We start from the raw sequence: 57,671 nt of genomic DNA, 5'->3' as shown, positions 1-57,671 counted from the left end.
CAGCGGCGATCCGGTCGCGCCGCTCAATCAGTCGCGAGCAGACGTGGTCGAGGGCTTTCTCTTCGTCTTCGCTGCGGGCGCCTTCATGCAGATAGCGGGCATTTTCGACGAGTGCGGCTGCGTCCCTGACAGTCGATAGATTGCGCGCCATGTCGCGAATGCGCGCATTCTCCTGTTTTTGAAACAGCGGCACATCGGAGGCGACCAGCCGGTAGAGCGCGCGCACGCGCTTGAAGCATTTTCGGGCGTCGTGGATGGCCTCGTGAACACCGTCCGGGCGAAGCCGGAGGACTTCGATCGCCTGCTCGAATTGTTCGGCGCCCACACTCCTGAAATCGTCGGTGAAGGCCCGGCCTGGCCTGAAGGCGTAGCTCATGCCTGTTCTTCCACAAGTCCGTCGGTGGCGAGCGCCTGGTTGGAGTAACGCCGGTCGCCGGTGATCTCCCGCCCCAGCCAGTCTGGAAGTGCCGGCAGATCGGTTTCCCGCTTCATCTCGACCTCGGCGATCACGAGCCCTTTAAGCGCGCCTTCGTAGACGTCAACCTCCCAGGTGAAGCCCTTGTGCGGCACGCGGTAACGTCGCTTCTCGATGACGATGCCGACCGCCTGGGTCAGCATTTCCCCGGCGTCGTCCATCGGCAGGTCATACTCGTATTCATTGCGAACCAGCGCCGACTTGCCGATCTTGATCGTTAGCCGCGCCCATTTGTCGCCGTGGATCCGCACGCGCACGGATCGGTCGTCCATGGTGACGACATAGGCCTGCTGGAGCTGAGTGCCCTTGTCGGCATGCTCCCGCCATCCACCGGATGCCACCAGGAACTTGCGCTCTATCTCCTTCGCCATGGGGATCCCGCATTTCGAGAGGGTCGATTGCAATCAAACTATCGTTTTGCCAGCAAGGCTCAAGTATCTCTTTGTTGTCGATGTCATTTTTTTCTTTGCTCATATACGAACGGCGTATCCGCTCTGCGTTCGGCCTCGACAAGCGGCAGCAGGCGGAGTATGCGGGAACGCATATTCAATCGTTTTAAAAGGACGATCTGCATGAGTGCGAAAACCGACAAGCTTCTTTCCATCCTCAGACTGCAGCCGGTCGTGCCGGTTCTGGTGATCGACGATGTGGCGACGGCCGTGCCGCTGGCGAGGGCGCTTGTCGCCGGTGGACTGAGAGCCATCGAGATCACGTTGCGCACGCCGGCAGCGCTCGAAGCGATCCGCGCCGTTGCCAATGAGGTCGAGGGCGCGGTTGCCGGCGCCGGCACCATTCTCAATGCCGCCCAGTTCGAGGCGGCGGTCGAAGCCGGTTCGCGGTTCATCGTCAGCCCGGGCACGACGCAGGAGTTGATCGACGTTGCCAACGACCACGACGCCCCGCTTTTGCCGGGCGCTGCGACCGCCAGCGAAGTCATGGGCCTGCGCGAAGAAGGCTACGACGTGATGAAGTTCTTCCCGGCGGAACAGGCCGGTGGTGCTGCCTACCTCAAGTCGCTGTCGTCGCCGCTTGCCGGCACCTTCTTCTGCCCGACCGGCGGCATTTCGCTTTCGAATGCGCGCGACTATCTGTCGCTGCCGAACGTCGTCTGCGTCGGCGGTTCCTGGGTAGCGCCGAAGGATCTGGTGGCAAAGGGCGACTGGGCCGGCATCACCAAGCTGGCGGCCGAAGCCTTTGCACTCAAGGGCTGAGGGACGCCCCTTCGCTTGAGAATCCGAAGGCCGGGCGTCAGTCCGGCCTTTTTCGTGTGCCCCGCTTTTTCAGCTGCAACGCGAATTTGTATTTCCACTGCAACGTTCCTATGTCTCAATCGGTTTGACGGAGCGGGTGCAGGCGGCGCCCTGTTCCGCACGTTTTCATCCGCCTGGAACCGACAAGGAGCGAAACCCCATGTTCGACGCGAAGAAATTGCTGGACCAGTTTCTCGGATCGCAGGTCCCGGGAGCGGGTGGCACGGTGCGCGACCGCGCCGGCCAGGTAACGCAGCTCGCCAAGGACAATCCGCTTGCAACCGGCGCAATCGCCGCCGTGCTGCTCGGCACCAAGTCGGGCCGGCAGCTGACCGGCAATGCGGCCGTGCTCGGGGGGCTCGCCGCCATCGCCGGCCTCGGCTACCAGGCCTACAAGAACTACCAGTCGGGCAATGCTCCGGTCACTGACCCCGCCGCCCAGAAGCAGCCGGAACTGCTGCCGCCGCCGGCTGATTCCGGATTTGCCGCCGCGCCGGAAAAGATCAGTAACGATTTTGCGCTTGTTCTGGTGCGCGCCATGATCGCGGCCTCACGCGCGGACGGCCATATCGACGAGGTCGAGCGTCGCCACATCATGGACAAGCTCTCGGTGTCCGGCCTGTCAGCCGATTCGTCGGCGTTCCTGGAGGGCGAGCTTGCCAATCCGGTCGATATCGACGCGATCGTCGGTGCTGCGAAGACCGAGGAAGAGCGTGTCGAGGTCTACACTGCCTCGCGCCTGGCGATCGAGCCGGAAAGCCGCGCCGAGCGGGGCTATCTCGATCTGCTCGCCGGCCGTCTCGGCCTACCCGATGCACTCGTCGATCATATCGAGGCGACGGTGTCGTCGGCCAAGGTGCCGGCCTGATCACATCGCTCATGGATTGATCACCAGTTTGAATTTGTGTCGGCCGCTTCTCTGCCCTATGCCGAAGACTATAGCGCCGAGCGTCTTATCAGATGCGCAAAGGTCGCCATAGCACGTTGAATTGCTGCAAGCAGGAGAGGTGGCCGATGCGTGATCTGAGCAACTGGAAAGGATGTCCGGCGCCGAAGCCGGTGGCGATCGAAGGTCGCTACATCAGGCTCGAACCCTATGACCGCGCCACGCACCGGCAGGACCTGTGGGACGGGCTCGGCGGTATGGGTATCAACCCGCTGCTGAAGTATTTCGCGCAAGCTGATTTCGGCGGCATCGACGATTTCGATGCCTGGCTGACCGCCGCCCAGGAAAAATCCGGCTGGGTCACCGAAGTGTTTCGCGACAAGGCGAACGGCAAGGTCGTCGGCATGGCGAACTATATGCGCGCCGATCCGGCCAACGGGGTTGTCGAGGTCGGGTCCGTTGTGCACGGCGCGGCGATGGCCCGCTCGCCGCTGTCGACCGAGGCGCATTACCTCATGGCCAAGCACGTTTTCGAGGACCTCGGCTATCGCCGCTACGAGTGGAAATGCAACAGCGAGAATGAGGCAAGCCGGACGACCGCCGCGCGTCTCGGTTTCAGTTTCGAAGGCATTTTCCGCCAGCATATGATATCCAAGGGTGGCAATCGCGACACCGCCTGGTTCTCGATGATCGACAGCGAATGGCCGCTGCTCAATGCCGCATTCGAAAACTGGCTGTCGCCTGATAATTTCGATGCCGACGGTCGCCAGAAGCGGCGATTGGAAGATATTCGCGCGGACCTCGCGCCAAAGGAGTGAGCGTGAACGCGCCCGAGAAGAGCAGAGAAAACCAAACGAACAAGGAAAAATCGCCGGCGATCGCCGCGGCTGTCATTCTGGCCGTCGTCGGCGTCGGCTTTTTCGTGCTGCCGTCGATCATGCTGAGGCTTGGTGATATCTCTGTCTGGCTGGCCGGCGCTTTCGGCGTCGTCTTCGTTCTCTGCTTCTTCCTGATCTTCTGGCTGCGGGCGCGGTATCAGCGCAAGCGCGGCCTCTGACTGACGCCTCCTGTCTGCTTTGAGCAAAAGCAATTGTAGAGCAGATGCGAAGGCCAAGGCCTCTTGCGTGTCAGATTCGACGCGCAAGCCGAAGGCATCAGCTCTGCAGCGCAGCACCCAGCAAAATCAATCCGAGGATAAGGACGAGCAACGCTCCGGCGATCTCGATGCTATTCGAGATGCGGGTGGCCGATGCGGCGCTTGACGCATAGCGCACGGCAAAACCCTTTGCCGTGACGGCCAGCGTCGCCAGGATCGATACCGTGATCGCCGTGCCGATCGACATGGCGAAGACCGACAGGATACCGCCGAGATAAAGGCCGTTGAGCAGGGCGAAGGACAATACGATCAGTGCGCCCGAGCAGGGACGCAGGCCGACGGCGACGATCGCCGACCAGGCCTCGCTGATGGCGAAGCGATCCCCCTTGAGCATCGACGGATCCGGCGCATGCGCATGGCCGCAGGTGGAGCAGACTTCGCCGGCGCCGTGACTGTGATCGTGATGATGATGTGCGTGGTCGTGGCGATGGTGGGCATGATCGTGATGGTCATGCTCGAGGTGAACATGCCCGCCGCCGGCCGTTGCCATGAGAACCGCCGGGCGCATCATCGAGCGCAGCTTGCGAAACAAAAGCCAGCCCCCGAAGGCGGCGATCAGCGCGTAGCTGGCAATTTCCAGCGAGCGCGTCGCGTCGGTCATGCTGATCGAGGACCCGCGCAAAAGAAGATAAACGGCGCCGACGAGCAGGATGGCGACGACCCCCTGCAGGATCGACGACATGAAGGAGAGCAGCACGCCGCGCTTCAGCTCGGTCTCGTTGGCGATCATGTAGGAAGAGATGACCGCCTTGCCGTGGCCGGGGCCGGCGGCATGGAAGACGCCATAGGCGAAGGAAAGGCCGATCAGCGACCAGAGCTGCCACGGGTTGTCGCGCATGCCCTTCAGCGCGCCGGTCAGCGTGCGGTAGAAGCCCTGTTGTTCCGAATTCACCCAGGCAAAGAAGCCGCCGAGGAAGCCGGTCGTCTGAAAGGACGGTTCGGCGGTGCCGATGCCGAGCGGCGATTGCGCCGCGGCAAGGCCGGCCGACAGCGCGGTCAACACGAGCGTGGCGGCAATCAGGCCGCCGATCCTGCGGGTGTTCAGCATGTGATCTCTATCCTGGTTGCAAAGAGCTTCGACATGTCGGTGCCGGTCGGGTCGCTCCAGAAGGCATCGGTCAGCGTGTCCTTGTTTTCAGCAAGGACTTCGTCAGGATCAGGGCGGACGACCTTGTGCTCGCAGGCGGCGATCTTGTCGCCGACCACGGTCAGGTCGTCGTCGGTCGGGAAATCCATGGCCGTGTACATGGTCGGGTCGTAGACGCCGAAGGAGAGCTTGCCCTTGAGTGGCATCGGTTCGGCCGGCTTGACCGCGAACATCATCAGGAGCTGGCCGTCCTTGTAGTCGACGGTGATGCGCTCGGGTTTGTTGACCTTGATGGATTTGCCGTTTTCCAGGGCCGTCGTGTAGTAATTGTACTCCGACAGCGACTCCAGCACCGTCTGGCCGACTTCGGCCAGTTCGTCCGGATCGAGCGTGGCGTTCGAATTCTTGTCGAAATCGAGAACGACACTTGCGGAAAACAGCTCGTCGAAACGCCAGACGTTCCTCAGCTCGCTGACTTCGCCCTTGTCGTCGGAGGCCACTTCCAGGCGGGCCTCGGCGAAGATGTGCGGATGGGCGAAGACCAGGGTCGGCGCAAGCAGGGTGGCAAGGCCGGCCATGACGAGGCGCTTAATTCTCATGAAACGGCAATCCTTTCGGTCAGGGCGTGACAGCGCCTTCGAATCGTTCCCGCAATGTACTGGAAATGGGACGGATTTGGGACCTTTCCGCGTCAACGCGGCTTGCGGAACCAGGCATGCAGGTAGTCGACGAGGGTGCGCACCTTGGCCGGCAGGTAGCGGCGATGCGGATAGATCGCGTAGATGCCGCGATCCCGGGGCAGAAAATCGTCAAAAAGCGTGACGAGTTCGCCGGTGGCAACCTTGGGGCGGGCGATGAAGTCTGGAACCAACGCCACGCCGATGCCGGAGACGGCGGCGCGCACGGAGGCAAGCGGGCTGTTGACCTCGATCGGGCCGCTCACGGGAACGGTGAAGGCGGAACCGTCGGGCTCGATGAAGCGCCAGTTGGAATAGGACCGGCCATTGGTATCGAGAATGCAGGGGAGCTTCGAAAGCTCGGTTGGATGGGCGATCGGCCCGACCTTCTCCAGGAAATCCGGGGCCGCACAGATCAGCACCTGGAAATCGTCGAGCTTGCGGGCGATCAGCGTCGAATCCTCCAGCCGCGTGATGCGGATGGCAACATCGAAGCCTTCTTCGACGAGATCGACGAAACGGTCGTCGGAGACGATCTCCAGCGACAGCTCCGGATGCTGCTTGCCAAAATCCATCAGCGACTGGCCAATCTCGGCATCGACGAAGGTGCGGGGCGCGGTAATCCGCAGGCGGCCCTTGAGATCGGAATTGTTGGCGCGCACGAGATCGGCGAGATTGTCGATCTCCTTCAGGATTTCTGACGCGGTGCGATAATAGGTGTGGCCGGCTTCCGTCAGCGAGAACTGCCTTGTGGTGCGGTTCAGCAGAAGCGCGCCGAGTTCGTCCTCGAGTTCGCGCACATATTTCGACAGCAGCGCCTTCGACTTGCCGACGCGGCGGGCCGCCGCCGAAAACCCTTCGGCGTCCACGACATCGATGAAGGCGCGGATGCGGGTGAGCGTGTCCATGGGCCGGTCTTTCTCTCGTCTTTCCTGGTCGCGGCAGCATTGATTCGCCGCGAATGCTTCTTTCACGTTTCCCTGTTCCGCGGCTGTCTTTCCAGCCGGGTTTATCCGCTTCCCGGATCTTGACGACCGGATAGGCGAGGCCCCGAAATAAACCCAGACCTTTCAATCGCTTGCGGCGGTCTTCGCATCGGTGCCGATTGTTCAGTAAACGTGAACGCCAACAGTGTTGCCGGTCTCAAAAAAAATTCAACCCGGCAGCGAAAAAACTCTTGATTACGACAAGGTTTTTTCTTACCTACGCCCTTGCCCAAAGTCGCACGTGCCTGTGGGTGTCCGCCGACCCTCGATTAGGTGAGGGTATCGGTAAGGTACCTGGAACTAACCCCTCCAGTCGCTATTCCGGCCAACCGGGAAATGCGAGGACATCTTGAAGCAACGACGGTGCGGGCCTTTCTGGTGTCTGCCGGCTCTCCAACAGCCGGGGTTACTGAAGAGGCACACCTTCATTGCCGGAAGTGCGGTTGGGTTATTCCCCTCCAATCCATGGCAGACAAAGCCGAATTGAAGCCTAGGCGGGCTTCGGTTCACCGTTCGCGCATCGAGCGCATGCATGGTTCCGGGGTCTCCACCGGCTGGTTCCAGAGCATTCGCGCGTATGCCCTTTGTCCTTCGCGAAAGCGGAGCATTTTGGATCAGGGGAATAAGGCCATGACCACGGCACGCATCATCGACTTCATCAACACCCGACGACCCGAAGGCCCGTGCCTCGTTGTCGACCTCGACGTCGTGCGCAACAATTTCACGGCCTTCCGCCACGCGCTGCCCGACAGCTCGATCTATTACGCCGTCAAGGCAAACCCGGCGCCGGAAATCCTGCGCCTGCTCGCTGGCTTGGGCTCCTCCTTCGATTGCGCGTCCGTCGCCGAAATCGAAATGGCGCTCGACGCCGGTGCGACCGCGCAGCGCGTCTCCTACGGCAACACCATCAAGAAGGAGCGCGATATTGCCCGCGCTCATGCTCTGGGTGTGTCGCTCTTTGCGGTCGACAGCCATGAGGAAGTCGAGAAGATCGCCCGTGCTGCGCCTGGCGCCCGCGTGTTCTGCCGCGTGCTGACCGATGGCGAAGGCGCCGAATGGCCGCTGTCGCGCAAGTTCGGCTGCGTCCCGCAGATGGCGGTCGACGTGCTCGTCTACGCTCATCAGCATGGCCTCGTTTCCTACGGCGTCTCGTTCCATGTCGGTTCGCAGATGACGAAGCTCGACGCCTGGGATTCGGCCCTTGCCGATGCCAAGCGCGTCTTCGTGCAGCTGGCCAAGCAGGGCATCGAGCTCAAGATGGTCAACATGGGCGGTGGCTTCCCGACGAAGTACCTCAAGGACGTGCCGACGGCTGAAGCCTACGGTCAGGCGATCTTCGGCGCGCTGAAGAAGCACTTCGGCAACCACATCCCGGAAACGATCATCGAGCCCGGCCGCGGCATGGTCGGCAACGCCGGCGTGATCAAGGCGGAAGTCGTTCTCGTCTCGAAGAAGTCGGACAATGACAGCCACCGCTGGGTGTTCCTCGACATCGGCAAGTTCGGCGGTCTCGCCGAAACCATGGACGAGGCGATCCGCTACCCGATCCGCACGGCCCGTGACGGTGACGAAATGGAGCCCTGCGTGCTCGCCGGCCCGACCTGCGATTCGGCCGACGTGCTGTACGAGAAGAACATGTATCCGCTGCCGATCACGCTCTCGATCGGCGACGAGGTTCTGATCGAAGGCACCGGCGCCTACACGACGACCTATTCGGCCGTCGCCTTCAACGGCTTCGAGCCCTTGAAGTCCTACGTGATCTGATCCGGCCTGCTCCCGTCTTCGGTCGGGAGCGCCACTTCACAATTTTCTTAGATGCCGCCTGAAGCGGTTTTGATGACGGGAGGCCCGGATGGCCGCTGTTGTTGATGCCCTGCGCGCGTTTTTCGCGCCGTCCACATTCGTTATCGATAACGAAAACCCGGGTGACGTCGTTGCCCGCGAAAACCTGCTCGACCGGGCGATGGGGCCGGAGCGGCGCCGCAAGTCGTCGGAAAAGCTGCGCAGCGGCCGCGTGCCGGCCGAAGGTCTTGCCTTCGTCGCCCGCGATCTCGACGGCCATGTCATCGGCAGCGTTCGCCTGTGGAATGTCGAGGCCGGCGTCAACCGCGAGGGTCACAGCATTCCTGCGCTGCTGCTCGGCCCGCTTGCGGTCGATCCTGGCCATGAAGGCAAGGGCATCGGTGGCATGCTGATGCGTGCAGCCATCGAAGAGGCCAAGAACCGCAGCCACGGCGCGATCCTGCTGGTCGGCGACGCGTCCTATTACGAGCGCTTTGGTTTCTTTTCCACGCGCACGCAGCATCTGGTGATGCCGGGCCCATTCGAACGCAACCGTTTCCTTGCGCTCGAACTTCGGGATGGCTGGCTCGAAGGCGCTGCCGGCCTGATCGTTGCCAGCGGCCGCAAGCTGGCGTTGCCGCCGGTCAAGCGCGCCGCCTGATCCCTTTCCGCCTCCAACCCTGCGGAGGCGGATTTTTCGCTGCTCCCCCGCCTGTCTCGTTCAATAGGTGGGGGAGCAGGGCATAATGCCCCATGCTCTTGAGATCACATCTCCGCGGCAGACGGCCGCGCGTCATACAGCGCCGCGCGTCTATTTAGACGCGCAAAGGTCGCTGTAACACTTTGAGTTGCTGCATAATTTTGTCCTTAAATCGATTCCGATTTAAGGAATTATGCAGTAGCAGACGAAGGCAAGCTTGTTGCCGTCGGGGTCGCGCACATAGGCGGCGTAGAAACCCTCGCCATACTGCGGGCGGAAGCCCGGCTCGCCCTCGACGCTGCCGCCTTGTTCCAATGCCGTTGCAAACAGCCGGTCGATGACCGCAGCGCTTGGTGCGAGGAAGGCGGTCATGGCGCCATTGCCGATGCCGGCGGGATTTCCGTCGAAGGGATAGCCGGTGAAGAAGCGCGGCGCGCGGTCGTCATCCCTGCGTCCCCAGGATGCCACCTGTTCGTCGCACCAGCAGCGTTCCTGGCCGATCAGCGCCATTACAGCGCCGCGCGTCAAATATGACGCGCAAAGGACGCTGTAACGCTTTAAACCTGCTGCATAATTTTCTCCTTAAATCGGATCCGATTTAAGGAATTATGCAGTAGCGGATCGTAGAACCGTTCGGCCCGCTTGAGGTCGGTCGTTCCGACCATCGTATATCCGATCATGTTTTCTCCCTTGTCTTGCCTGGCATCGCTCAAACCTGACCAAGGAAGGACCGGCCGCGCGGCGACAGCCGGTAGCCGACCGCCAGGCTTTCCGTCAGTCCCAGTTCCTTCAGCTTGCGGATGCGCGCCTTGAGCTTGAGCTTATCGATGCCGACCTGTTCGGCAATCTCGGCGGCGGTGATGCCGTCGCGCGAAGCGATCAGGCGGAGTGTCGGCTTGGCCCATGTCTGGCCGGCGGTTTCGTCGAAGCTTGCGAGCCTGGCGGCGATTGCGGCCCGGTCGGCCTTCCCAAGCGTCGTGTCATCGCGCAGGGACAGGCGCGGATCATCGCCCGCGCGATGGAAGGCGATGCGGTAAAGCGTGCCGTCGGGGCGATCGTCGAGCTCGGCAAGCAACACCTCGCGCGTCGGGTAGCCGGCGCGGCGTGCATCTTCCTTGCTGATGTCTTCGGCATTGATGACGTCGATCGTGCCGATCGACAATGGGCCGGCCGCCGTGCGCAGGCTGCCGCCGGCCTTGACGGTCGGCCTCGTCCAGCGCCGGAAGGCCAGCGTCACGTCTCCTTTGGCAATCTGGTCGAGGATGGCCTTGCCGAACAGCATGTCAGTTGGTGGCGCGGCGATAGAAAGCGAGGGAACCGGCGAGAGCCAGCAGGGCGCCGCCACAGATACGTTCGAGCCAGACGGCCCCGGAATGCTTGAGAAAGCGAGCCGCCTGAGAGCCGAGCAGGGCGTAGCCGAGCATGACGGCGAAATCGACAAGCGCGAAGACGAAAGCAAGCGCTGCATATTGCGGTGCCTGCGGCAAGGCGAGGTCGATGAATTGCGGCATGAAGGCCGAGAAGAAGAGATAGCCCTTCGGGTTGGTGACGGCGACCAGAAAGCTCTTCAGAAAAATCGTGGGCGCCGTGGCATCGGCACTGTCCTTGTCGACGGAAACGTCGAGCGTTCCCTTCGACCGCAACAGCATGACCCCGAGAAAGGTGAGATAGGCGGCACCGAGCCATTTGACCACGGTAAACCAGAACTCGGAGGCGGCAAGCAGGGCGCCGAGGCCCAGCGCCACCGCGCCGATCAGCACAAAATCCGAAAGGACGGCGCCGACCATGCCGGCAAGTGCGCGCTTGATGCCGTAGCGCGAGCCGTTGGTGAGCGCCAGCAGGACGGTCGGGCCGGGAGTGGCAATACCGATGAAAGCGACAAAGGCGAATGCGAGGATGGTGATTTCACTCATGAGATCCTCCAGCGTAGTGAGGAAGTCGTTTCACACCTCAGGTTCCTGCGCAACAGGAAGCAGGCGGACATTTGACAGTTCGCGTCGCTTCCCCTAATGGACGCGAAGGGCGAGGGCCCCTGCCGTCCGCGAGCGTCATGCTTTGGTGAAGCCCTTCGTTGAGACACGGTCAGCCGAAACGGCATGCGAACCGGTGGCAATGCGGGCTCCCATCCCTGAAAATGCATGCCGCAGCAGGAGACCCTGTCAATGCGCGGATCAGACACGCTACCACAGCTCAATGCCCTCAAGGACCAGGCAAAACGCCTGCGATCGCGGTTATCCTCTGAAGGCGAGGATATCAGCCACTCCCGTTCCCTCGAATTGATCGCCGCCCAGTACGGCTACCGCGACTGGAATACCCTTCATGCTGCCGCCGGCAATCGGCCGGCGTTCAATCCCTGGATGCTCGGTTCGCGCGTCAAAGGTCTTTACCTCGGCCAGCCATTCGAAGGCGAGATCCTTTCGGTGCAGGCGCTGACGGCCCAGCCCGGGCGCTACCGGTTGACGATGAAGTTCGACGAGCCGGTGGATGTCGTGACCTTCGAGAGCTTCTCTGCGTTTCGCCAGCGGGTGACGGCGACTGTGGACGAGACCGGGCGTACGATCGAGAAGACGTCCAACGGCCGTTCGCAGTTGGAACTCGAATGGTGAGCAGCCCTCGCTGCGGTTGCGCCTCAGCCATTGAGGTTGCCGCCTGCGGGCATTTGTTGGTCAGCCTATGTCTCCGAAGCCGAGCGCTTCGGAGACATACAGCGCCGCGCGTCAACTGTGACGCGCAAGGGACGCTGTAACGCCTTAAATCTGCTGCATAATTTTCTCATTAAATCGATTCCGATTTAAGGAATTATGCAGCAGCCGCCGCGCCTTTTCCCGCAACGATACCCACCGATGCACCAATCCGTTCATCGCATCCGCCTGCGTCTTCATCAGGTGAGAATGAGTTGCATTTGCATTATCAGTGTAGTTGCGAACGGTTCGCAATCAGGCGTGCCGGTCAATTCGGACTTCGTGGCATCACCTGCTCGCTGCTGGCGTGGGCTTCATGTACGTGACGGCGACGCTTGTGAAGATCTGATTGTTTGGGGTAGGGGCCCGTGAGTGATGAGGCAGCCCCTCATCCGGCTGCCGCCACCTTCTCCCCGTCAGGACAGGGAGAAGGAACTTGTGGCGCGGTTTCACCCGGCCATTTGTTCGGTATCCGTGATAAAGCGTATGCCACGTCCCCTCGCCCCGCTTGCGGGGAGAGGGTGAGGGGGCAGATGCCAGCGTGCGCCATAGGCGGTGCGGCCTGGAGCAGACTTTATCCTGCGATATCGACGACGCCGCAGTCGCCCTCGGCCGAACCGAAGGCGAGCTGGCGCCCATCCTTGCTCCAGGCCATGGCGGTGACCGCGCCCTTGCCGGGGCGACGCAGCAGCACTTCCTTGCTGTCGGCGAAACGCGCGGCCAGGATCATGCCGTCCTGGTAGCCGATCGCGACGATGTCCTCGGCCGGATGGCAGGAAACGGAGGTGACCATGATGTCGGCGCGGGTGCCGAGTTCCAGCGGCGCCTTGCCCATCGGTCCGTCCTTGCCCTGGAAGGGCCAGACGATGGCGGCCGGCGCGCCTGAGGAGGCAAGCCACTTGCCCTTGGCGGACCAGGAGAGCGACTTCACCTTGGCGGGATATCCGGTCATGCGCATGTGGCGCGCCTCGGCGCCGGGCTTGGCATCGAGCTTCCAGCCGTGCAGGGCATTTTCCTGCATCGTGGTCACGAGGAAACGGCCGTCGGGGGAGAAGGTGACGCCGGTATGGGCACCCTTCCAGTCGAGATCGATCGGCTGGCCCGCGGTCGCGACCCAGTGCATCGACACGCCGTTGTAGCGGGCCGCGGCAACGCGCAGGCCCTTCGGTGCAAAGGCGACGCCCTCGACCGTGCGCTCTTCGGTAAATTCCTTCGTCGTGCCGTCGGCCAGCCGCACATGCGTGGTCTTGCCATAGGCATAGCCGACGGCTCCCTGCGGTCCGGCGGCGACCTGGGCGATCCACTTGCGCGGCGCTTCGGCAACCAGCGTCGCCGTGCCGTCGGCGGCCGTACGCATCACCTTGCCGTCCTCGCCGCCGGTCAGCAGCGTGTCGTTCGCCTCGTCGACAACCAGAGACAGCAGGCCTTCATGGACTTCCGTCGTCTTGTGGCCATGGTCGAGACGGTGGATGGCGCCGGTGGCTTCGGCGAAGAAAGGTATGCCCTTGAGAAAGGCTACGCCAACGACGTGGCCTTCAAGATCGAGCGGAGCGACTGTCGGCATCAGATTGTTATGGTCCCCTGGTTCGGCAGGCCTTACAGCGCCGCGCGTCGAATATGACGCGCAAAGGGCTCTGTAACGCTTTAAACTCGCTGCATAATTTTATCCCTACATCGGATCCGATGTAGGGAATTATGCAGTAGAGCACGATGTCGAAAAGTGTAAGCGGTTTTCGGCCGACATCATGCCCTACTTATTTGATCTTGGAGCCGGATCACGGCTTCCAGTATCAGGCTTTAAGCTTCGCAGGCCTTGAAGGTGCGCTCCAGCTTTTCGCGGTCGAGGTCGCGGCCGATGAAGACCAGGCGACTTTCGCGCTTCTCGCCTTCCTTCCAGGCGCGCTGGTGGTCGCCCTCGATGATCATGTGCACGCCCTGCACGACATAGCGCTCGGCATCGCCGGCAAAGGCGATGATGCCCTTCAGCCGCAGGATGTTCGGGCCGTCCGTCTGGGTGATCTTTTGGATCCAGGGGAAGAAGCGATCAGGGTTCATCTCGCCGCCGCGCAGCGAGATCGACTGCACCGTCACGTCATGGATCGGCGACGGGGCGTGGTCATGGTGGTGATGATCGTGATCATGGTGGTCATGATCGTCGTGATGATGGTGATCGTGGCCGCAATCCGGACCGCAGGTGTGATCGTGTTCATGATCGTCCTGCTCAAGGAAATGCGGGTCGTTTTCCAGCGCCTTCTCAAGGTTGAACGCGCCCTGGTCGAGAACCTTGGTGAGGTCGATGTCGGAGCGTTGCGTCTTGTAGATGCGGGCCGACGGGTTGATCACCCGAACCGTCGCCTCGATCCGGTCGAGTTCTTCCGGGCTGACAAGGTCGGTCTTGTTCAGGAGCACGACGTCGGCGAAGGCGATCTGGTCTTCCGCCTCGCGGCTGTCCTTCAGCCTGAGCGGCAGGTGCTTGGCATCGACCAGCGCGACAACGGCGTCAAGCTCGGTCTTGGCGCGCACGTCATCGTCCATGAAGAAGGTCTGGGCCACCGGGACCGGGTCGGCAAGGCCAGTGGTTTCAACGATGATCGCATCGAAGCGGCCGGGGCGGCGCATCAGGCCCTCCACCACGCGGATCAAGTCGCCGCGCACGGTGCAGCAGACGCAGCCGTTGTTCATTTCGTAGATTTCCTCGTCGGATTCCACGATCAGGTCGTTGTCGATGCCGATCTCGCCGAATTCGTTGACGATGACGGCGTATTTGCGCCCGTGGTTCTCGCTGAGGATGCGGTTCAACAGCGTCGTCTTGCCGGCGCCGAGATATCCGGTGAGCACGGTGACGGGAATCGGCTTCTGCGGGGATGTTTCGGTCATGGGAACCTCTGGTATCTCGGGATGCGGGAAGCGGGCATCCATGTCGCGCTTCATATAGGAGATGCGGCGGCGATGCGCAAATGGCGAAGCCCATTTTGGCCGCGCCTTTGCCGCCACCAAGACGGGTCGGCCGGGCAGCGATAACGCTCCTTTCATCAAAATCAGGGAGAGTTCGCGTCCTATCGACAAGGGTGCGCGCGTGAAGACGATTTCCATCAACGGCCGGTTTCTGACCCAACCGCTCACCGGCGTGCAGCGCTTTGCCCGCGAAATCACCCGCGCGCTCGATGCCCGCATTGCCGCAGGCGATGTGCCGGCAGCGTTGAAAGATGTGCGCTGGCGGTTGCTGGCTCCGGCGTCGACACCGGATGATCTTCAGCTATCGGCGATATCGATCGAGCGCTTCGGTTCGGGACCGGGCCATCTCTGGGAGCAGGGGCCACTCTGTTGGCGAGCGCGTCGTGACACGCTGATCGGCCTTGGCGGCAGCGGACCGGTGCTGCACTCCGACCAGGTGGTGGTGATCCATGACGTCACGCTCTTTCGTCATCCGGCATCCTTCGGTCGCGGCTACCGTCTGTTCCATGGCGCGCTCGGCTACATCCTGACGCGGCGTGCGAAGATCGGCACCGTTTCGTACTTTTCTCGTGGCGAGCTGGCAGACATTTTTCGCGTCCCGGCTACGGGCATCGACGTGATCTACAATGCCACCGACCATTTTTCGGACCTGCAGCCGGATCGGGAAATCGTTGCGAAGCTTGGCCTTGCCGATACGCCCTTCTCCCTTCTCGTCGGCACCTTGAAGCCGAACAAGAACGTCGAATTCGCGGTGCGTGCCTTCGAGGCCCTGGGCGCAACCGGCAGCAAGCTCGTCGTCGTTGGCGGTACGGATCCCAGCGTTTTTCGCGACATCGCTCCGACGTCGCGCGGCAACCTGATCTTTCCCGGGCGCCTCACCGACGCGGAGATCGCCGGGCTTCAGCGCCACGCCACGGCCTTCTTGTTCCCGAGTCTCTACGAAGGGTTCGGCATCCCGCCGCTCGAGGCGATGACGCAAGGGTGTCCGGTACTCGCTGCCGACATCCCGCCGGTCAGGGAGGCCTGCGGCGAGGCGGCTCTCTATTTCGATCCGACGAAGGTGGAAACTCTGATCGAGGTCATGCGGCACATATCCGCCGATGCTGCCCTTCGGCGGCAGCTTGTGCGCACCGGGCACGAGAATGCCGAGCGGTTCTCATGGAACGCAAGTGCGGTCGTTCTGCTTAACCTGCTGGCGGCAGGACGGGGCTGACCAGCTTGCCTGGTCGGAGCCGAATGCCCAGTCAGAGTTCGAGCATGCGCAGCGGGTCGATCCTGCCGCGCAGGAGATCGGCGAAGGCGATGAGGTTTCCCTTGAGCCGGCCGCGTCGATCGACGAGCCCTTGAGGTCTCAGGCTGCCGATCGTGTTTGCCGCGACATTGCTACCCACGAGACGGATGGTCCACCTCAAGCTGACACTGCCCTTGCGGAAGAGGTAGAGCGGGTTGGCCACCTGGGAATATCCGAACCGCAGGCCAGAGGTGCGGCCGCGCTTGCTGCCGAGGTGCACGCCACGCAATTCGCCGCTTCGAACGATGCGACCGTAACGCGCGAGACGGCGGCAGAAATCGACATCCTCCTGCCAGCCGTAGAGCGGCAGTCGTTCGTCGAACCGGGTGCCGTCGGCTTCTATTGCCGACAATCGGAATACCATGTTGCAGCCATAGGCGTTGTAAACAGGTTCGAGCGTGGCCAGGCTGCCTGTCGTCCGATCGCGATCGAGGATTTCCAGCCCTTCCTTGACCGGGATGCCGGGACCATGAATGCCATCCGCCAGCACCAGCCCCGTTGCAACCGCGATATCCCGTTCCTTGAGGAAAAGCGTCTCCGCGCTTGCCAGGAAGGCGACTTGCGGCAGAAAGTCGTCGTCAAAAAAGACGAGCAGGTCGCCGGCGTCGATCGACGACAGAATGGCGTTTCGCTGTTTGGTCAGCCCGCGCTCACCCGCGACGATCGTCACCGGAACAGATAGTGTTTCGGCGAATGTTTCATCCACGTCGTCCGGCGAAGACGGGCACACGAGGATGGCGTCCGGTTTGCGATCCTGCCGGGTCAGGTGCTGCAGCGTTTCGGACAGCACCTCGCGGCGGCCCGCCGTGGCTATTCCGACAATGATCTTCATGGTGTTCTTCGCCTCTACGTTGGCTCAGATATAAGCGGAAAGAGGTTCAGTTTTCCTTATCGTGCCTGAGGTCACGCGCGCATGCCAAGCCGCAGGCGATCGAGCGCCAAGAGGCAGCAGGCCCCACCAATAAGGATGCCGGCTGCTGTGGCGACATAAGCGGACTGGTACGACAGGACGAAGGCGACGATGGTTACCGCCAGGCCCGCGGCGGCGAAGAGGACCGGCGGCCAGGTGAAATCGAAGGCCAAGGTCGCCATCAGGCGCAGGCCGATCAACGATGCGAATATGGCGCCGAGCGCGCCACCGGCCATCATGACGGCGTCGGTCAGCGCCAGCAGGAAGCCGCAGGCAAGGGCAAGAAGATTGAGAAGCGCGCAGTCGATGGCGGCGAGCGCGAAGATCGAGGTAAGGCGCTGCTTCAGGTGCAGCGGTGTCGGCAGCATGATCTGCGTCAGCACGCGCGCAAGCGAGAGGATGATGACGAAGGGGGCGGTCGCAAGGAATCCGGCCTGCAGGCTCGGGCTGATCACCAGCCATGTCGCCGGCACCAGCACCGCGAAGATGCCGGCCGCCATCATCAGCGCGAAGCTGGTCAGCAGGGCGTAATACTGTCCGAGCTGGCGGCGAAGCACCGGCGTTTCGCCGCCCTTGTCGTGCGCGGCGACGATCTCGGGATACTGGATCGCCTGCAGGGCGGAGACGATGAGGACGAAGGGGCGCTGCAACAGATCGAGTGCGAGCAGCGCACCGGCCGCACCGCCGGGCCCAAGGACCGAGGTGACGATCGCCTTGAGCGCGAGCGGCGCGAACATCGAGGCGGTGGCCGCACCCGCGGAAACGCTGCCATAGACCAGATGCTTTCGCACGCGCGCCATCTCGAGCGATGCCGAAGGCCGCGGCCCTGCTCTGCGCGACAGCAGCGCTGCGAGCAGCGCGTAGAGGGCATAACCGCCAAGCAGGCCGGTGACCGTCGACAGGAACGTTGGCGACACGACCGCACCGAGCAATGTTCCCGCCGCCAGGATGGTGGCGCGGGAGCCTTGCAGCACCGAGAAGGCGCGAAAATCCTGACGGAAGCGCAGCATGGTCAGGTGCAGGTCGCTGCCGCCTTGCGCGACGGCAACGAGGCCGCCGACGAGCGCCACCGGCGGCGAGACGCCGAAGGCGAGCGACACAGTCGCAGCCAGAAGGCAGAAAAGCGCGCAGGCCGCTGCCTCCGCAACGATCGTTCGCCGCTCCGCCGCTTCGCTTTCCGCCGACGGGCCGGGGTAGAACCGCATGCAGGAGAAACGCACCCATTCGAAGGCGGCGATCGCGCCGAACTGGCTGAGCGAGATGAAGAGCGAATAGCCGGCATAGTCGGCCGGGGCCAGCCAATGGGCGACGATGATCAACAGGCCGAAGGCGATCAGGGCCTGATAGAAATAGGCGCCGAGCGCGATGATCTTCGCCATGGGTTTCCGGCTTTGCGCCGCCTGTCGTCGTTTGCTGCTGCCCATGCTGATAGCGTAAAAGCCCAAACAAAGTGTTTGCCGGCGCAGGGCGCCCCTTTGCTCAGGCGAGTTCGGCCATGTCGAAGCCGGCGACATCGGTCAAAAGCTCGATCACGCCCTTGACCGCGTGGGACAGCAGTTGCTCGCCGCGCGCGGCGGTGGCCGCTGAAGCATTGCCGGCAACACCCTCGCGGTTGAGGTCGGACATCTTCCAGCCGAAGGCATGCGGGCCATAGGCGCGCAAATGCCTGAAGCGTCCGGCATAGTCGCTCTGGCGCGAGGGGAAGGCACGGGCCTTCGCCATCTCGACCTTTTCCGGATGGAGCGCCAGCATCACCGACGTCTCGATATCGCCGCCGTGAATGTCGATCGCCTTGTCCTCGGGCGTGATCCAGCCGTCCGGCTGGCCGAAGCGGGTCCAACTGGTCGCAACCGCCAGCATGCCGAAACGCACCCGTGCCTCGGTCGCAACGATCGTCATCAACGGCGAGTTACCGCCATGGGCGTTCAGCATCACGAACTTGCGGATGCCGAGACCGTGCAGGTTTTCGGCGATGCCGAGCCAACGGCGGACAGCCTCGTCGTAGGCGAGCGACCGGCTGCCGGCGACATCCATGTGCTCGATCGAATAGCCGACGGGCTCTACGGGCAGGAAGGTGGCGGGCAGGGTGGCCGGCAGAACAGGGATGCTGCGCTCGACGATGCCCGCAGCAATCAGCGTGTCCGTGTCGAAGGGCAAGTGCGGGCCATGCTGCTCATGAGCGCCGAGCGGCAGCACGGCGATCCAGTCGCGCCGGGCTTGTCGCGGAAGGTCGGTCGGATTGTCCTGCCATCGGGCCTGGGGCATCGACATTTCTCTTCGATCCTTCACGTCAATCGTCGTAAAAATGTTATTTGAGTCATACAGTTCGTAATCGCAAGCTGTATTGCTATAAATGTCTAAGACGGGATTCGGCAGGAGGTCCAATGGGCAAGAAGAACAAGGCCGAAAAGAAGGGCAAGAACGGCAAGAAGAAGGACGAGCTTCTCGCCGAACAGCACGATCTCGCCTCGATCCTTGTCCAGGCGGCACGCTCCATGCGCACGGTCTTGTCGCGCAACCTGCTCGAAAGCGGGCTTTATGCCGGCCAGGACGGCGTGATGCTGGCGCTCGCCGAAACGGACGGGCTGACGGCGGGCGGGCTTGCAGCCAAGCTCGGCGTCAAGGCGCCGACGATGACGCGCACGATCGGCCGCATGGAAGCGCAGGGTTTCCTCGAACGTCGTCCTGATGATGACGATGCGCGGCTGACCAAGGTCTATCTCACCGAGCCTGGGCGCAACCGGCTGCAGACGATCGCGGAGGCCGGACAGCATTCGGAAAATCTGGCGACACGCGGGCTGACGGACAAGCAGGTACGCACGCTGATGAAGCTTTTGCGGGCTGTCGATAGCAATCTGCAGGCAGCGCGCGCAGCCGACTGAGGCTTGTTTCGCGGCATATTGCGGCGGCGATTTAAACAGTTTAAATAGGGATTTAAATTTGAGGATAGGCAACTAGGCTTAAACAGGGGGCATCGTGGCGCAAAAGGTCAAGCTTTCGACGATCGCGGAAACACTCGGTCTTTCGACGGCAACGGTATCCCTGGCATTGCGTGACAGCCCATTGGTGGCGACCCTCACACGCGACAAGATCAAGGAACAGGCCCGCGCACTCGGCTATATCTACAACCGCCGCGCTGCCAGCCTCAGGACGTCGCGCTCCGGCATCATCGGCGTCGTCGTGCACGACATCATGAACCCGTTCTACGGGGAAATCCTGAAGGCGATCGAAGCGGAGCTCGATCGCGACAAGCAGACCTTCATCCTCTCCAACCATTACGACTCGGTCGACAAGCAGCGTGACTTCATCGAGACGCTGCTGCAACTCGGCGGCGACGGCGTCATCATGTCCCCGGCCATCGGCACTCCGCCGGAGGATATCCAGCTTGCCGAGGACAACGGCATGCCGGCGATCCTGATCGCCCGATCGATCGAGGGGCTGGACGTGCCGATCTTCCGTGGCGACGACGCCTATGGCATCTCGCTGGCGACCAACCATCTGATCGGCCTTGGCCACCGCTGTATCGCCATGGTCGGCGGCACCGACCAGACCTCGACCGGTCGCGACCGCTATCAGGGTTATGTCAACGCGCTGCGCAAGGCCAACATCGAGGTTGATCCAGAGTTGCGCATTCCTGGGCCCCGCTCCAAGCAGGGTGGATTCGAAGCGGCGGTGCATCTGCTGTCGCTGCCGCAGAAGCCGACCGCGGTCGTCTGCTGGAACGACCTGGTGGCGATCGGCATGATGAACGGCATCGCGCGCGCCGGCCTTGTTCCCGGCGTCGATATCTCCGTCACCGGCTATGACGACCTGGAAGAGGCGTCGATCGCGACGCCGGCATTGACCACCGTCTGGAACGGCCAGGCCGATGTCGGCCGCAGTGCGGCGCGCGCGCTTCTCGACAGGCTTTCCGGCAGCCACGAGCCCGACGGCATCCACCTGATCAAGCCGGAAATGCGCATCCGTCAGTCGACCGGCCCGTTGCGCGTCACCGCCTGAAGAAATCCCTAATGCATGTCGCGCAGAAAGTGTGCAGCGGCTTTTGCGAAGGCGACATGCACAAAAACAAGAACTTGAAGTGCGGCAAGCGAATCCTGGAGATCGCGACGCGCTTTACCGCGCCGCGCGTTAAATATGACGCGCAAAGGACTATCCCTAAATCGGATCCGATTTAAGGAATTATGCAGTAATACCAGGAGTACCCATGTCCTCGAGCCTTCCCTGCATCCTCGTGCCCGGAAAAATCAACGAACGAGTGCTGCAGCGGCTGCCCGACACGTTTGAAATCGTGCGGCTGGAACGTGCGGACCCTGACCTGGTGACCGCTGACATGGTCGACGTCAGGGGCATTGCCGTCTCCGGTCGCGTTCCCGCCGGCCTGATGGATGCGCTGCCCGGTCTCGAAATCATTGCCAATTTCGGTGTCGGCTATGACGGCGTCGATGTGAAGCATGCCGCCTCCAAGGGTATCGTCGTCACCAATACCCCCGACGTTCTGACAGAAGAGGTCGCCGACACCGCCGTCGGTCTGCTGATCAATACGCTGCGGCAGCTACCGCAGGCAGAGCAATGGCTGCGCCAGGGTCGCTGGGCGCGGGACGGCGCCTTTGCACTGTCGCCCCTGTCGCTGCGTGGCCGCACGGTCGGGCTTTATGGTCTCGGGCGCATCGGGCTTGCGATTGCCAAGCGGCTCGAAGCCTTCGGCGTTTCGGTCGCCTATCACACCCGCAGCCCACGCGATGGCCTGACCTATGCCTACTATCCGACGCTCGAAGGGCTTGCCGCCGCCGTCGATACGCTTGTTGTCATCGTTCCGGGAACGGAGGCGACACGAAAGACGGTGAATGCCGGGGTGCTTTCGGCACTCGGAAGCAACGGCGTTCTGATCAATGTCGGCCGCGGTTCGACTGTCGATGAGGCAGCGCTGGTCGCGGCGCTTCAGAATGGCGTCATTGCGGGGGCGGGGCTCGACGTTTTCGACAACGAACCGCATGTGCCCGACGCGTTACTGGCGCTGCCGAATGTTTCGCTGTTGCCGCATGTGGCTTCGGCGTCGGTGGTCACCCGCAACGCCATGGCGGATCTGGTCGTCGATAACCTGAAGGCCTGGTTCTCGACCGGCAAGGCACTGACGCCGGTGCCGGAAACGCCGTTCACCCAGCGCGCAGGTTAGCGCGTTTCCGGTTTAGACGGAGTCGCAGAAAAGCTCTATCTCTTTGGTTTTACGCATTTCCTGACGGAAAACCGCTTCGCACTTTTCCTGGAAATGCTCTATGCCGCCATCCGCCGCGCCGCGTAGGCGCGCACGGCATCGCCGAATGCCTTGAACAGGCTCGCCGACGGAGCGTCCGTCCGCACCCAATATTCCGGATGCCATTGCACCCCGACGGCGAACGCCTTGGCGCCAATCACCGAGACGGCTTCGATGGTGCCGTCGTCGGCCACCGCCTCGACGGCGAGGCGCGGGGCCGTCGCGCCAATGGCTTGGCGATGCAGGGAATTGACGCGCACGCGGCCGGCACCCAGCACCGGCGCGAGACAGCTGCCTTCCCTAACAATCACGTCCTGGCGGATGCCGTAGGCGACATCCAGCTCGGAAACGTCGGGCTTGCGGTGATCCCAGACGCCCGGCTGTTCCTGAATTTCGCTTGCCAGCGTGCCGCCAAGCGCAACGTTGAGCTCCTGGATGCCGCGGCAGATGGCAAATAGCGGAACGCCGCGCTCGAGCGCGCGCCGGATCAAAGGCAGGCTGGTGGCATCGCGGCCTGGATCAAAGGGGCCGTCGGTGTCCTTGGCCTCGCGGCCGTAGAGCGAGGGATGAACATTGGAGCGGGCGCCGCTTGCCAGCACGCCGTCGACACGATCGAGAATTTCGTCGATATCGTTGCCGGTCTCGAGCGCTGGAATGAGGAAGGGCATGACGCCGGCGCCTTCGACGGCGGCGCGAACATATTGATTGGCAACGACATGCCAGACATTGCCGTCGAATTCGCGGAAATCGCAGGGGATGGCAACGACAGGTTTCGACATCATCAGGCTCCGTATCTCGCTTTGCAAAGCCTTGCCGCCAGATGCGGCTGAAAGTCAACTGGGAAGCTCACTGATGTGACGATGACGCCGTCCAGGGTAAGGTTCGCAAGTGCGTGGCAGGAATTGGTGGATTTTCTTTAGGTTTGGGTAACCACATCCCGAGTGAATCGGTGGATGTGATGTTTGCCAAGCAGAATCGCCTTAAATACAATGTCAGAAAGTAAACGTGGTTTTGTCTATGCATGGTTGCAGAAAACATCTTCTGTTCGTTGGTTTCGCAATATTAGGTTGAGTTTCGGAAAAGCTCCCGCTGAGCACCGTTTAAATGTTGCAATACAAGGCTTCGAGGCGGTGTTTTCGCGAAATCTTTCGTTAAATCATCGCCTCTAAAAATCCGGAAAACCGGAGCTATGGGTTCATGACGCGCAATGAACGGGGCGCTCTCCCGACGGATGTCTATCTGTCGTCTGTGAGCTCGCTCTACGAACATCGCAGGACTCTGCTGATCGGCATGCTCTCGCATGTCGTGACTTTCGCGCTCGTCTATCTCAAGACTTCCGATCCGCTCTATCTCATCTGCACCGCAGCCATCGTCGTGTTCTGGGTGCTGCGCAATCTGGACATGGCGCGCTTTGATCGCCAGGATTTCTCCAATGCCGACCGGGCCACCGTTCGAAAATGGGAGAACCGCTACATTCTCGGCGGCGTCGGCGTGACGCTCACCTGCGGGATTGCCTGCGGCTATGCGATCGCCGTCAGCCAGGATTCCTTCTCGGAACTCGCCTGTATCTCCGTCACGCTCGCGTCGATGATCTCCCTGGTCGGGCGAAACTACGGCTCCGAGCGGGCGGTGCTGCTTCTGTCCTCGTCCGCCTGCCTGCCGATCGTGATCGGGCTGATCACGCTGCAGGATGGATTCATGCTCATCCTGGCGGTTCTGATCCTGCCTTTCATCTTCTCGACCTGGATGATGGCCAACAATGTGCGCGCCTTTCTCTATGAGAACGTGCTGGCGGCCCGAGAGATAGCAACGATTGCCGGCCAATTCGATGCGGCGCTCAACAACATGACGCACGGGCTTTTGATGCTCGACCGCGACAATCGGATCGTCGTTGCCAACGAGCGCGCCTGCGAGTTGCTGATGCTCGGCGACAAGGCTGATCTTCGGGATCGGCTGCTGGACGATGTCGTGCGTCGCGGTGTCAGGCGCATGTCGCTCAGCGTCGAAGAGACGCGCGCGATCTCTCGGCAGCTCGACCTCCTGATCAAGGGCAAGAAGACCCAGGTTCTGGTCCCGGTGACCGATGATCTGTTTCTCGAGTTTTCCGCCGGTCGGCATGAAAACGGCGAGGTCGTGCTGATTTTCGAGGACGTGACCGCGCGTGTTCAGGCCGACAGGCAGATCCTTCAAATGGTGCGCTTCGACACGCTGACCGGCTTGCCGAGCCGCGACTATTTCGCCGAACTTGCCCACAGCGCCGTGGCGCTCGAGGGCAAGGAGGACGTCGAGGTCGGCCTGATGGTGCTCGACGTCGCCGAGTTCAAGCATGTCAACGACATGCGCGGCCACATCGTCGGCGATCGGCTGCTGCAGGCGATTGCCGGGCGGCTGAAGACATTGGTCGGCAATACGGCGATCGCCGCCCGCCTGATGGGCGACGAGTTCGTCGTCTTCTTTCCCAACAGGTTGCACCTGCCCGATCTCGAAGAGCAGATGCGCGCGGTCCACGCCGGATTGCGCGGCGCCTATGTGGCGAGCGGTTTCACCTTCAACATGACCATGAGCGCCGGCGTCGTTCTCGTGCCGAGCAGCGCCTTCCGGCTGGAAGAGCTGCAGATCAAGGCCGATCTTGCGCTGTCGGAGGCCAAGGCGCGCAACAAGGGCGGTTGCACTGTGTTCGAAGACGAGATGGACGCGCGCTATCTCGACCGCCAGAAGCTGAAGAGCGATCTGCGCGATGCGATCAACGCTGGCGCGCTGACGCTTTCCTACCAGCCGATGTTCACACCGAACGGCGCGCGTCTTGAATGCTGCGAAGCTTTGGCGCGCTGGACGCATCCCGAGCGCGGGCCGGTGCCGCCGAACGTCTTCATCCAGCTTGCCGAGGAGTTGGGCCTCGTCACCGAGATCACCCGCTTCGTGCTGGAGCAGGCGTGCGAGGATTGCATGAGCTGGCCTGGCCACGTTTCCGTTTCGGTCAATCTGTCGGTGCTCGACCTGCGCAGCAACGATATCGTCACCGTGGTGGCCGACATACTGCAGGCGACCGGGCTTGATGCTTCTCGTCTGCATCTCGAGGTCACGGAAAGCTGCCTGATGGATGAGCCGGTCAAGGTGCAGGCCATCCTTGCCGAGCTGCGCGACAGCGGCATCACAATAGCCATAGATGATTTCGGTACGGGCTATTCCAGCCTCAGCTACCTCGACGCGTTGCCGGTCAACATCATCAAGATCGATCGGTCGTTCGTGCGCAACATTCGCGAGGATTCGCGACGCTTCAAGCTGCTGCGCGGCACGGCCAACCTCGGTCGTGCCCTGGGCCTGAAGATCGTCGTCGAAGGTGTGGAGACGGCGGACCAGCTGCAGCTGATCAACGACTACCACTGCGCCGATCTGATACAGGGTTTCGTGTTCGCGGCCCCAATGCCGGCGTCCGCCATCGAGGCATTCTGCAAGAATGGTGTCCAGAAACCGGTCACCACGCCGACGAGCAAGCGCATCGCCTGACACTTGGGCTGCGCGGCTTCGTTTTTTACTCCGCGATCGTCTCCTCGACGTCAGTCTTTGTACCGCCGCATGGTTCGCGCTGCCTTGTTGCGCGTTAACGCCCTGTTAACCACAAAAATTAACGAAATATTAAGGTTAACAATAAGTTAAAGGCGAGTTGTGCCATTTTGTTGTTGCTGCCGGACTGACCGTCAATAGGTTAACGATCTGTTAACCATGAGGGTCGGGAAATGGGTGAAGGTCTTCACCGGGCGGAGCCTGGGAGTTTTTCTGAGAAGCTGATGCTTCTTCTGGATCGCGTCGAATATCGGCGGGTCGAGACGGGCGAGGACATGGAGGACATCGCCCGGCTTCGCTACAAGGCCTACAAGGCCGTCAACCTGATGGAGCTGACCGGCTCGACCCTGATCGACGATCTCGACTTCGACAGTCACGCCTATGTCTTCGGCATCTATCTCGACGAGAACCTGGTCAGCACGGTGCGCGTTCATCATGTCACACCGGAGCACAGGGCCAGCACGTCAGGGCTGATCTTTGCGCCCGAGATCGATGTCTTTCTCGACGCGGGCATGGTGCTGGTCGATCCCGGCCGGCTGGCGGTCGATCCGGATGTCACCGGCGACGAGACGCGGGCACTTCCCTACCTGACGCTGCGCCCGGTGGCGATGGCGTGTGAATACTTCACTGCCGACCGGTGCCTGACCGCCTGCCGGCCGCGGCACGCGGCGTTCTACAAGCGCATCTTTGCCTCCGAGACCGTTGTCGCCAAGCGCGAGAACCTCGGCGTCTACAATGCCGACGGAGCGCTGTTGGTTGCGCAGGTGAGGGGGCAGCGGCCTTCGATCCTCGACCGTTATCCGATCTTCGATTCCGAACCGTTCGAGCGTCGCCTGATGTTCGCGGACCGCCAGGAAGTGCCGTTCGCGCCACTGACGATTCTGCCGACAGCGCGTATCGCGCAGAACGGTTCCGGCCGTTCCTATCGCACATCCGTGTTCCGCTAAAGACGCACGCGGCATATCGCCCCAGGCCACCGGGTGCAGCGGCGGGTTTTCGTTGCGCCCGGGCCCGGCATTGTGTATGGGCAGCTAAAGGGCTTCTGCGCGGTTTTCCGCCAAGGCCATTCTTGGATCAAGGTTGAAGGGCGGCGAAGGCCAATGGTCGCGCCGCAGCATTCTGGGAGAATTGGACGATGGCTGAGCATCATTCTGGACCGGTCGAGATGGGCGCTCCGATGGATTATGCGGAACACGAGAAGACCTACGATTTCTTCCTCAGTGCAACGAAGTACGGCACGCTGTTCTGCGTGGCTCTGCTGATCGCCATGGCAGCCGGCTTCTTCACCACAATGGGCTTCTTCAGCTCGCTGGTGCTGTTCATCCTTCTCAACGTCGCCGGTTTCTTCTTCCTTCGCTAATCGGCATTACTACAGCGCCGCGCGTCTTATCAGACGCGCCAAGGTCGCTGTGGCACTCTGAAATGCTGCATGTTTTTATCCCTAAATCGGATACGATTTAAGGCAACATGCAGTGACACGTCTAGCCAGGGACAGGCCGGGTGGAGGTTTGCCCTTGACTGCCGGACTTGAGGTCCGGATTGGAGCCGCATGACATCGACCGGGAGCGTCGATATCAGTGTTTCGGCTCTTGAAAGTTCGCAGCGCCTCGATGCGTTCGTTGGAGAACGCGCGGCGCTTTATCCTCACCGCGTGAGGGGGAGTGGAGGACAGGCCGAGCCTGTCTCCAGGGGAATGTGTGCTTTGCACATGGGAGGGCGCCTGCTCGCATGAGCGGCCGCTTTGCAGTCGGACAGGATGCCCGCATTCCAGCCTTGGCTCGATTGCGGCCAGGGAGGGGACTTGTGAGCGAAATTGTCTTTATCGCCAAGGAAACGGATCCGAATGAGGGTCGCGTTGCGGCATCACCGGATAGCGTGAAGAAACTCAAAGGGCTCGGCTTCGACGTCGTCGTCGAGACCGGCGCCGGGTTTCTGTCGCGCGTTCCGGATGCGGAATACGAGAAGGCCGGCGCCAGGATCGGCGCGATCGCCGATGCGAAGACGGCCGATGTCGTCCTCAAGGTGCGCCGGCCGAACAGTGCCGAAATTGCCGGCTACAAATCCGGCGCCATCGTCATCGCCATCATGGATCCCTACGGCAACGAGGATGCGGTTGCCGACATGGCCAAGGCCGGCCTCAGCGCCTTTGCGATGGAGCTGATGCCGCGCATCACCCGCGCGCAGTCGATGGACGTGCTGTCGAGCCAGGCAAACCTTGCCGGCTACCAGGCGGTTATCGATGCCGCCTGCGAATACGACCGGGCGCTGCCGATGATGATGACGGCCGCAGGCACGGTTCCGGCCGCCAAGATCTTTGTCATGGGTGCCGGCGTTGCCGGCCTTCAGGCGATCGCCACCGCCCGCCGTCTCGGCGCCGTGGTTTCGGCGACCGATGTTCGTCCCGCCGCCAAGGAGCAGGTGGCCTCGCTCGGCGCCAAGTTCATCGCTGTCGAGGACGAGGAATTCAAGGCGGCCGAAACCGCCGGTGGCTACGCCAAGGAAATGTCCAAGGAGTATCAGGCGAAACAGGCGGCACTCGTCGCCGAACACATCGCCAAGCAGGACATCGTCATCACCACGGCGCTGATCCCGGGCCGCCCGGCGCCGCGTCTCGTCACGCGCGACATGCTTAAAAGCATGAAGCCCGGTTCGGTCGCGGTCGACCTTGCTGTCGAGCGCGGCGGTAACGTCGAGGGCGCTAAAGCCGGCAAGGTTGCCGATGTCGAAGGCGTCAAGGTCATCGGCCACCTCAACGTGCCCGGTCGGATCGCCGCATCGGCGTCCGGCCTCTACGCCAAGAACCTCGTGACCTTCCTCGAGACCATGGTCTCGAAGGAAACGAAGGCGCTGGCGCTCAACATGGAAGACGAGCTCGTCAAGGCGACGGCGCTCACCCATGGCGGCGCCATCGTCAACCCGAATTTCGAGCCGAAGAAGAAGGGGGATCTTTGATGGCGAACGAAGCATTGGAAAAAGCGCTCGATGCGCTCGATAAGGCGGTTGCGGCCGTCCAGCAGGCAGCGTTGAACCTTCCCGATACCGCTGAAGCAGCCGGCGCGCTTGCACATGGCGCCACCGGCGGTGCGATCGACCCGTTCGTCTTCCGACTGGCGATCTTCGTCCTGTCGATCTTCGTCGGCTACTACGTCGTCTGGTCGGTGACGCCGGCCTTGCACACGCCGTTGATGGCGGTCACCAACGCGATCTCCTCGGTCATCGTCGTCGGTGCACTGCTCGCCGTCGGGATCTCGGCCTCGGGGCTTGCGACCAGTTTCGGTTTCATCGCGCTCGTGCTCGCCTCGGTCAACATCTTTGGCGGCTTTCTGGTCACCCAGCGCATGCTCGCCATGTACAAGAAAAAAGACAAGTGAGGCCGGCCGATGAACGCTAACTTCGCAGCCTTCCTCTATCTCGTCTCGGGCGTGCTCTTCATCACGGCACTCCGCGGCCTGTCGCACCCGGCCACCAGCCGCAAGGGCAACACCTACGGCATGGTCGGCATGGGCATCGCCATCGTCACCACGCTGCTTCTGGCAAAGCCCACCTTCGGCGGCTTCCTGCTGATCGTGCTCGGCCTTGCCATCGGCGGCGGTGCCGGCGCGGTGATCGCCCGGCGCATCGCCATGACGTCGATGCCGCAGCTTGTCGCCGCCTTCCACTCGCTCGTCGGTTTGGCGGCAGTCATGGTCGCCGCCGCGGCGATGTATACGCCCGAAAGCTTCGGCATCGGCGCCGTAGGCGACATCCACGCCCAGGCTCTGGTCGAAATGTCGCTCGGCGTCGCCATCGGCGCGATCACCTTTACCGGTTCGGTCATCGCCTTCCTCAAGCTCGACGGACGCATGTCCGGCAAGCCGATCCTGTTGACCGGGCGTCACTTCGTCAACGCTGGCCTTGCGATCGCGCTCGTCGTCCTGGTGATCATGCTGGTCTTCACCCAGAGCACGACCGTGTTCTGGCTGATCGTCGCGCTGTCGCTGGCGCTTGGCGTGTTGATCATCATCCCGATCGGCGGCGCCGACATGCCGGTGGTCGTGTCGATGCTCAACTCCTATTCGGGTTGGGCCGCGGCCGGTATCGGCTTCACGCTCGGCAACCTGGCGCTGATCGTCACCGGCGCGCTCGTCGGCTCGTCCGGTGCGATCCTGTCCTACATCATGTGCAAGGGCATGAACCGGTCGTTCATCTCGGTCATCCTCGGCGGCTTCGGCGGCGAAGCGGCGGCAGCCGCCGTCGACGACGGCGTCCAGCGCACCGTCAAGCAGGGGGCAGCCGACGATGCGGCGTTCCTGATGTCAAATGCCTCCAAGGTGATCATCGTTCCGGGCTACGGCATGGCCGTTGCCCAGGCGCAGCATTCACTGCGCGAACTCGGCGACCAGCTGAAGGCGGCAGGCGTCGACGTGAAATACGCGATCCACCCGGTTGCCGGCCGTATGCCTGGTCACATGAACGTGCTGCTCGCTGAAGCGAACGTGCCCTATGACGAGGTGTTCGAGCTCGAAGACATCAACTCGGCGTTCGCCCAGGCGGATGTCGCCTATGTCATCGGCGCCAACGACGTCACCAACCCGGCCGCGCGCGACGACACGTCGTCGCCGATCTACGGCATGCCGATCCTCGACGTCGACAAGGCCAAGACCTGCCTGTTCGTCAAGCGCTCGCTCGGCTCCGGCTATGCCGGCATCGACAACACGCTGTTCTACAAGGACGGCACCATGATGCTGCTCGGTGATGCCAAGAAGGTGACGGAAGACATCGTCAAGGCGCTGAACCACTAAGCGGCTGCAAGCGATGCTGGAATAGAAAACTCCCGCCCTATGGCGGGAGTTTTCGTTTGACGCGTCGAACTGCCGGCGAGGATCATCTCGCCGACATTTCATCAGCTCGGCTCATCACCTTGCGGGGGCGAGCGTCAGTTCGTCGATGCCAATCGCTATGTTCAGCCCCTCCTGCACCTGCACATTGACCGGCTGCAGCATGAAGGCCTTATTGGTGCCGCCGCCGATCACCTTGGCGCCGCCGCCAATGGCGAGGCTCGCAGAAAATTATGCAGCAGGTTTAAAGCGTTGCAGCGTCCTTTGCGCGTCATACTGGACGCGCGGCGCTGCAATGGCCTGACGGACAAACGAAAACGCCCGCGACGTGGTCGCGGGCGTTGAAACAAGAGAGGAGCCGTTGCTTCTTACGAGGCTTTCACGCGGGCGAGGCCTGCGCGCGCCGGCTCGTATTTCGGGTCGAGCTGCAGGGCGTGCGAGTAGGACTTCGAGGCCTTGGCCTTATCGCCCTTGCGCTCATAGACCAGCGCCTGGTTCGCCCAGGATTCGGCAACCTTGCCGTCGAGCGTGATGGCGGTATTGAAGTCGGAGAATGCATTGTCGTCATCGCCCTGGGCGACGTAGGAAATGCCGCGACCGTTGTAGGGCTCCGGCGAGCTCGGCGACAGCGAGATCGCCGTCGAGAAGTCTTCGATCGCCTGGCCGTGCTGGTTGCGCGCCTGGTAGATCAGGCCGCGATTGTGGTAGGCGCGCGGGTCGGTGGTGTCGAGCTGGATCGCCTTGTTGAAGTCGTTGAAGGCGGAATCGAGCTGGCCGGCCTGGCGGTAGAGATTGCCGCGGCCGATATAGGCGACGTCATAGTTGGCGTTCAACTGCAGCGCCATGTTGTAGTCGGCAAGTGCGGCCTGGGTATTGCCCATATTGCGGTGAACGAGCGCACGGTTGGCAAAGGCCTGGTAGAAGCGCGGGTTGAGCTGGATCGCCTGGTCGAAATCGGCGATGGCGCGGCGGTATTCGCCGGCACGGCCATAGGCGGAGCCACGGACGTTATAACCCTCCGGGTCGCTCGGGTTGGAGGCGATCACGCTCGACAGCGATGCGATATTTCCCTGCGAGCCCTGTTCGCGCTCGACCTTGGCCATCGATTCAGGTCCGTCGGTCTGGCATCCCGCCAGAAGCAGAGCCGATCCGAGGAGGAACAAGGCGGCAAGCTTCGGCTTGCGCTGGTGGCGGCGGCGCGCCTCTTGGGTGGTGAAACCGGCGACGTCCGCAGTCATGGCAGCAAGTGTCAAAGGTCGATCCCTCAATGCGACTAGGTCCGAAAGCCATCGGCTTCCCGTTCAAGGAGGCCGGCGAAATTCGCGGGGCCCCACAGCCGAGGCTACCAGGGCCTGCGGCAAACCGTTCGGCGTCAAACGCCGCGACCGGCCACCGTTGCCGGCTGCGACTGTCACGCTAGCCCGACGACGGAAAAGATGTCCATACCAAAAGAAAGGCGGCGGCGATATTTCGCCCCCGCCACGACTTAGATCGAAAAGCGTCGAAAAATCGACAAATTAACGGGCCACGAGGCCTTCGCGCTGTGCACGCTTGCGCGCCAGCTTGCGAACGCGGCGAACGGCTTCAGCCTTTTCGCGGGCGCGCTTCTGGGACGGCTTTTCGTAGAAATCACGCATCTTCATTTCGCGGAAAATGCCTTCGCGCTGCATCTTCTTCTTGAGAGCGCGGAGCGCCTGATCAACATTGTTATCGCGGACAAGTACCTGCACGTGAATCCCGTTCCTTTGGTTGTTTCGAGTTGTTGCCTCACGTCAGGTGTCGGAGGCAAAAAAAGCTACGTTCGCTGAGCCGAAAGCTCGACGATTGAAGGTGCGGATACCAGATCGCTCACGGAAAGTCCAGCAAGGACATGAGGCTGCGCGGAAAAAACCGCAATGGTGGCCCGGCATGTGTATCATCGCGTCGCAGATGGTGTGATGTCGCGATGTCGCAACTCCGCGCAAGTCCGCCCGTTTGCGTCGCAAAAGAAACGTTGCGCGGGCGCCGGATTTGCGATTTCTAACGCCAACGAGAATGATCACCGGGGTTCATGGAGTAACAGGCGGATGCGCAAATATTCAGTTTTTGCCGTGGCGCGCGAGGCTTTGCGCGGCCACAAGGGATGGGGCCCGCAGTGGGCCTCGCCCGAGCCCCGCAAGGACTATGATGTGATCATCATCGGCGGCGGCGGCCATGGCCTGGGCGCTGCCTACTACCTTGCCAAGGAGCATGGCATCACCAATGTCGCGGTGCTCGAGAAGGGCTGGATCGGCGGCGGCAACACCGGCCGCAACACCACGATCATCCGGTCCAACTATCTCTACGAAGAGAGCATGGACATCTACGAGCATTCACTGAAGCTCTGGGAGAACCTGTCGCAGGATCTGAACTATAACGTCATGTATTCGCCGCGCGGCGTCATGATGCTGTCGCACAACATCCACGACCAGCAGTCGTTCAAGCGCCATATCAATGCCAACCGTCTCTATGGCATCGACAATGAGTGGCTGACGCCGGAACAGGCCAAGGCCTATTGCCCGCCGCTCGACATCGCCAAGAACGCCCGCTATCCGATCAATGGCGCGGCACTGCAGCGACGCGGCGGCACGGCCCGACATGATGCGGTTGCCTGGGGCTATGCCCGCGGCGCGTCCGATCGCGGCGTGCACATCATCCAGAATTGCGAAGTGACCGGCATCCGCCGTGATGAGAGCGGCCGGGTGACCGGCGTCGATACCAGTCGTGGTTTCATCGGCGCCAAGAAGATCGGCGTCTCCGCTGCCGGCCATTCGTCGGTGCTGATGGAAATGGCCGGCGTGCGTGTGCCGCTGCAGAGCCAGCCGCTGCAGGCGCTGGTGTCCGAGCCGCTGAAGCCGATCTTCCCCTGCGTCGTCATGTCGAACTCCGTGCATGCCTATATCTCGCAATCCGACAAGGGCGAGTTCGTCATCGGCGCCGGCACCGACCAGTACAATTCCTACTCCCAGACGGGCGGCCTGCAGATCATCACCCATACGCTGGATGCGATCTGCGAGCTCTTCCCGATGTTCCGCCGCGTCAAGATGATGCGGCAGTGGGGCGGTATCGTCGACGTGACGCAGGACCGCTCGCCGATCCAGGGCATCACGCCGGTTCCAGGCCTGTTCCTGAATGCCGGCTGGGGTACGGGCGGCTTCAAGGCGACGCCGGGCTCGGCCAACCTCTTTGCGCACCTCATCGCGAGGGGCGAACCGCATCGGCTGGCCGCCGGGCTGACGCTCGACCGCTTCCGCACCGGCCGACTGATCGACGAGGCGGCCGCCGCCGCCGTTGCGCACTGATTGCCAAGGATTTCGAGATGCTTCTGATCTATTGCCCCTATTGCGAGGAAGAGCGCTCCGAGCTCGAGTTCCGCAATGCCGGTGACGCCCATATCGTCCGGCCTGCCAACATTGCCGAGATCAGCGACGAGGAGTTCGAGGAGTTCTTCTTCCTCCGCCAGAACCCCAAGGGCCTGATCTTCGAACGCTGGCGCCATATCCATGGCTGCGGTCGGTTCTTCAACGCCGCGCGCGATACGGTGAGCGACCGGTTCTACACCACCTACAAGGCGGGCGAGCCAAAGCCCGATGTTGCCGCCATTCTAAAGGGCGAGCAGGACAAGGGAGCGGCACGATGAGCGGCGCCAATCGTATTGCAGGTGCCGGCCGTCTGACGCCGGCGCGTACCGCCCGCTTCACCTTCGACGGACGCACGCTGACGGCACTGGAAGGCGACACTGTCGCCTCGGCATTGCTTGCCAATGGCATTCACTTGGTCGGCCGTTCATTCAAGTATCATCGTCCGCGCGGCATCCTGTCGGCCGGCGCCGAAGAACCGAACGCGCTGCTCGACGTGTCACGTGACGCTGCCCGTCGCCAGCCGAACGTGCGCGCCACGGTGCAGGAAGTCTTCGACGGCATGAAGGTGGAATCGCAGAACCGCTGGCCGTCGCTCGCCTTCGACGTCGGCGGCTTCAACGACCTGTTGTCGCCGTTCTTTGCCGCCGGCTTCTATTACAAGACCTTCATGTGGCCTAAGGCGGCCTGGCATGCGATCTATGAGCCGTTCATCCGCCGTGCGGCTGGTCTCGGTGTCGCGCCGACGGAAGCCGACCCGGATCATTATGCCAGCCGCTATGCCCATTGCGACGTGCTGGTGATCGGTGCCGGTGCTGCCGGCCTCTCCGCAGCGCTCGCGGCCGCCAAGGCCGGCGCCAAGGTGATCCTCTGCGACGAGCAGCCGGAAGTCGGCGGTGCGCTGCGCTATGAACGCGGCACGACGATCGACGGCAAGGAAGGCTGGGACTGGGCCCAGGCGGCGGCCAGGACGCTGGCCGCGATGGACAACGTCACGGTGCTCACGCGCACAACCGGCTTCGGCTACTACAACCACAACTTCGTCGGCCTCGTCGAAAGAGTGACGGACCATCTGCCCGCCCTCGACAAGGCGCTGCCGCGCGAGCGCCTCTGGCAGGTGCGCGCCAAGAAGGTCATCCTCGCCAACGGCTCGATCGAGCGCCACATGGTGTTTGCCAACAACGACCGTCCGGGCATCATGCTCGCCTCGGCCGGCCGTACCTATCTCAACCATTACGGCGTGGCCGTCGGCTCCAAGGTCGGCGTCTACACGGCACACGATTCCGCCTATGAGGCCGCCTTCGATCTCAAGCGCGCCGGCGTTGCCGTTCCGGCCATCGTCGATTGCCGCGACAATCCGGGCGAAGCGGTGCTGGCGGAAGCCCGCCGCCTCGGCATCGAGGTGCTGACCGGACACTCCGTCGTCAATGCCGGCGGCAAGTTGCGCGTCTCCTCGATCAGCGTTGCCCGCAACGGCGGCGGATCGGCGCGCAAGATCGCAGTCGACGCGCTGCTGGTGTCGTCCGGCTGGACGCCGTCGGTGCATCTGTTCTCGCAATCGCGCGGCAAGGTGAAATTCGACGCGGCAACGCAGCGCTTCCTGCCGGGCACCTATCTGCAGGATTGCCTGTCGATCGGCGCCTGCAACGGCACCGACGACCTGCAGGCAACGATCGACGAGGCGCTGGCTGCCGGCGAACTGACCGCACGTGCTGCAGGGGCCGAGGGCGGCGCCCAGGTGACGCTCCACGGCGAAAATGCTTTCAGCTGGACCGGCGGCATGATCGGCGCTGCCGAAGGGGCGGGGCCGGACACCACCGTCAAGGCCTTCATCGACTTCCAGCACGATGTCTGCGCCAAGGATATCCGGCTTGCGGTGCGCGAAGGCATGCATTCGATCGAACACATCAAGCGCTTCACCACCAATGGCATGGCGTCCGACCAGGGCAAGCTGTCCAACATGCATGGCCTTGCCATTGCCGCCGAAACGCTCGGCAAGGACATCCCGCAGGTGGGTCTGACGACCTTCCGCCAGCCCTACACGCCGGTGACCTTCGGCGCGATCGTCAACCACTCGCGCGGGAGCCTCTTCGATCCCGCCCGAAAGACGCCGATCCACGCCTGGGAAGAGGCGCACGGCGCCGAGTTCGAGGATGTCGGCAACTGGAAACGTGCCTGGTTCTATCCGAAGGCGGGCGAGGGCATGCACGAGGCGGTCGGGCGCGAATGCAAGACCGTGCGCGAGGTCGCCGGCCTGTTCGACGCCTCGACGCTCGGCAAGATCGAGGTGGTCGGCCCGGATGCGGCCGCGTTTCTCAACCTGATGTACACCAACGCCTGGGACACGCTGAAGCCCGGCCGCTGCCGCTACGGCATCATGCTGCGCGACGACGGCTTCGTCTATGACGACGGCGTGGTGGGCAGGCTTGCCGAGGATCGCTTCCACGTGACGACCACGACCGGCGGTGCGCCGCGCGTCATGAACCACATGGAAGATTACCTGCAGACCGAGTTCCCGCACTTGAAGGTCTGGCTGACCTCGACGACGGAACAATGGGCCGTCATTGCCGTGCAGGGTCCGAAGGCGCGCGAGATCATTGCCCCGCTCGTCGAAGGCATCGATCTTTCCAACGAGGCCTTCCCGCATATGAGCGTGGCCGAGGGCAAGATCTGCGGCGTGCCGACGCGGCTCTTCCGCATGTCGTTCACCGGCGAACTCGGCTTCGAAGTCAACGTGCCTGCCGACTACGGCCAGGCGGTCTGGGAAGCGATCTGGGAGCGAGCCGAACCCATGGGCGCCTGCGCCTACGGGACCGAGACCATGCACGTGCTGCGCGCCGAGAAGGGTTACATCATCGTCGGCCAGGATACCGACGGGACATTGACCCCCGACGATGCCGCCCTCTCCTGGGCGGTCTCGAAGAAGAAGGCCGATTTCGTCGGCATTCGCGGCCTCAAGCGCCCGGACCTGGTCAAGGACGGTCGCAAACAGCTCGTCGGGCTGCTGACCAAGGACCCGAAGGTGGTGCTGGAGGAGGGCGCACAGATCGTCGCCGATCCGAACCAGCCGAAGCCGATGACGATGCTCGGCCATGTGACGTCGTCCTACTGGTCGGAAAACTGCGGCCGCTCGATCGCATTGGCCGTCGTTGCCGGTGGACGCGCGCGCCTTGGCCAGACGCTTTACGTGCCGATGGCCGACAGGACGATCGCCGTTGAGGTGAGCGACATGGTGTTCTTTGACAAGGAAGGGGGTCGCCTCCATGGCTGATCTGGCAACTGCAACCCGCAACGCCGCTCTTACGACCCGCGGCGGTTTCGCCGAGGTGGTCCTGACGCCGGCACCTGCCGCGTCGCGCCTTTCGCTGAGGGCCGGCGCCGATGCGCTGCCTGGTCTTTCGGCGGCCCTCGGCGTCACCTTGCCGACGCGGCCGAAGACCTCGGCTTTGAGCGGCAAGCGCCATGCGCTCTGGCTCGGGCCTGACGAGTGGCTGCTGATCGACGAGGGCGAAGGCGACCTGATGGCCGCGGCTGCCTCGAGCGGCACGCTGCACTCGTCCGTCGACGTGTCTCATCGCAACGTTGCCGTCATCGTCAGCGGCCCTGGTGCAGAAGTGGCCATCAACAGCGGCTGCCCGCAGGATCTGTCGCTGCCGATCTTTCCGGTCGGCGCCTGCTCGCGCACGATCCTCGGCAAGGTGGAGATCGTGCTTTCGCGCATCGCCGAGGACACGTTCCGCGTCGAATGCTGGCGGTCGTTTTCCCCTTACGTCTTCGGCATGCTGTCCGAGGGCGCGGCGGATGCCGGCCACTGAGCTTTTCCACGACTCCGTTTAGGATGGAAACGCTCTCACGCCAGCGATTTCCCGTGCGTGCTTGCGGATCCGCAATGCCTGTGGCCGAGTGCGCGATGTGATCTTGCCGCCGGAGTTCTCCGGCGGCTAAGCTGCCCCCGATTGCTGCTGCATAACTCCTTAGATCGGAATCGATTAAAGGAATTATGCAGCAATCTTAAAGTATTACAGCGTCCCAGCGCGTCATATTTGGCGCGCGGCGCTGTTGCGGGAGGATAGTTTGAAAACACGTGCAGCAGTGCTGAGGCACGCGCCGTTCGAGCGGCCCTATGCCAGGTCGCGGCCACTCTCGATCGAGATCGTCGAGCTCGATCCGCCGGGCCCGGACGAACTGCTGGTGCGCATCGGCGCTGCCGGTCTCTGCCATTCCGATCTTTCGGTGATCAACGGCGACAGGCCACGACCGGTGCCGATGGCGCTCGGTCACGAGGCGGCAGGCACGGTCGAAGCCGTCGGCAGCGCGGTGCGCGACCTCAAGCCCAGCGACCGGGTGGTGATGAGCTTCATGCCGAGCTGCGGTCACTGTCTGCCTTGCGCAGAAGGTCGTCCGGCATTGTGCCTCCCCGGGGCGGAGGCCAATGGCAAGGGAACGCTACTTTCCGGGGAGCGTCGGATCCATTGCGACGCCGTTCCGGTTCACCATCATCTCGGCGTTTCCGGCTTTGCCGACTATGCGGTCGTCTCACGCCATTCGGCCGTCAAGGTGGACGCCGATCTGCCGCTGGTCGAGGCGGCGCTTTTCGGCTGCGCCGTGCTGACGGGCGTCGGCGCGATCGTCAATACCTGCCGCGTGCAAGTGGGCCAGTCGGTTGCCGTGGTCGGTCTCGGCGGCGTCGGGCTTGCCGCCGTGCTTGGAGCGGTCGCGTCGGGCGCGGAGCGGGTGGTGGCGATCGATCTCTCCGAGGACAAGCTGGCGCTGGCACGTTCCCTTGGCGCGACCGACACCTTTGTCGCCACCGATCCTGATGTGGGGGATGCGATCCGCGAGGTGACATCAGGCGGTGTCGATCATGCCTTGGAAGCGGCCGGTTCGGTCAAGGCGTTCGAGCTTGCCTATCGCATCACTCGACGCGGCGGGGCGACCGCATCAGCCGGCCTTGCGCATCCTTCAAGCCAGATCGCCATCCCGGCCGTCAGCCTGGTCGCCGAAGAGCGTACGCTTCGCGGCAGCTACATGGGAAGCTGCGTGCCGAGCCGCGATATTCCGCGGTTCATCGGGCTTTATCGACGCGGCAAGCTGCCCGTCGACAGGCTGTTGTCGGGCACAGGTCCGCTTGAGGAGATCAACGAGGCGTTCGACCTCCTCGACCAGGGCAAGGTCATCCGCCACGTGATCACGTTCTGACCAAATCCTGAGCGTCGAGAAGCGGCGGTCAAGCCGCGGTGGCGTCGAATAGGCACCGCATCTCAACGATGCGATCGCACATTCTGCCAGCAGCGCGCTCGATGGGTTCAGGATTTCGGCTGGTCGCTACTGCATAATTCCTTAAATCGGAATCGATTTAAGGAGAAAATTATGCAGCAGATTTAAGACGTTACAGCGTCCTTTGCGCGTCATATTTGACGCGCGGCGCTGTAAACGCACTGCACACACCCTGTTCGCTTGCCTCTGCCTCAGGCATCGGCGGGGCGATCCTTGGGATCGAACTGGATGATCGTCTGCCAGGTGGCGGTCAGCGCCGGCTTGCGCTCGCCCTCGATTTCGACCGTGACATCATAGGTGATCATCAGCATGCTGCCGCCACGGAAGCGCGCGTCGGCCATGGTGAAGTGTCCACGCACCCGGGCGCCACTCTTCACCGGAGCGATGAAGCGCACCTTCTCGAACCCGTAATTGATGCCCATCGTCTGTTCGCGGATCTTCGGCAGGCAGCTGTAGTTCATCGCCGACAACAGCGACAGCGACAGGAAGCCATGGGCGATCGTGCCGCCGAACGGCGTTTCGGCGGCGGCACGCACCGGATCGACATGGATATACTGATAGTCGCCGGTTGCCTCGGCGAACTTGTCGATCGTTTCCTGCGTGACCGTGATCCAGTCGGAGACGCCGATCTCCATACCGACGCGCGACCTGATTTCGGCAAGTGAAATGTCCTTCAGCATGTGACTGTCCTGAAAGTGGCCCCCCGACGAATCTATAGGACGGTCGGGTGAGTTCTAGCAAGTGGTCGGAATAGTTCAGAAATTTTCGACGAAGAAGCAAACCGAGCGAGGAGGCACGAAGGTGGGTGGAGGCTTATCGGAAAGCGCATCCTGCCAGCGGCCGTCGAGGCTTTCGGGCAGATGGATCGGGTGCGGCGCGTGGCTGCGATTGACGACGACGGCAAGCCGCGTCGGCCGCTTCTTCTTGCCGTCTCGGGTGGCGAGCACCATCATCAGGTTGTCCGTTGCCGGGTGTTCCCAATCCGCCACGGCCATAGCGCGGCCATCGAGGCGCAGCCATTCGACATCGCCCTTGCCGGTGAAGAAGGCCGTCTCGCCGAAGACGTCGAAGCGCTTTCTCAGCGTTGAAAGCGCTGCCGCATGGGCGACCAGCGCCTCGTCCATCGCACTCCAGTCGACCCAGGTGGTGTCATTGTCCTGGCAATAGGCATTGTTGTTGCCGCTTTGGGTGCGCCCACCCTCGTCACCGGCGGTCAGCATGATCGTGCCGCGGGAGGCAAACAGCGTGCCGAGCAGGGCCATGACATCATGCCGGCGCGCAGCCGTAATCTCGGGATCGGCCGTCGCGCCCTCGGCGCCGTTGTTCCACGAGTGGTTTTCGTTGTGGCCGTCGCGGTTTTCCTCGCCGTTCGCCTCGTTGTGCTTGCCGGCATAGGCAACGATGTCGGCAAGGGTAAAGCCGTCATGGGCGGCGATGAAGTTGACCGTTCGGGTGCCGGCGTCGCCCCAGCGGGAGAACGTATCGGAAGAGCCCGCAAGAGCGGTCGCAAGCGCACCGATCACATGCCGGTCGCCGCGCCAGTAGAGCCTGACGTCGTCGCGCGCCCGGTCGTTCCACTCGAGAAACGGAGCGGGAAAGTTGCCGAGCTGGTAGCCGCCGGGGCCGACATCCCAGGGCTCGGCGATCAGCACGCGATCGGCAAGAACCGGATCGGCATCAATCGCCTCAAACAGGGGGGCATCACGATGGAAACCGCCCATGTCGCGGCCGAGGATCGAGGCAAGGTCGAAGCGGAAACCGTCGACGCCGGCGGCCAACACGAAGTGGCGCAGGCTGTCGAGGATCAGTGTCTGGACGACCGGGTGGTCGCAGGCGATCGTGTTGCCGCAGCCGGTATCGTTGATGAGATCGCCGGGCCTGTCGGTCACGTGGCGATAGTAGGTGAGATTGTCGAGCCCGCGCATCGACAGCGTCGTGCCGAGCCGATCGCTTTCGCCGGAATGGTTGAAGACGAGATCGAGGATGACGCCGATGCCTGCCTTGCGCAGTGCTTCGACGGTCTGGCGCAATTCCCTAATCCCGCCCGGCACCAGCCGTGGATCGAGCGCCATCGGTGCGATCGGATTGTAGCCCCAGCCATTGCTGAGCCCGAGCGGCGGCAGGTGGCGCTCGTCGATCCAGGCGACGATCGGCATCAGTTCGACGGCGGAAACGCCAAGGCGCTTCAGATGATCGATGACGACAGGCTCGGCGAGCGCTGCGACCGTGCCGCGTTTTGCCTCGGGAATACCTTGATGCAGCATGGTGAAAGGTTTGACCGCGATCTCGTAGATGAGCCCACCCGCCCTAAAGATCGGCGGCTTCGGCTTGGCTGTCCCGACGTCGTTGACAATCGCCTTCGGCACGAGATCGGCGGTGTCCTCACCGAAGATGGTGAGCCTGGGATCGTGCCGGAACGGCCGGTCGAGCTCGACGGCGTAGGGATCGACGAGCAGTTTTGATGGATCGAACCAGAGGCCATGGTCGGGCGAATAGACGCCATCGGCGCGAAAGCCGTAGCGGGTTCCCTTCGGTGCATCGGCAACCACGAGGCTGTGCACGTCGCCGTCACGCGCCATCGGCAGTTGGCGCAGGGCCTTGGCGCCCGCCTTGTCGAACAGGCAGAGGTCGATGCGTGCGGCATTGCGCGACCAGACGGCAAAGCGCGTGCCTTGCGGGGTTAAGGTGGTGCCGAGGGGTGGCAGTCCGGCGGTCGGCATCGATCAGGCACCCCTCGGTTTTTTCTTACAGCGCCGCGCGTCAAATATGACGCGCAAAGGACGCTGTAACGCTTTAAATCTGCTGCATAATTTTCTCCTTAAATCGATTCCGATTTAAGGAATTATGCAGTAGCAATGTCAGGTCTTCGCGCGCCCCGGATGGGGCGCTCCGTCAGGTGATCACGCTCGGCTCGGTGCGGCCGGTGCGGGTCTTGATGCCGGCGATTTCGTCGGCAACGGCGATGAGGTCGGCGAGTGCTTCCTGGGTGTCGATGTCGTGGCGGGCCGGATCCGGCTCGAAGCGCTCGATATAGACGCGCAGCGTCGCACCAGAGGTGCCGGTGCCCGACAGGCGGAAGACGACCCGCGATCCGCTCTCGAACAGGATGCGGATGCCCTGGTTCTTGCTGACGGAGTGGTCGACTGGATCATGGTAGGAAAAGTCGTCGGCGGTCGCGACCTTGAGCGCGCCGAAAGATTTCCCGGGCAGGATCGCGAGCTGGTCGCGAAGCGCCTTAACCAGGCCGTTGGCGGCATCGGAATCCACTTCTTCGTAGTCGTGGCGCGAATAGTAGTTGCGGCCGTAGGTCGCCCAGTGCTTGCGGGCGATGTCGAGCGCGCTTTCCTTGCGCGCGGCAAGGATGTTGAGCCACAGCAGAACCGCCCAGAGGCCGTCCTTTTCGCGCACGTGGTTGGAGCCGGTGCCGGCACTTTCCTCGCCGCAGATCGTCGCCATGCCCTCATCGAGCAGGTTGCCGAAGAATTTCCAGCCGGTCGGCGTCTCGTAGAGGCCGATGCCGAGCTTTTCGGCGACCCGGTCGGCCGCCCCGCTTGTCGGCATCGAACGGGCGATGCCGGCAAGCCCCTTGGCGTAGCCCGGCGCCAGATGCGCGTTAGCCGCCAGCATTGCCAGGCTGTCGGACGGGGTAATGAAGATGCCACGGCCGATGACGAGGTTGCGGTCGCCGTCGCCATCGGAGGCGGCGCCGAAATCGGGCGCATCGGGCGCCATCATCGTTTCGTAGAGCGCGCGGGCGTGCACTAGGTTCGGGTCGGGATGATGGCCGCCGAAATCCGGCAGCGGAATGAAGTTCATGACCGAGCCCTTCGGCGCGCCTAGACGCTTCTCGATGATCTCCTTGGCGTAGGGGCCGGTGACGGCGCTCATCGCATCGAAGACGACGCGGAAACCGCCCGAGATCAGCTTGCGGATGGCGGCGAAGTCGAACAGGCTTTCCATCAGTTCGGCATAATCGGCCACCGGGTCGATGACCGTGACGGTCATGCCGTCGATCTGCTGCGAGCCTTCGGCATCGAGATTGACGTCGGCGACATCGGAAATCTTGTAGGTGTCAATCACCTGGCTGCGGGCATAGATCGCGTCGGTGACCTTCTCCGGTGCCGGGCCGCCATTGCCGATATTGTACTTGATGCCGAAGTCCTCGGTCGGGCCACCGGGATTGTGGCTGGCCGAGAGCACGATGCCACCGAAGGCCTCGTATTTGCGGATGACGTTGGAGGCGGCGGGCGTCGACAGAATGCCGCCGCGGCCGACCAGCACGCGGCCGAAGCCGTTGGCGGCCGCCATCTTGATGGCGATCTGGATGACTTCGCGGTTGTAGAAGCGGCCATCGCCGCCGATCACCAGGGTCTGGCCGGCAAAGCCTTCGAGCGCGTCGAAGATCGACTGGATGAAGTTCTCGGCGTAGTTCTTCTGCTGGAACACCGGAACCTTCTTGCGCAGGCCCGACGTGCCGGGCTTCTGGTCGCCATAGGGTGTGGTGGTGACTGTTCTTATCATTCTGACTTAGCCTTTCCCGAGAAGACCGGAATATAGAGAGACGTAGCGCTCGGCACTTCTGGCCCAGGAAACGTCCGATTTCATGCCCTGGGTCTGCAGACGCGCCCAGACTTTCGGTTCGTTGTATGCACGGAAGACGCGCCTGATCGCAAGACGCAACCCGTCGGCGCTGACCGGCGTGAACTGGAAGCCGGTCGCCACCTTGGCAGACAGCCCGGCTTCGTTCGCGTCGATGATGGTGTCGGCAAGTCCGCCGGTGCGCGCGACCACCGGCACGCAGCCGTAGCGCAGGCCATAGAGCTGGGTCAGCCCGCAGGGCTCGAAGCGCGACGGAATGAGGATCGCGTCCGATCCGGCCTGCATCAGGTGCGAGAGCGGTTCGTTGTAGCCGGTGACCATGCCGACATGGCCGCGGTGGCGCGAGGCGGCGGCGAGGAGCGCGCCTTCGAGTGCCGTGTCGCCGGAGCCGAGAACGATGAGCTTGCCGCCCATCGCCACGATCTCGTCGGCGACTTCGGCCACGAGGTCCATGCCCTTCTGCCAGGTCAGCCGGCTGATGACGCAGAAGATCGGGCCATTGCCCTGTTCCAGCCCGAAACGCTCTTCGAGCGCGTGCCGGTTGGCGGCGCGCTGCTTCAATGTCGTCGCGCTGAAATGCTGGGCGATCAGCGGGTCGCTCGCCGGATTCCAGACATCGGCGTCGATGCCGTTGACGATGCCGGCGAGGTCGGAAAGCCTGCTTTTGAGCAGGCCTTCGAGGCCCATGCCGAATTCCGGCGTCAGGATCTCCTGCGCATAGGACGGGCTGACGGTGGTGATCGCGCTTGCGGTCTGCAGACCGCCTTTGAGGAAGCCGACATCGCCGTAATATTCGACGAACTGCATCGAGAAGGCTTCGGGCGGAAGCGCGAGCTCGGCGAAGATCTCCGGGCCGAACTGCCCCTGGAAGGCGATGTTGTGGATCGTCATCACCGTCGGCGTCGCGGCTGCGCGACCAAAACGCATATAGACCGGCGTCAGCGCTGTCTGCCAATCATGCACATGGACGAGATCGGGCTTCCAGCCGGACACGACATCGCCGGCGGCGATTTCGGCCGCGGCCAACGACAGGGCCGCGAAGCGGCGGAAATTGTCGACATAGTCGCGGCCGGTGGCGTCGACATAGGGGCCGCCATCGCGCTCGTAGAGAACAGGCAGATCGAGCACGAGCAGGTCGAGCCCGTCGAGATCGGCTGCGAGAACCGAGGCCGGGCTGCCGAACAGGTTGGCAAAGCTGCCGACCTTCTTTTTCTTCTTCAGCTTCTGCAGCACAGCGGGATAGCCGGGCACCAAGGTGCGGGTACGGATACCGTGCGGCGACAGTGCTGCCGGGAGGGCACCGACGACGTCGGCGAGCCCCCCGGTCTTGACCAGCGGATACACTTCGGACGCAACGGAGAGGATGTTCATCAGCGGCGGACCTACATTCCCAGTTTGTCGATCATCGTTTGGGTGATCAGGCAAACGCCGTTTTCCGAACGACGGAAGCGCTTCGCATCCAGCTCCGGATCTTCGCCGACGACGAGGCCCTCCGGAATGACCACGCGGCTGTCGATTACCACATTGCTGAGCAGCGCGTGGCGACCTATCTTCACATCGGGCAGGATGACGGCATTTTCCAGTCGGGAATACGAATTTACTCTGACACCGGTGAAAAGCAGGCTGCGATTGAGCGCAGCGCCTGAGATGATGCAGTCGCCCGATACGAGCGAGGAGGTCGCCGAGCCGCGACGGTTCTCGTCGTCATGCACAAATTTGGCCGGCGGCTTGATCTCGGCGAAGGTCCAGATCGGCCAGGTGCTGTCGTAGATGTCGAGCTCCGGCGTTACATGGGTGAGATCGATATTGGCCTGCCAATAGGCATCGATCGTGCCGACGTCGCGCCAATAGGCCTCGCTTTCGAAATCCGAGCGCACGCAGGACCGGTTGAAGCGATGGGCGACCGCCTTACCGTTCTCGACGATATAGGGGATGATGTCCTTGCCGAAGTCGCGGCTCGATTTCGGATCGGCCGCGTCGCGCCGCAACAGATCCATCAGGAATTTGGTGTGGAAGACATAGATGCCCATCGAGGCAAGGGCCATCTCGGGATTGCCGGGAATGCCCGGCGGGTCGGCCGGCTTTTCGACGAAGGCGATGATGCGATCCTTGTCGTCCACATGCATGACGCCGAAGCCGGTTGCTTCCATGCGCGGCACTTCGAGGCAGCCGATGGTGACGTCGGCGCCGGAATCGACGTGCTGCTGCAGCATCAATTCGTAGTCCATCTTGTAGATGTGGTCGCCTGCGAGGATGACCATATATTCGACGCCGTGATCCTCGATGATGTCGATATTCTGGTAGACCGCGTCGGCGGTGCCTTCGTACCATTGCGTTTCCGAGACGCGCTGGCTTGCCGGCAGGATGTCGAAGCTTTCGTTTCGTTCCGGGCGGAAGAAGTTCCAGCCGCGCTGCAGGTGGCGGATCAGCGAATGGGCCTTGTACTGCGTGGCGACGCCGATGCGGCGGATACCGGAGTTCAAGGCGTTCGAAAGTGCGAAGTCGATGATGCGGGCCTTGCCGCCGAAATAGACGGCCGGCTTTGCCCGTCGGTCGGTCAACTCCTTCAGGCGGCTGCCGCGGCCGCCTGCGAGAACATAGGCCATGGCATCACGGGCCAGAGGTTGCGTACGCTTTTCCACCATTTGTCCTCCCCAAAATCATTGTTCTTCGGGATCGTCACGGCGACTTTTTGCGACGCCTTGCGGCCCTCGAAATTTCTTCTTGTGCTCCCGCCTCCCGCTTCATTCCGTCGGGCTGGAACACGCTAGCGTTTCCGATCTAAATGGAGTCGAAGAAACGCTCTATCTCTTTGTTTTTACGCATTTCCTGGCGGAAACCGCTACGCACTTTTCCTGGAAATGCTCTAAAGCGCGTCGCGATCTTTCAGATGCGCGCTGCGCTTTAAGCTCTTGTTTTTGCGCATGTCGTCATCGCAAAACCGCTGAACACTTTTGCGCGACATGCTTTAATCCTGCTCCAGCATCAACGTTGCCAAGGGCGGCAAGGTGATGGTTGCCGTTATTGCGCCTGTCTGATCTTCTTGTGCCTGAACGGCGCCGCCGTTGCCCTTGCCACTCCCCCCATAGATTTCCGCGTCGGTGTTCAAAATTTCCTTCCAGCGACCTGCGACCGGAAGCGGGATCGTGTAATTTTCCCGATAAACGGGCGTGAAATTGGTGATGACGGCGACGAGCTTTTCACCCGGCGCCTTGCGCAGCCAGGCAAAGACCGAATTGTCCCGGTCGTCGGCGAGCAGCCATTCGAAGCCATCGCCCTCGCAGTCGCGCGCGTGCAGCGCCGGCTTCGAACGGTAGGTGCCGTTGAGGTCGCGCACCAGCCGCCGCATGCCCTCGTGCAGGTGATATTCCAGCAGGTTCCAGTCAAGCGCGCGTTCCTCCGACCATTCGCGCCACTGCGCAAACTCCTGCCCCATGAACAGAAGCTTCTTGCCGGGATAGCCCCACATGAAGGCGTAGTAGGCGCGTAGGTTGGCGAACTTCTGCCAGTCGTCGCCGGTCATCTTGGCGATGAGCGAACCCTTGCCGTGCACGACCTCGTCGTGAGACAGCGGCAACACGAAGTTCTCGCTGAAGGCGTAGAGCAGACCGAACGTCAGGTCGTTGTGGTGGAAGCGGCGGTGGATGGGCTCGCGCGACATATACTGCAGCGTGTCGTGCATGAAGCCCATGTTCCACTTGAAACCGAAGCCAAGACCACCGGCATGGACCGGGTGGGAAACCTTGGGCCAGGACGTCGATTCTTCGGCGATCGTCAGGATGCCCTTGTGAACACCGTAGATTTCGGTGTTCATCGTCTGAAGGAAGCGGACCGCCTCCAGGTTCTCGTTGCCGCCGTATTCGTTCGGCACCCATTCGCCGTGTTTGCGCGAATAATCGAGGTAGAGCATGGAAGCCACAGCATCGACGCGTAAGCCATCGACGTGGAATTTCTCCGCCCAATAGAGCGCGTTGTTGACGAGGAAGGACAGCACTTCCTGCCGGCCGAAATTGTAGATCGCCGTGTTCCAGTCGGGATGAAACCCCTGGCGCGGATCTTCGTGCTCGTAGAGCGCGGTGCCGTCGAACCAGCGCAGTCCGTGTTCGTCGGTCGGGAAATGCGCCGGGACCCAGTCGAGAATGACGCCGAGGCCGACCTTGTGGCAGCCGTTGACGAAACGCGCGAACCCCTCCGGCTCGCCGAAGCGTGCCGTCGGCGCATAGAGGCCGGTCGTCTGGTAGCCCCAGGAGGGATCGTAGGGGAATTCGGAGATCGGCAGGAATTCGATATGGGTGAAGCCCATGTCGACACAATAGGGGATCAGGCGGTCGGCAAGCTCGTCCCAGGACAGCATGTCGCCGTTGTCGCGGCGCTGCCACGAGCCGGCATGCACCTCGTAGATCGAGATCGGCTGGCGGCGGGCGTCAGCCGATGCCCAATGGGCTCGATGCGCCTCGTCTTCCCAAACCTGCGCGATCTCAGGTGTCGTCACCGAGGCGGTGTTGGGGCGAAGCTCCGAGCGGCGGGCGAAGGGGTCTGCCTTGAGCGGCAGAAGCGTACCCTGGCGGTCGAGGATCTCGTATTTGTAGGCAAGGCCTGCCTCGACGCCGGGGATGAAGATCTCCCAGATGCCGGTGTCGGTGCGAAGGCGCATGACATGGCGACGCCCGTCCCAGTCATTGAACTGGCCGACGACGGAGACACGCTTGGCGTTCGGGGCCCAGACGGCGAAATGGTAGCCTTGAGCGCCTTCATGGTCGATCGGATGGGCACCCATCTTGTCGAACAGCCGGAGATGCGAGCCCTCGCGGATATAGTAGTCGTCCATCGGCCCGAGCACAGGCCCGAAGCTGTAGGGATCGACGACGATCCACTCGCCGCCATCGTTGCGCGCGCGATAGCGCACCGGCTGGATCTTGCGCAGCGAGACCGGTCCCTCGAAGAAGCCGGCGTCGTCGCGCCGCTCGAGGACGCCGAGTTCCTGCCCGGACAGCGTTTCCGCAACGACGCTGTCGGCGCCCGGAATGAAGCAGCGGGCGACATAGCCTTTCCCGACCGCTTGCACGCCGAGTATGGCGAAGGGATCGTGGTGCGTGCCTGTGAGGATGGCCGCAATGGCCGGCATTGACAGCAGGGCTGAGGCTGGAGGTTCCGGGTCTTTGCCGGCCGAAGGGGTCATCCGGCTCTCCAAATTTCGCCGGCATATTGCCGGATGGTACGATCGGACGAAAACCAGCCCATGCGCGCGGTGTTGCGCACGGCCTGCGAATACCACGCCGACGGCGTCGTCCACAGCTGGTCGATCTCGCGCTGCGCCTTGGCATAGGCTTCGAAGTCGGCCGCGACCATGAACCAGTCGTGATTGTAGAGGCCATCGACCAGGCTGGTGAACCGGTTGCGGTCATCGGGCGAAAACACGCCCGAAGCGATCGCCTGCAACGCCTGCGACAGCTCGCGCGATCCCTCGATGATGGCGCGCGGATTGTGACCCTCGGCACGCGCATTCGTCACTTCCTCGGCCGTCAGGCCGAAGATCTTGATGTTCTCCTCGCCGATCCAGTCGCGCATCTCGACATTGGCGCCGTCAAGCGTCCCGATCGTCAGCGCGCCGTTCAGCGCGAACTTCATGTTGCCGGTGCCGGAGGCCTCCATGCCGGCGGTCGAGATCTGCTCGGACAGATCGGCAGCAGGGACCATGATCTCGGCCAGCGAGACGTTGTAGTTCGGCACGAAGACGATCTTCAGAAGCCCGCGGACGGCCGGGTCGTTGTTGACCACGCGGGCGACGTCGTTTGCCAGTTTGATGATCAGCTTGGCGTTGTGGTAGCTCGGCGCCGCCTTGCCCGCGAACAGTTTGACGCGCGGCACCCAGTCGAGTTCGGGATGCGAGCGGATCTGGTCGTAGAGCGCCACCGCCTCGATGATGTTCAGGAGCTGGCGCTTGTACTCGTGGATGCGCTTGATCTGGATGTCGAACATCGCCGACGGGTCGAGCCTGATGCCGAGTCGGCTTTGAACGAGTTGCGCGAGCTTCACCTTGTTGGCGCGCTTGACCGCGGCAAAATGCTCCTGGAAATCCGGCTTGTCGGCAAAGGCATCGAGTGCCTGCAGCGCCTCGGTATTGTCCATGAATTCGTCGCCGATCGCCTCACGGATCAGGCTGAACAGGCCGGGATTGCACTGCATCAACCAGCGGCGCGGGGTGATGCCGTTGGTCTTGTTGTTGATGCGATCGGGGTAGAGCCGGTGCAGGTCGGCAAACACCGTTTCCTTCATCAGTTCGGTGTGCAGCGCCGACACGCCGTTGATCGAATGAGAGCCGACAAAGGCAAGGTTGCCCATGCGCACCCGGCGGTCGCCGCTTTCGTCGATCAGCGAGATGCTGCGGACCTCCTCGTCGGTGGCGCCCTTCTGTTTGCGTGCCTCGATCAGGATCTTGGCGTTGATCGCATAGACGATCTGCATGTGGCGCGGCAGCAGGCGTTCGAACAGCGGCACGGGCCAGCTTTCGAGCGCCTCCGGCAGCAGCGTATGGTTGGTGTAGGAAATGGTTCTGCGGGTGATATCCCAGGCCTGTTCGAAATCGAGGCCGTGCAGATCGGTCAGCAGGCGCACCAGTTCGGCGACCGAGACCGCGGGGTGGGTGTCGTTGAGCTGGATCGCGACGGCATCGGGCAGCGAGGTGAAATCAGGATATTGCTGCAGGTGCCGGCGCAGGATGTCCTGCAGTGAGGCGGACGAGAAGAAATACTCCTGGCGCAGACGAAGCTCCTGGCCGGCCGGCGTCGCGTCGGCGGGATAGAGCACGCGGGTCAGGCTCTCCGCCTTGTTGCTTTCGCGCAGCGCGCCGATGTGGTCGCCGGCATTGAAGGCATCGAGCAGGATCGGGTCGATCGGCTGCGCCGTCCAGAGCCTCAGCGTGTTGACGCGCTTGGCGCGCCAACCGACGGCCGGCGTATCGAAAGCGGTGGCAATCACGCGCTCGGCCGGCTTCCAGACGAAGCGCTGGATCTCTTCGTCGACATTGGCGGTTTCGACAACGCCGCCGAAACCGATCTCATAGGAGCTTTCGCGCCGCTCGAACTCCCAGGGGTTGCCATGGGCAAGCCAGGTCTCCGGCAGTTCCACCTGCCAGCCATCGGCCATCTGCTGGCGGAACAGGCCGTGCATGTAGCGGATGCCGTAGCCATAGGCGGGCACATCGACGGTCGCCATCGATTCCATGAAGCAGGCAGCAAGTCGGCCTAGGCCGCCGTTGCCGAGTGCCGCGTCGGGCTCAAGCAGAGCGATGACGTCGATATCGACCCCGAGCGAGGCGAGCGCATCACGCATCTCCTCCATCAGGCCGATATTGGTCATGGCGTCGCGCATCAGGCGGCCGATGAGGAATTCGAGCGAGAGATAATAAACACGCTTGGCACCTGTCGCGTAGGTCTGGCGGGTCGAATCCATCCACTTGTCGGTGATGCGGTCACGCACCACGAGGATAGCGGCGGTCAGCCAGTCGTGCGGCTTGGCGACCTTGGGATCCTTGCCGATGCGGTACTTCAAGCGCTCGAGGATTTCGACTGCAAGCTGGTCGGGTTCGGAAGAACGAAGTGCGGGCTGCGGCAGTTCGTTGGCGGAAATCTTGTTCATCATCAGAACTGTCTTACCCTTTTGCGTTGGGAGGTCGCAGGCCGGAACCGACCGGGGATGGGCAATTTATGCATCGATCCGAAGCGCTTGCAACAGGTGTTTTTAAAAGGATTAGAATTGCCTGAATAGAAGGGATGTCTGGCAAAGAGCCGTGGCTTGCCTCGCCGCCCCAAATGAAAAATGCCGCCCGGCGGGACCGGGCGGCATGATGGCGCGCGCTTTCTTTGGTTACTTTGTCAGGCGGGTCGCCATGGCCGAAGCCTTCTCGCCGATCGCCTTGAAGGCTGCAATCAGGTCGGCTGCTTCTTCCGCCTGGAAGTAGTTTGCTACCGTGGTCGCGCAGGACTTGAGCAATGCCTTTCCGCGATCGGGTGCCATGAAGGCCACGGTATAGACCTGAACGTTGTTCTTGCGCGCCGTATCGCACCATTGCAGCGTCGTTGTGTCATCGCTCGTGTTGTTGTTGGCGCCGTCGGTCATGAAGACGATGTACTTCGTCGCAACCTGACCATTCTTGGTCTTGTGCGCCGTGTCCTCGGTGGTGGCCGTTACCCGGCTGTAGGCGGTCTTGAACGCATTACCGGATGCCGTGCCGCCCGTCGCGACGAGGGCGTTGACGTAGGTTCCAGTTCCGGCAGTCCCCCATGCGATATTGCCGGCGGTATCCTGCGCCGAGTTATAGGAAACGGCTGCCGTGCGGACATAGAGTTCCTTCGGGTCGGCAGCTTTCAACTGCGCGAGCAGATCCTTGACCGCGGTCTTGAGCGCGTCGATCTTCGTCACGTAGCAAGGACTGGTCGCTGCCAGATTGGGGTACTTGCCCCAGTTTGATTCGGTATAGTTGGGGCACGAGCTTTTGGCTGTGTTCTGCGTATTGCTCTTCCAGGCCATCGAGCCGGAGCGATCGAGCACGAGATACATCGACAGCGCATTCTTGGTTTCTGTGGCGCTTTCCGCCGTGGCGCGGGTCTCGATCAGTATCGATTTCTGCCCAAGGAGGCGTGTCATCGCATTGAACTGAAGGGTCTGCTTGTTGGCGACCGTCACCTTGAAGGCCTTGCCGGTTGCACCGTTGGCACTCTCGATGATGTCGACTGTCGAGGAATTGACTTCCAGTTCTTCAATCGGAGCCGCATTGGCCGATGCGGCAAAGCCGCTGACCGTTGCGCCATCGTCGTTGGCCGGAAGGTCGACGCTATTGCCGCCGGCGGTTTGGGCCTTCAGGAAGTTGGTCGCAATTTCCTTTGCCTTTGCGATATCGGGCTTCTCCTTCGATACCAAGGCGGAAGCCGCCGCAAGTGCTGCCGCGTCGGCCGCGTCCTGCATCTGATTCTTGGTGGTCACCATCTTGGCCATGTCGATGGCAACGCCACCGGCGGCAAGGACCAATGGCATTACCAAGGCCGCCATCATGCCGAAATTGCCGCCACGATCCTTCAGCATCGCCATGAAGGACCGGTTGATCGTGGATCGTTTTCCCATCTCTGCACACCCCAAGGAACACGTTGCAAACTTGAAGGCGACGTTTAGCGGCGATGGCTTACGATATCGTTCAGGTGATAGATTCAATTTTAGCGGAATACAGGAAAACCAGTGCTTACAGCGGGTTCCGGGGATGCTGTGGTGTTTGAAAACGGGAATGCCATGTCTCAAATCGGGTCAGGTGACCGGAATGACGTCAACGGCCTGTTCGGTCTTCTGCCCGCCGTAGCTCTTCAGCACGCCGATGACAGGTGCGACGTCGCCGTAGTCGCGGCCGTGACCGACGACGATATGGTCCGTTCCGGCCGGGATATTGTTGGTCGGGTCGAGTTCAAGCCAGCCCGCGGTAGTGCCGCACCAGATGCGAACCCAGGCGTGCATGGCATCGGCCCCTTCCAGGCGCTCCTTGCCGGCGGGGGGGATTGTTCTTAAGAAGCCGCTGACATACCCGGCGGGGATGCCGAGGCTTCTGAGCGCTACGATCATCACATGGGTGAAATCCTGGCAGACGCCGCGCTTGAGCTGGAACGCCTCTGCCGGTGTGGTGTTCACCGTCGTCGCCTCGCTGTCGTAGACGAAGTCCCGGTGAATGCGTGCACAGATCGCGGTGGCGATCTGGCGGATCGTCATTCCGGGCGTGACCAAGGCTCGCGCGTAGGCCGCGATCTCCTGCACCTCTGCCAATAGCGGGCTCGGGCCGACGAAATGATGCGGTGCGTCCGGGTCGACGGACCAGCAGGCGGCCAGTTCCGCCGGCAAGCGGGAAAGATCTGCCGAGAAATCGGCCGTCAGCGGCAGCGGCTCCACCTGCACCCGCGCCTGCATGCGGATCACGAGGTCGTCATGGGCGGAGCGAAACAGGATCGCGGTGAAGGGATTGGCGAAGAAGTCGACGCTTTCGGAGCGTTCCGCCGGCATCGGGTGACAGCTGACCGAGCCGACGACGAGGCGCTGCCGGTCGGGCAGCGTCGCCGGCATCACACGCACCAGATGGCGCCCGCCGGACACCGGCACTTCGTAGCCGTAGGTGATCTTCAGGCTGATGTCGTAGAGCATGGGCGTGTCCTGCCGGTCAGCCGAGATAGGTGTTGGCGAGAATGTTGGAGAGCTTTTCCAGATCTCGCTCCAGCCTGTTGTAGACGCTAAGGTTCATCGCCTCCGGCGTCATGACGGCAAGGCCGGAATGCAGGCGCATGGCCTCGCGGTAGAAGGGCGACATCTGGCCGTTGACATAGGCGTTGGGCAGAAGCTCCACCTCGTTCTTGATTTCGTTGAACTGGTAGAGCACCGAGCGCGGGTTGAGTGGGTCGAGCGCCAGCAGGTCGGTCACGGTCAGCGCTGCCGTGTTGACGTTGTAGCGCCGGCGATGGGTCATGACGCTGTCGCCGATCTCCAGCAGCATGTCGTAGGCGCCGTCAGGCGCATCCGGGCCGGACATATGGCCAAGCAGCCGCGTCATGTGCAGGCCACGTTCGATGTAGCGGCCGATGGAGAGAAAGCGCCAGCCGGTAAAGCGGTACATGTTTTCGTGCACAAGACCGGCAAAGCCGGCGAGCTTGCGCAGAAGCACGGTCATGGCGCGGGTGGCATCGTCGCCCGATTGCACGGTCGCGTGGAACTTGCGGGCCGTCTGCGACAGATCGTTGAGCGCCAGCCAGCCGTCTGGCGAGAAGCGGTCGCGGATGTTGCCGGCGCTGAAAAGCGCACTGGAAATATTGGCCAGCAGGCTGTCAGGTACCGCCTGGTGGGTATCGATATCGAGGGCGGCGAGATAATCGGTGACGTCCTGGAGCAGCGGCAGGCTCGGGTCGGCGGTCTCGGCAAACCGGCCGTGCCAGGCGCGCAGGATGCGCAACGCCCCTTCCGCCCGCTCGATGTAACGGCCGAGCCAGAACAGGTTGTCGGCAGCCCGGCTCGGCAGGCTTCCCGGCATGTTGCGGGTGAAGCTTTCTTCTGCCGGCAACAGGGTGGTGCGCTCGACCGGCCGGTCGCTGACAATCCAGACGTCGGCGGCCGTGCCGCCGGCCTGCATGGCGATGGCGGCAACATCGTCGCCGGAGCCGATGCGGGCAAAGCCGCCGGGCATGATCTGCCAACCGTCGCGGGTGCGGGCGGCGAAGACGCGCAGGCTCATCGGTCGCGGCGTCAGGCGGCCGCGCACCCAGGCCGGCGTGGTCGACAGCGTGACCGCCTCCTGGCCGACAAGTTTTCCGCCCTCCGCATCGAGCCAGCCGGAAATCGCTGCCGCGTCCGTTTCGGCCAGCGACGCCCCGAGCACCGATTGGCCGTTGTCGTCGAAGAAGGGGCGCGTCGCATAGGCCGGGCCGATGACCATGCGTTCGATATTGGCGGCGACCTGCGCGCGCTCGGATGTTTGGCCGCACCACCAGGTGGCGATCGACGGCAGCTTCTGTTCCTCGCCGAGAAGATGCCAGCAGATGGCCGGCATGAAGGCCAAGAAGGCGCGCGTCTCAACGATGCCGGAACCGAGCGCGTTGACGATCGCCAGGGATCCGGCCCTCAGGGCCTCGACAATGCCGGGGGTGCCGATGTGCGAGGACTGGTTGAGTTCCAGCGGATCGGCGAAGGCGGCGTCGAGGCGGCGCCAGAGCACGCCGACGGGTTTAAGCCCCGCGACCGTGCGCACCATCACCCGGCCGCCGACGACCGTCAGGTCTTCGCCTTCCAGCAGCATGAAACCGAGATAGCGGGCGATATAGGCATGCTCGAAATAGGTCTCGTTGGCGATGCCGGGCGAGAGCACGGCGATGCGATCGTCCGGATGCAGCTTGCGCGCCTGCAGCGTGTCGCGGAAGGCGCCGAAGAAGCCGGCCAGGCGATGCACATGCGTTTCGGCATAGAGATTGGAGAAGGCGCGGGTGGTGGCGACCCGGTTTTCCAGCGCGAAGCCGGCACCGGACGGCGCCTCCGTGCGATCCGAGAGGACCCACCAGTTGCCGTCCGGGCCACGGCCGATCTCGAAGGAGATGAATTGCAGGAAATGGCCATCGGCCGGCTTGACGCCGACGAGCGGCCGAAGAAATTCGGGGTTGGAGGCGACCAGCGCCGGCGGCAGCAGGCCTTCGCGCACCAGGCGGTTTTCGCCATAGACGTCGGCGACCACCTTCTCCAGAAGTTCGGCGCGCTGGATGAGGCCTTGCGAGACTGCCGCCCATTCGTGCTCGTCGATCAGGACCGGAATATGCGACAGCGGCCAGCTTCTCTCCGAGCTGTCCTTGCCGCCATAGACCCGATAGAAGACACCGGCGTCGCGCAGGTAGCGGTCGGCGCGCGCGAAGCGATTGGCGAGATCCGTTTCGTCGAGGCGGCCGAGCGTCGAAAGCAGCCGTTGCCAGACGGGCCGCACGTTGCCATGCGCGTCCAGCATCTCGTCGGCAATGCCGGGAAGTGCACGGTAGCCGAAGACCGGATCGTCATCGATGCCCAGCCGGCCGGCCGCTGCTCTCTGCTTCTTCGCCATTTACGCTCCTGGCGGACGCCTGAGATCAAGCGTCATCGGAAATTCCATCGACGGGCTTTCCGGATGAAGCAGGTAGCCTCCCGGGGTATGGCCCCAGGGCTCGAACCGCGCCAGTCGCCGCGCTTCTGCCTCGTTGCCGTTGACCGGAAATGTCTCGTAACTGCGCCCGCCCGGATGGGCGACATGGTAAACGCATCCGCCAATCGCCCGATTCGACCATGTATCATAGATATCGAATGTAAGGGGAGTGTTCACGGGCAAAACCGGGTGAAGGCCGGCGGCCGGCTGCCAGGCCTTGTAGCGAACGCCGGCAACGGCGCTGCCGTTGGTACCGGTCTTGGCAAGAGGGAGGGGCCGGCCGTTGCAGGTGACCGTGTAGCGCTCGGGATTGGGCGTATCGAGCTTGACCTGCAGCCGCTCGACGGAGGAATCTACATAGCGCACGGTGCCGCCGATCGCTCCCTGTTCGCCCATGACATGCCAGGGTTCCAGCGCCTGGCGGATTTCCAGCCTGCCGCCCTCGTATTCGACCTCGCCGCAGAAGGGGAAGCGGAACTCGAGCTGGGCTTCGAACCATTCCGGTCGAAGATCGAACCCGTGGGTGCGCAGGTCGGCGAGCACTTCGAGGAAATCTTGCCAGACATGGTGCGGCAGCATGAAGCGGTCATGAAGTGCGGTGCCCCAGCGCACGAAGCGGCCGTCGAGCGGGTGTTTCCAGAAACGGGCGATGAGCGCGCGCACCAGCAGTTGCTGGGCAAGCGACATGCGGGCGTTGGGCGGCATCTCGAAGCCGCGGAATTCGATGAGGCCGAGGCGGCCCGTCGGGCCATCCGGCGAAAACAGCTTGTCGATGCAGATTTCCGCGCGGTGGGTGTTGCCGGTGACGTCGACGAGCAGGTTGCGGAACAGCCGGTCGACCAGCCAGGGCAGTGGCGGCGGCGTCGCGGAACCGGGCAGCGGCACCTGCGCGAGTGCGATCTCCAGCTCGTAGAGCTGGTCGTGCCGGGCTTCGTCGATGCGCGGGGCCTGGCTGGTCGGCCCGATGAAGAGGCCGGAGAACAGGTAGGAGAGCGACGGATGGCGCTGCCAATAGAGGACGATGCTCTTCAGCAGGTCCGGCCGGCGCAGGAACGGGCTGTCATTGGGATTGGCGCCACCGACGACGACATGATTGCCGCCGCCGGTGCCGGTGTGGCGACCGTCGATCATGAACTTGTCGGCGCCGAGCCGGCTTTGGCGCGCCTCTTCGTAGATCGCCGTGGTGATATCGACGCAATCTCGCCAGTTGGCCGCGGGATGGATGTTGACCTCGATGACACCGGGATCGGGCGCCACGCGGATGACATTGA

General features: G+C 62.7%; 49 protein-coding genes and 1 pseudogene (2 of these 50 cut by a window edge). 22 read left to right on the top strand and 28 right to left on the bottom strand.

From position 1 onward, the window contains the following. Together BC360_RS29005 and BC360_RS29000 are read right to left on the bottom strand one after the other, a co-directional pair. Positions 1-376, bottom strand: the beginning of a protein-coding gene (locus BC360_RS29005; RefSeq protein WP_065797794.1) for a CHAD domain-containing protein. The gene continues 533 nt to the left of window position 1, outside the view; only the first 376 of its 909 coding nucleotides appear in the window; it begins with the start codon at positions 374-376; the stop codon falls past the left edge of the window. Continuing rightward, positions 373-846: a CYTH domain-containing protein gene (locus BC360_RS29000; RefSeq protein WP_065797793.1), complete on the bottom strand. Its 474-nt coding sequence runs from the start codon at positions 844-846 to the stop codon at positions 373-375. Before BC360_RS29000 ends, BC360_RS29005 begins: the two co-directional genes overlap by 4 nt. Positions 847-1,047: 201 nt before the next feature. Between BC360_RS29000 and BC360_RS28995 the strand changes: the two genes are divergently transcribed. The 4 genes from BC360_RS28995 (at position 1,048) to BC360_RS28980 (ending at position 3,668) form a co-directional block, all read left to right on the top strand. Beyond that, complete coding sequence (locus BC360_RS28995; protein WP_065797792.1) at positions 1,048-1,686, top strand: 2-dehydro-3-deoxy-phosphogluconate aldolase; 639 nt, start codon at positions 1,048-1,050, stop codon at positions 1,684-1,686. Positions 1,687-1,885: 199 nt separating this feature from the next. Then, entirely contained in the window at positions 1,886-2,593 is a 708-nt protein-coding gene (locus BC360_RS28990) for a tellurite resistance TerB family protein (RefSeq protein WP_065797791.1), read from the top strand. Positions 2,594-2,739: 146 nt separating this feature from the next. Next, on the top strand, positions 2,740-3,429 hold the full coding sequence (locus tag BC360_RS28985; protein WP_065797790.1) for a GNAT family N-acetyltransferase: 690 nt from the start codon (positions 2,740-2,742) through the stop codon (positions 3,427-3,429). A gap of 2 nt (positions 3,430-3,431) precedes the next feature. Next, positions 3,432-3,668, top strand: coding sequence for a hypothetical protein (locus BC360_RS28980; protein ID WP_065797789.1), 237 nt, complete (start codon positions 3,432-3,434; stop codon positions 3,666-3,668). Between the two features lie 97 nt (positions 3,669-3,765). Here the strand turns inward: BC360_RS28980 and BC360_RS28975 are convergent, their stop codons facing one another. The 3 genes from BC360_RS28975 to BC360_RS28965 form a co-directional block, all read right to left on the bottom strand. Continuing rightward, positions 3,766-4,815: a nickel/cobalt transporter gene (locus BC360_RS28975; RefSeq protein WP_065797788.1), complete on the bottom strand. Its 1,050-nt coding sequence runs from the start codon at positions 4,813-4,815 to the stop codon at positions 3,766-3,768. Then, the gene (locus BC360_RS28970) at positions 4,809-5,453 is read right to left on the bottom strand and encodes a DUF1007 family protein (protein WP_065781026.1); all 645 of its coding nucleotides are present in this window, start codon (positions 5,451-5,453) and stop codon (positions 4,809-4,811) included. The genes BC360_RS28975 and BC360_RS28970 overlap by 7 nt, the downstream gene beginning before the upstream one ends. 92 nt (positions 5,454-5,545) lie before the next feature. Then, complete coding sequence (locus BC360_RS28965) at positions 5,546-6,439, bottom strand: LysR family transcriptional regulator (protein WP_065797787.1); 894 nt, start codon at positions 6,437-6,439, stop codon at positions 5,546-5,548. Between the two features lie 708 nt (positions 6,440-7,147). Between BC360_RS28965 and odc2 the strand changes: the two genes are divergently transcribed. Both odc2 and BC360_RS28955 read left to right on the top strand, forming a co-directional pair. Continuing rightward, complete coding sequence (odc2, locus tag BC360_RS28960) at positions 7,148-8,281, top strand: ornithine/lysine decarboxylase (protein WP_065797786.1); 1,134 nt, start codon at positions 7,148-7,150, stop codon at positions 8,279-8,281. 88 nt (positions 8,282-8,369) lie between these two features. After that, a complete protein-coding gene (locus BC360_RS28955; RefSeq protein ID WP_065797785.1) occupies positions 8,370-8,960 on the top strand; it encodes a GNAT family N-acetyltransferase in 591 nt (196 codons plus the stop codon). Positions 8,961-9,182: 222 nt separating this feature from the next. Here the strand turns inward: BC360_RS28955 and BC360_RS28950 are convergent, their stop codons facing one another. From BC360_RS28950 to BC360_RS28940, 3 genes are all read right to left on the bottom strand, one after another. Next, positions 9,183-9,509 carry a VOC family protein gene (locus tag BC360_RS28950; RefSeq protein ID WP_208858227.1) on the bottom strand — a complete coding sequence of 109 codons (327 nt, stop codon included), beginning with the start codon at positions 9,507-9,509 and terminating at the stop codon, positions 9,183-9,185. A gap of 199 nt (positions 9,510-9,708) precedes the next feature. Further along, complete coding sequence (locus BC360_RS28945; protein ID WP_065797783.1) at positions 9,709-10,281, bottom strand: winged helix-turn-helix transcriptional regulator; 573 nt, start codon at positions 10,279-10,281, stop codon at positions 9,709-9,711. Position 10,282: 1 nt separating this feature from the next. After that, positions 10,283-10,912: a LysE family translocator gene (locus tag BC360_RS28940; protein ID WP_065781020.1), complete on the bottom strand. Its 630-nt coding sequence runs from the start codon at positions 10,910-10,912 to the stop codon at positions 10,283-10,285. 249 nt (positions 10,913-11,161) lie between these two features. Between BC360_RS28940 and BC360_RS28935 the strand changes: the two genes are divergently transcribed. After that, positions 11,162-11,605, top strand: coding sequence for a glyoxalase superfamily protein (locus BC360_RS28935; protein ID WP_065797858.1), 444 nt, complete (start codon positions 11,162-11,164; stop codon positions 11,603-11,605). 649 nt (positions 11,606-12,254) lie between these two features. On the opposite strand, the gene BC360_RS28930 is transcribed toward BC360_RS28935, so the two are convergent. Both BC360_RS28930 and BC360_RS28925 read right to left on the bottom strand, forming a co-directional pair. Then, a complete protein-coding gene (locus BC360_RS28930) occupies positions 12,255-13,244 on the bottom strand; it encodes a WD40 repeat domain-containing protein (RefSeq protein WP_065797782.1) in 990 nt (329 codons plus the stop codon). Positions 13,245-13,477: 233 nt separating this feature from the next. Beyond that, entirely contained in the window at positions 13,478-14,557 is a 1,080-nt protein-coding gene (locus BC360_RS28925; protein WP_065797857.1) for a CobW family GTP-binding protein, read from the bottom strand. Positions 14,558-14,756: 199 nt separating this feature from the next. Here BC360_RS28925 and BC360_RS28920 point away from each other — a divergent pair, with 199 nt between their 5' ends. Then, positions 14,757-15,848, top strand: a complete 1,092-nt coding sequence (locus tag BC360_RS28920) for a glycosyltransferase family 4 protein (protein WP_065797856.1) — start codon at positions 14,757-14,759, stop codon at positions 15,846-15,848. A 31-nt stretch (positions 15,849-15,879) separates the two neighbouring features. On the opposite strand, the gene BC360_RS28915 is transcribed toward BC360_RS28920, so the two are convergent. From BC360_RS28915 to BC360_RS28905, 3 genes are all read right to left on the bottom strand, one after another. Next, complete coding sequence (locus tag BC360_RS28915; RefSeq protein WP_065797781.1) at positions 15,880-16,758, bottom strand: glycosyltransferase family 2 protein; 879 nt, start codon at positions 16,756-16,758, stop codon at positions 15,880-15,882. 71 nt (positions 16,759-16,829) lie between these two features. Next, the gene (locus BC360_RS28910) at positions 16,830-18,215 is read right to left on the bottom strand and encodes a hypothetical protein (protein WP_065797780.1); all 1,386 of its coding nucleotides are present in this window, start codon (positions 18,213-18,215) and stop codon (positions 16,830-16,832) included. A 100-nt stretch (positions 18,216-18,315) separates the two neighbouring features. Further along, positions 18,316-19,107: a creatininase family protein gene (locus BC360_RS28905; RefSeq protein WP_065797779.1), complete on the bottom strand. Its 792-nt coding sequence runs from the start codon at positions 19,105-19,107 to the stop codon at positions 18,316-18,318. A 113-nt stretch (positions 19,108-19,220) separates the two neighbouring features. Between BC360_RS28905 and BC360_RS28900 the strand changes: the two genes are divergently transcribed. From BC360_RS28900 to BC360_RS28890, 3 genes are all read left to right on the top strand, one after another. Next, positions 19,221-19,718: a MarR family winged helix-turn-helix transcriptional regulator gene (locus BC360_RS28900; protein ID WP_065781015.1), complete on the top strand. Its 498-nt coding sequence runs from the start codon at positions 19,221-19,223 to the stop codon at positions 19,716-19,718. A gap of 94 nt (positions 19,719-19,812) precedes the next feature. Next, a complete protein-coding gene (locus BC360_RS28895; RefSeq protein ID WP_065797778.1) occupies positions 19,813-20,835 on the top strand; it encodes a LacI family DNA-binding transcriptional regulator in 1,023 nt (340 codons plus the stop codon). A 205-nt stretch (positions 20,836-21,040) separates the two neighbouring features. Beyond that, complete coding sequence (locus tag BC360_RS28890) at positions 21,041-22,009, top strand: 2-hydroxyacid dehydrogenase (RefSeq protein ID WP_065797777.1); 969 nt, start codon at positions 21,041-21,043, stop codon at positions 22,007-22,009. A 98-nt stretch (positions 22,010-22,107) separates the two neighbouring features. On the opposite strand, the gene BC360_RS28885 is transcribed toward BC360_RS28890, so the two are convergent. After that, complete coding sequence (locus BC360_RS28885) at positions 22,108-22,866, bottom strand: gamma-glutamyl-gamma-aminobutyrate hydrolase family protein (protein ID WP_065797855.1); 759 nt, start codon at positions 22,864-22,866, stop codon at positions 22,108-22,110. 418 nt (positions 22,867-23,284) lie between these two features. Between BC360_RS28885 and BC360_RS28880 the strand changes: the two genes are divergently transcribed. The 6 genes from BC360_RS28880 (at position 23,285) to BC360_RS28855 (ending at position 30,432) form a co-directional block, all read left to right on the top strand. Beyond that, positions 23,285-25,594 carry a putative bifunctional diguanylate cyclase/phosphodiesterase gene (locus BC360_RS28880; RefSeq protein ID WP_065797776.1) on the top strand — a complete coding sequence of 770 codons (2,310 nt, stop codon included), beginning with the start codon at positions 23,285-23,287 and terminating at the stop codon, positions 25,592-25,594. Between the two features lie 281 nt (positions 25,595-25,875). After that, positions 25,876-26,598, top strand: a complete 723-nt coding sequence (locus tag BC360_RS28875) for an N-acyl amino acid synthase FeeM domain-containing protein (protein ID WP_244512965.1) — start codon at positions 25,876-25,878, stop codon at positions 26,596-26,598. A 188-nt stretch (positions 26,599-26,786) separates the two neighbouring features. After that, positions 26,787-27,011: an aa3-type cytochrome c oxidase subunit IV gene (locus BC360_RS28870; protein ID WP_065781010.1), complete on the top strand. Its 225-nt coding sequence runs from the start codon at positions 26,787-26,789 to the stop codon at positions 27,009-27,011. A gap of 443 nt (positions 27,012-27,454) precedes the next feature. Beyond that, complete coding sequence (locus BC360_RS28865; RefSeq protein WP_065781009.1) at positions 27,455-28,603, top strand: Re/Si-specific NAD(P)(+) transhydrogenase subunit alpha; 1,149 nt, start codon at positions 27,455-27,457, stop codon at positions 28,601-28,603. Next, positions 28,603-29,022, top strand: a complete 420-nt coding sequence (locus BC360_RS28860) for an NAD(P) transhydrogenase subunit alpha (protein WP_065781008.1) — start codon at positions 28,603-28,605, stop codon at positions 29,020-29,022. The genes BC360_RS28865 and BC360_RS28860 overlap by 1 nt, the downstream gene beginning before the upstream one ends. A gap of 9 nt (positions 29,023-29,031) precedes the next feature. After that, positions 29,032-30,432: an NAD(P)(+) transhydrogenase (Re/Si-specific) subunit beta gene (locus BC360_RS28855; RefSeq protein WP_065781007.1), complete on the top strand. Its 1,401-nt coding sequence runs from the start codon at positions 29,032-29,034 to the stop codon at positions 30,430-30,432. A gap of 114 nt (positions 30,433-30,546) precedes the next feature. Here BC360_RS28855 and BC360_RS31155 read toward each other — a convergent pair. The 3 genes and pseudogenes from BC360_RS31155 to rpsU form a co-directional block, all read right to left on the bottom strand. Then, a pseudogene (locus BC360_RS31155) lies at positions 30,547-30,693 on the bottom strand (DUF992 domain-containing protein); the annotation flags it as partial. A gap of 143 nt (positions 30,694-30,836) precedes the next feature. Next, positions 30,837-31,721 (bottom strand): tetratricopeptide repeat protein, encoded by an 885-nt coding sequence (locus BC360_RS28850; protein WP_139110252.1) that lies wholly within the window; start codon positions 31,719-31,721, stop codon positions 30,837-30,839. Between the two features lie 264 nt (positions 31,722-31,985). Then, a complete protein-coding gene (gene rpsU, locus BC360_RS28845; protein WP_025424858.1) occupies positions 31,986-32,198 on the bottom strand; it encodes a 30S ribosomal protein S21 in 213 nt (70 codons plus the stop codon). A 336-nt stretch (positions 32,199-32,534) separates the two neighbouring features. Here rpsU and BC360_RS28840 point away from each other — a divergent pair, with 336 nt between their 5' ends. The 5 genes from BC360_RS28840 (at position 32,535) to BC360_RS28820 (ending at position 39,044) form a co-directional block, all read left to right on the top strand. After that, complete coding sequence (locus BC360_RS28840; protein WP_065797774.1) at positions 32,535-33,788, top strand: sarcosine oxidase subunit beta family protein; 1,254 nt, start codon at positions 32,535-32,537, stop codon at positions 33,786-33,788. 17 nt (positions 33,789-33,805) lie between these two features. Then, a complete protein-coding gene (locus BC360_RS28835; protein ID WP_065781004.1) occupies positions 33,806-34,126 on the top strand; it encodes a sarcosine oxidase subunit delta in 321 nt (106 codons plus the stop codon). Beyond that, positions 34,123-37,116, top strand: a complete 2,994-nt coding sequence (locus BC360_RS28830) for a sarcosine oxidase subunit alpha (protein WP_065797773.1) — start codon at positions 34,123-34,125, stop codon at positions 37,114-37,116. The genes BC360_RS28835 and BC360_RS28830 overlap by 4 nt, the downstream gene beginning before the upstream one ends. After that, positions 37,109-37,660 (top strand): sarcosine oxidase subunit gamma family protein, encoded by a 552-nt coding sequence (gene soxG / locus BC360_RS28825; protein ID WP_065797772.1) that lies wholly within the window; start codon positions 37,109-37,111, stop codon positions 37,658-37,660. Before BC360_RS28830 ends, soxG begins: the two co-directional genes overlap by 8 nt. Before the next feature lie 259 nt (positions 37,661-37,919). Continuing rightward, positions 37,920-39,044, top strand: coding sequence for a zinc-dependent alcohol dehydrogenase family protein (locus tag BC360_RS28820; RefSeq protein WP_065797771.1), 1,125 nt, complete (start codon positions 37,920-37,922; stop codon positions 39,042-39,044). 269 nt (positions 39,045-39,313) lie between these two features. Here the strand turns inward: BC360_RS28820 and BC360_RS28815 are convergent, their stop codons facing one another. The 11 genes from BC360_RS28815 to BC360_RS28765 form a co-directional block, all read right to left on the bottom strand. Next, the gene (locus tag BC360_RS28815) at positions 39,314-39,802 is read right to left on the bottom strand and encodes a MaoC family dehydratase (RefSeq protein ID WP_065797770.1); all 489 of its coding nucleotides are present in this window, start codon (positions 39,800-39,802) and stop codon (positions 39,314-39,316) included. A 75-nt stretch (positions 39,803-39,877) separates the two neighbouring features. Further along, a complete protein-coding gene (gene glgX, locus BC360_RS28810; RefSeq protein WP_065797769.1) occupies positions 39,878-41,842 on the bottom strand; it encodes a glycogen debranching protein GlgX in 1,965 nt (654 codons plus the stop codon). 172 nt (positions 41,843-42,014) lie between these two features. Beyond that, entirely contained in the window at positions 42,015-43,643 is a 1,629-nt protein-coding gene (locus tag BC360_RS28805; RefSeq protein ID WP_065797768.1) for an alpha-D-glucose phosphate-specific phosphoglucomutase, read from the bottom strand. Positions 43,644-43,649: 6 nt separating this feature from the next. Beyond that, positions 43,650-45,092: a glycogen synthase GlgA gene (gene glgA, locus BC360_RS28800; protein ID WP_065797767.1), complete on the bottom strand. Its 1,443-nt coding sequence runs from the start codon at positions 45,090-45,092 to the stop codon at positions 43,650-43,652. Between the two features lie 11 nt (positions 45,093-45,103). Beyond that, a complete protein-coding gene (glgC, locus tag BC360_RS28795; RefSeq protein WP_065780997.1) occupies positions 45,104-46,366 on the bottom strand; it encodes a glucose-1-phosphate adenylyltransferase in 1,263 nt (420 codons plus the stop codon). A 323-nt stretch (positions 46,367-46,689) separates the two neighbouring features. Next, positions 46,690-48,900, bottom strand: coding sequence for a 1,4-alpha-glucan branching protein GlgB (glgB, locus tag BC360_RS28790; protein WP_065797766.1), 2,211 nt, complete (start codon positions 48,898-48,900; stop codon positions 46,690-46,692). Continuing rightward, the gene (locus BC360_RS28785; protein WP_139110250.1) at positions 48,897-51,362 is read right to left on the bottom strand and encodes a glycogen/starch/alpha-glucan phosphorylase; all 2,466 of its coding nucleotides are present in this window, start codon (positions 51,360-51,362) and stop codon (positions 48,897-48,899) included. The genes glgB and BC360_RS28785 overlap by 4 nt, the downstream gene beginning before the upstream one ends. A gap of 225 nt (positions 51,363-51,587) precedes the next feature. Beyond that, positions 51,588-52,841, bottom strand: coding sequence for a TadE/TadG family type IV pilus assembly protein (locus BC360_RS28780; protein WP_083222779.1), 1,254 nt, complete (start codon positions 52,839-52,841; stop codon positions 51,588-51,590). A gap of 177 nt (positions 52,842-53,018) precedes the next feature. After that, positions 53,019-53,897 carry a transglutaminase family protein gene (locus BC360_RS28775; RefSeq protein ID WP_065797764.1) on the bottom strand — a complete coding sequence of 293 codons (879 nt, stop codon included), beginning with the start codon at positions 53,895-53,897 and terminating at the stop codon, positions 53,019-53,021. 16 nt (positions 53,898-53,913) lie between these two features. Further along, complete coding sequence (locus tag BC360_RS28770; protein WP_065797763.1) at positions 53,914-56,322, bottom strand: circularly permuted type 2 ATP-grasp protein; 2,409 nt, start codon at positions 56,320-56,322, stop codon at positions 53,914-53,916. After that, positions 56,323-57,671, bottom strand: partial view of a DUF2126 domain-containing protein gene (locus BC360_RS28765; protein WP_065797762.1) — the end only. The gene runs 1,978 nt beyond the window's last position; the window shows 1,349 of its 3,327 coding nt (coding positions 1,979-3,327); its start codon lies off the right edge, out of view — the gene reads right to left on this strand; it ends in the stop codon at positions 56,323-56,325.

This window comes from Ensifer sp. LC163 (assembly GCF_001695855.1).
GTDB lineage: Bacteria > Pseudomonadota > Alphaproteobacteria > Rhizobiales > Rhizobiaceae > Ensifer.
Note: the sequence above shows the minus strand (reverse complement) of the source record. Positions and strands in the feature narration are given on the sequence as shown.

Excerpts from the sequence above, each read along its gene's own strand:
- BC360_RS29000 (WP_065797793.1), bottom strand. The coding sequence starts at position 846 with ATGGCGAAGGAGATAGAGCGCAAGTTCCTGGTGGCATCCGGTGGATGG.
- BC360_RS28995 (WP_065797792.1), top strand. The coding sequence starts at position 1,048 with ATGAGTGCGAAAACCGACAAGCTTCTTTCCATCCTCAGACTGCAGCCG.
- BC360_RS28990 (WP_065797791.1), top strand. The coding sequence starts at position 1,886 with ATGTTCGACGCGAAGAAATTGCTGGACCAGTTTCTCGGATCGCAGGTC.
- BC360_RS28985 (WP_065797790.1), top strand. The coding sequence starts at position 2,740 with ATGCGTGATCTGAGCAACTGGAAAGGATGTCCGGCGCCGAAGCCGGTG.
- BC360_RS28975 (WP_065797788.1), bottom strand. The coding sequence starts at position 4,815 with ATGCTGAACACCCGCAGGATCGGCGGCCTGATTGCCGCCACGCTCGTG.
- BC360_RS28970 (WP_065781026.1), bottom strand. The coding sequence starts at position 5,453 with ATGAGAATTAAGCGCCTCGTCATGGCCGGCCTTGCCACCCTGCTTGCG.
- BC360_RS28965 (WP_065797787.1), bottom strand. The coding sequence starts at position 6,439 with ATGGACACGCTCACCCGCATCCGCGCCTTCATCGATGTCGTGGACGCC.
- odc2 (WP_065797786.1), top strand. The coding sequence starts at position 7,148 with ATGACCACGGCACGCATCATCGACTTCATCAACACCCGACGACCCGAA.
- BC360_RS28955 (WP_065797785.1), top strand. The coding sequence starts at position 8,370 with ATGGCCGCTGTTGTTGATGCCCTGCGCGCGTTTTTCGCGCCGTCCACA.
- BC360_RS28950 (WP_208858227.1), bottom strand. The coding sequence starts at position 9,509 with ATGGCGCTGATCGGCCAGGAACGCTGCTGGTGCGACGAACAGGTGGCA.
- BC360_RS28945 (WP_065797783.1), bottom strand. The coding sequence starts at position 10,281 with ATGCTGTTCGGCAAGGCCATCCTCGACCAGATTGCCAAAGGAGACGTG.
- BC360_RS28940 (WP_065781020.1), bottom strand. The coding sequence starts at position 10,912 with ATGAGTGAAATCACCATCCTCGCATTCGCCTTTGTCGCTTTCATCGGT.
- BC360_RS28935 (WP_065797858.1), top strand. The coding sequence starts at position 11,162 with ATGCGCGGATCAGACACGCTACCACAGCTCAATGCCCTCAAGGACCAG.
- BC360_RS28930 (WP_065797782.1), bottom strand. The coding sequence starts at position 13,244 with ATGCCGACAGTCGCTCCGCTCGATCTTGAAGGCCACGTCGTTGGCGTA.
- BC360_RS28925 (WP_065797857.1), bottom strand. The coding sequence starts at position 14,557 with ATGACCGAAACATCCCCGCAGAAGCCGATTCCCGTCACCGTGCTCACC.
- BC360_RS28915 (WP_065797781.1), bottom strand. The coding sequence starts at position 16,758 with ATGAAGATCATTGTCGGAATAGCCACGGCGGGCCGCCGCGAGGTGCTG.
- BC360_RS28910 (WP_065797780.1), bottom strand. The coding sequence starts at position 18,215 with ATGGCGAAGATCATCGCGCTCGGCGCCTATTTCTATCAGGCCCTGATC.
- BC360_RS28905 (WP_065797779.1), bottom strand. The coding sequence starts at position 19,107 with ATGTCGATGCCCCAGGCCCGATGGCAGGACAATCCGACCGACCTTCCG.
- BC360_RS28900 (WP_065781015.1), top strand. The coding sequence starts at position 19,221 with ATGGGCAAGAAGAACAAGGCCGAAAAGAAGGGCAAGAACGGCAAGAAG.
- BC360_RS28890 (WP_065797777.1), top strand. The coding sequence starts at position 21,041 with ATGTCCTCGAGCCTTCCCTGCATCCTCGTGCCCGGAAAAATCAACGAA.
- BC360_RS28885 (WP_065797855.1), bottom strand. The coding sequence starts at position 22,866 with ATGTCGAAACCTGTCGTTGCCATCCCCTGCGATTTCCGCGAATTCGAC.
- BC360_RS28880 (WP_065797776.1), top strand. The coding sequence starts at position 23,285 with ATGACGCGCAATGAACGGGGCGCTCTCCCGACGGATGTCTATCTGTCG.
- BC360_RS28875 (WP_244512965.1), top strand. The coding sequence starts at position 25,876 with ATGCTTCTTCTGGATCGCGTCGAATATCGGCGGGTCGAGACGGGCGAG.
- BC360_RS28870 (WP_065781010.1), top strand. The coding sequence starts at position 26,787 with ATGGCTGAGCATCATTCTGGACCGGTCGAGATGGGCGCTCCGATGGAT.
- BC360_RS28860 (WP_065781008.1), top strand. The coding sequence starts at position 28,603 with ATGGCGAACGAAGCATTGGAAAAAGCGCTCGATGCGCTCGATAAGGCG.
- BC360_RS28855 (WP_065781007.1), top strand. The coding sequence starts at position 29,032 with ATGAACGCTAACTTCGCAGCCTTCCTCTATCTCGTCTCGGGCGTGCTC.
- BC360_RS28840 (WP_065797774.1), top strand. The coding sequence starts at position 32,535 with ATGCGCAAATATTCAGTTTTTGCCGTGGCGCGCGAGGCTTTGCGCGGC.
- BC360_RS28835 (WP_065781004.1), top strand. The coding sequence starts at position 33,806 with ATGCTTCTGATCTATTGCCCCTATTGCGAGGAAGAGCGCTCCGAGCTC.
- BC360_RS28830 (WP_065797773.1), top strand. The coding sequence starts at position 34,123 with ATGAGCGGCGCCAATCGTATTGCAGGTGCCGGCCGTCTGACGCCGGCG.
- soxG (WP_065797772.1), top strand. The coding sequence starts at position 37,109 with ATGGCTGATCTGGCAACTGCAACCCGCAACGCCGCTCTTACGACCCGC.
- BC360_RS28815 (WP_065797770.1), bottom strand. The coding sequence starts at position 39,802 with ATGCTGAAGGACATTTCACTTGCCGAAATCAGGTCGCGCGTCGGTATG.
- glgX (WP_065797769.1), bottom strand. The coding sequence starts at position 41,842 with ATGCCGACCGCCGGACTGCCACCCCTCGGCACCACCTTAACCCCGCAA.
- BC360_RS28805 (WP_065797768.1), bottom strand. The coding sequence starts at position 43,643 with ATGATAAGAACAGTCACCACCACACCCTATGGCGACCAGAAGCCCGGC.
- glgA (WP_065797767.1), bottom strand. The coding sequence starts at position 45,092 with ATGAACATCCTCTCCGTTGCGTCCGAAGTGTATCCGCTGGTCAAGACC.
- glgC (WP_065780997.1), bottom strand. The coding sequence starts at position 46,366 with ATGGTGGAAAAGCGTACGCAACCTCTGGCCCGTGATGCCATGGCCTAT.
- glgB (WP_065797766.1), bottom strand. The coding sequence starts at position 48,900 with ATGACCCCTTCGGCCGGCAAAGACCCGGAACCTCCAGCCTCAGCCCTG.
- BC360_RS28785 (WP_139110250.1), bottom strand. The coding sequence starts at position 51,362 with ATGATGAACAAGATTTCCGCCAACGAACTGCCGCAGCCCGCACTTCGT.
- BC360_RS28780 (WP_083222779.1), bottom strand. The coding sequence starts at position 52,841 with ATGGGAAAACGATCCACGATCAACCGGTCCTTCATGGCGATGCTGAAG.
- BC360_RS28775 (WP_065797764.1), bottom strand. The coding sequence starts at position 53,897 with ATGCTCTACGACATCAGCCTGAAGATCACCTACGGCTACGAAGTGCCG.
- BC360_RS28770 (WP_065797763.1), bottom strand. The coding sequence starts at position 56,322 with ATGGCGAAGAAGCAGAGAGCAGCGGCCGGCCGGCTGGGCATCGATGAC.